The organism is Blautia sp. AM23-13AC, from assembly GCF_003435675.1.
Taxonomy (GTDB): domain Bacteria; phylum Bacillota; class Clostridia; order Lachnospirales; family Lachnospiraceae; genus Fusicatenibacter; species Fusicatenibacter saccharivorans.
The window spans coordinates 115343-172499 of the sequence record NZ_QTUL01000001.1 but is presented as its reverse complement, the minus strand read 5'-3'; the positions used below and the strand labels follow the sequence as shown (position 1 = coordinate 172499).

The following is a 57157-nucleotide window of genomic DNA, read 5'->3' as shown; positions in this document are numbered from 1 at the left end:
CTTTGTGAATTGGAAAAAGTGGATATGGACGCAGAACTTTTGTACAGACCATTTGGTACGTTAAGCTTTGGGGAGCGGACCAGGGTCATGCTTGCAGTCCTTTTTTCCGGTGAAAATGATTTTCTGCTGATCGATGAACCCACCAACCATTTGGATCAGGACGCCAGAGAGATTATCAAAAAATATCTGGCGTCAAAAAAAGGATTTATTCTGGTATCCCACGACAGGGATCTGCTGGACGCCTGTATCGATCATGTGCTGGTTTTAAACCGGGCCTCGATCGAAGTGCAGAGCGGCAATTTTTCCAGCTGGTGGGAAAATAAGGAAAAAGCAGACAACTTCGCCAGAATGGAACATGAAAAACATGTAAAAGAAATTGGAAAACTAAAGGCAGCCGCCGACCGTTCTTCGCGCTGGGCAGAAAAAAATGAAAATACCAAGATTGGGTATGATCCAGCCAAAGAACATGACAGATCGATATCGACACGATCGTATATCGGAGCAAAGACGAAGAAAATGCAGTCGCGCGTCAAAGCGTACGAGGAGAGAATGGACCGGGAGATCGAGAAAAAGGAAGGGCTGTTAAAAGATATCGAAACGGTAAAAGATTTAAAGATTATGCCGCTTTCCCATTACAAAGAACGGCTGATCGAATGCAGGGATTTTTCCTTAAAATATCGGGATGGAAAAGAACATGTGATCACCGGATTGAATTTTGAACTGAAACAAGGAGACCGTGTTTTTCTGAAAGGAAAAAATGGCTGTGGAAAATCCAGCCTGATCAAGTATATTCTGACGCAGAACCTGCAAAATTCTTCCAATGGCGGAATCGAAAAGCGGAAAATTACGATGTCCGGATGCGAAAATCTTTCCGGCGAAAATATAATGGCAACGGGTACCTGTTCGATTGCCTCAAATCTCGTTATTTCCTATATCAACCAGGATACCTCGCATCTGTCCGGAACGCTGAAAGAATTTGCCAAAAAGCAGGAAATTGATGAGCCAATGCTCCTTTCCATGTTGCGCAGCCTGGATCTGGACAGAGAACAGTTTGTAAAAAACATGGAGGAATTTTCCGAGGGACAGAAGAAAAAAGTATTGATTGCTGCCAGCCTTTTAACACCTGCGTATCTCTATCTGTGGGATGAACCGCTGAATTATATTGATGTATTTTCACGGATGCAGATTGAGAAACTGATTGCGCAGTTCCAGCCAACGATGCTGATCGTGGAGCATGATGCAAGGTTTGCCAAAAAGCTGGCAACGAAAGTGGTAGAGCTTTGACCAGAAGAATAAACGGAAAGGTTATGACTGAAAAAAAACGAGACTTCTTATGGAGGTCTCGTTTTGCTATGATTAAAAATAGTAAAAAAAGGAGGAATTCACATTATGACAAAAAGAAAAATAATGCTGATTACGGTTTGCTTTGCTATTTTTGCTATATCGCTTCTGCTATCCAGACAGTTTTTTAAAAGCGCTGGAAAAAGGAATATGGATGTTCCGGCAGCGGGATCTGAACAGATAGAGGATTCAAAGGATACAGAAGAAATGACAGAGCTGGAAGAAACAGAAAGAACAGCAGCATCAGAAGGGGCAGCAGAACCGGAAAAAGTGGAAAATGTTACCATAGGAAGTGAGAAATACCGGGGATTTATCCTGGATTGTGTCCTGCATTCGGAGCAGGAGGGGGATATTCATTATAATGTATATATTCCGGATTCTTATGACGGAACAAAAGAATATGCATTATATGTAACACTGCCCGGCTATCAGGGACTGTACTTTCAAGGTGTGGGGGAAAATATCAGGACAGAGGATTTTGGTTTTGAGGCACAAAAATACAATTCGGAGATAATTATCGTAGCACCGCAGTTAAATGACTGGGGTGAGACATCCGCGGATCAGGCAATCGAGCTGACGTAGTATCTTCTTGAGAATTATAAGATCAATCCGGAAAAGTATATAGTAACGGCTATTCCGGCGGAGGAGAAACGCTGGCGCTGATCCTGGGAAAAAAGCCGGAACTGTTTACTGCAGCGCTCATGTGCAGCTCCAAATGGGATGGAGTATATGAACCGGTGACAGAGGCAAAAACACCGGTCTATTTTGTGATTGGCGAAAGTGATGAATATTATGGATCAGAACCGTTTAAAGAAGCGTATCAGATTTTATATGAGCTGTATGCAGAGCAGGGTTTAGCAAAATCCGAAATAGACAATTTGCTGGTACTGGATATAAAAGAGAAAAATTACTTTGCAGGAACGAAAGTGACTTATCAGCACGGAGGCGGTTATCTGTTCTGTCGGGATGAAAAAATTATGGGATGGCTGTTTGGACATTAAGAGTCATGGAAAAATATATTGCAAAATTCCAAAGAAGTCTATAGTATGATAGTAGAGCGCGTTTGAAAAATCATTTCCGCATTCTGTGCGTTCCATTTTGCGGTATGTTTCACTCTTTTGCCGGCATGATGGCAGCAAAAAGATAAAATAAAAAAGGAGTCGACATGGAAAGAAAAAATCGTGGCATCTTAAAAAACAAGTTATTTTTGTATCTGACAGAATTTTTTTCCGGAATGTCTGTGATGGCGGTAGAACTTGGTGCGAGCAGGCTGCTTGCCCCGTATTTTAGTTCTTCACAGATTGTATGGACGATCATCATCGGAACCATCATGATTGCTATGGCACTGGGAAATATCTATGGAGGCAGAACGGCGGACAAGTCGCCCAATCCGGACAAGCTCTATGGACGTATCATCGTAGCTGCTTTATGGATTGCGTTAATTCCCGTGGTCGGAAAATATATCATTGTTGGCATTTCTGCGGTTCTGATTTTTTCCGTAAATAACAATTTTCTGATCCTGGCTGCGTTTGTGGCCTGTATGGTAATTTTTGTGTTCCCGTTATTTTTACTGGGTACGGTAACTCCGTCGCTGGTCAAATATTCGGTGAGCAATCTGGATGATAACGGAAAAACGGTGGGAACACTGGGAGCATTCAATACGATCGGCAGCATTATTGGTACCTTTGTGCCGACGTTTGTTACGATCCCTGCGGTTGGAACATCGATCACTTTTCTGATCTTTGCGGGAATTTTACTTGCGTTATCCATCGTGTATTTTGTGATGGAAAAAGCAGGGAAAAAGAAAGTGATTGCATCGGTACTTATTTTCGCGTTCTGCTGTGGAACAGGTTATTCCGATTCCTTCGCATTCTGGGAAAACAACCTGACATATGAGGGAGAGTCTGTATACAACTATCTTCAGGTGTACGAAAATGATGAGAGAGTAGCATTGTCTACCAATGTTCTGTTTGGCGTACAGTCTGTCTATATGAAGCAGGATGAACTGACCGGAATGTACTATGATTATGCGATGGCGGCGCCGCTTATGCTCAAAGACAAGCCGACAGATCAGATGGATGTGCTGATCCTTGGCATGGGTACGGGAACCTACGCCACACAGTGCAGGAAATATTTTGGGGACATGAATATCGAAGGCGTAGAAATTGATGAGAAGATCACGGATCTCTCTCGGAAATATTTCTCACTCTCAGAGGATGTTCCGGTGACTACTTACGATGGAAGAGCGTTTTTAAACGCCTCGCAGAAAGCATATGATGTGATTATGGTTGATGCATATCAGGACATCACAATTCCATTCCAGATGTCCTCGAAAGAGTTCTTTGCGCTGGTGAAATCGCATCTGAAGGACGATGGCGTCATGGTGGTAAATATGAATATGCGAGGAACGAAAGAGGGAAACATCAATCAGTACCTTTCAGATACGATTGGAAGTGTCTTTACTACCGAGGTTATCGTCGATGTGGCGGGATCATCCAACCGGGAACTCTTTGCGTCGGACGATCCGGACATCGGAAAGAATCTGACGAAGCATACAGGCGAACTTACAAATGCAAATCTGAAAAATATGATGCAGGAAGTTGCTTCAAATCTTACAGAATATCAAAAAGGAAATTATATCCTCACAGATGACCAGGCGCCGGTGGAACTGCTTGGCATGCAGGTGATCGATGAATTGATTAAAGATGAGGTCCAATACTATAAAGATATCTATAAAGAACGGGGAATCAAAGGGTTGATGGAGTCTCTCTGATATTTGGGCGCAACATGGAAAAGCGTAAATCATGAAAATCTGGCTTGCGCTTACAAATGGGATTTCGATTTTGGTTATGAGCAAGTAGCGAAAGCGGATTGCGAATATCCGCTTGACTAAAGGAAGAAAGGGAAGGTAAATATAATGAAATTACAATCTATTTTTGACCAGACAGATTTTGTGCATGCAAGCGGCACAAAAGAAGAATTGCAGGTTGCAAATTATTTAAAGGAGCAGTGCGAGACATTAGGAGTCCCGGCAGAACTGGAAAGTTTCCGCGTTGCAATGGGCGAAATCGAAGAGGCACATTTGTATGCAGACGGGATGGGAATTCCATGCAAAGCGCTCACATGCTGCGGAAGCGGAAGCGTGGAAGGCGAACTCTACTATATGCCGGGAACCGATCCGGTTTCCGTTGCCGGTGCAAAAGATAAAATTGTGCTGATGGATACGCAGGGAATCGGATTTTTTGCGTACCAGGATTTGATGAAAGCAGGCGCGAAAGCGATTCTGTTCCAATATGGAAACAGCTATTACCCACATACAGACATTGATCAGAGAGATCTTCGGGAAGCCGTTGTCGGAGAGGAAAAGAAAGTGCTCTGCGCTATGATTCACTCCGCACAGGCAGTAGAACTTGTGAAAAATAAAGTAAAACAGATCCGTCTGGAAATCCGGCAGAAGGAATACGATGGAGAATCCCATAATGTGATTGCAGAATTGCCGGGAAAAAGAGAAGAATGGATCGTTTTAAGCGCGCATTATGATACGACATCGCTTTCGCATGGTGCATATGACAACATGAGCGGATGCGCAGGGCTTCTTGGAATCATGGAGCAGATGAAAGGGAAAGAGCTGAATTATGGTCTTCGGTTTGTATTCTGCGGAAGCGAAGAAAGAGGACTTTTAGGATCAAAAGCGTATGTCAGAGATCATGAAAAAGAACTGAGACAAACAGTACTGAACATCAATCTGGACATGATCGGAACGTATATGGGAAAATTTATCGCCTGTGTATCGGCAGAAGAAAAGCTTACCCATTACATCAGCTATATGGCTGCAGAAGTTGGATTTCCAATTGCGGCAGAAAACGGCGTCTATTCCAGTGATTCCACACCATTTGCCGATCATGGGGTTCCGGCTGTTTCGTTTGCGCGTATTGCCAACGGAAATGTCGCCCCGATTCACTGCCGCTACGATGTCAAAGATGTGATGTCGATGGAGCAGCTGCAAAAAGATATTGATTTCCTGACAGTATTTACCGGAAGATTCGCAAACGCAGCGGTCTGCCCGGTGGCAAGAGAAATACCGGAAACGATTCGGAAACAATTGGATGAATATTTGTTTCGCAAGAGAAAAGAAGCCTGATATACTTCGATCACGGATATGAGCAGCGAGACGAATTGCAAATAGGAAAAAGAACGACAGTGGCAGGAGAGAGAAACCATGAAAAAAATAGAACTGGTAGAAATCAGGCAGGTAAACGATGCCCTTGCAGAAATGGTTGCGCTGTTTCGAGTAGAACTGCGTTCCTATAAAGGAATTGCATCAAAACCGAACGTGGAAGACGGACGGGAAGAAATGAAGGAATACCTTTTAGCAGGATTTCCAGTGTTTGCCGCCACGGTGCATGGCGAATACGCAGGTTATGTTGTCTGTCGTATTGAGAGCGAGGTGGTGTGGGTGGAATCCATCTTTGTCAGAGAAGAGTACCGCCGGCAGGGAGTTGCTGCCGCACTGCATGGCAAGGCAGAAGAAATTGCAGCTTCTTATGGAAACGATACGGTTTACAACTATGTCCATCCCAATAACCACAGGATGATTGAATTTTTGGGAAAGCGTGGTTACACCGTTCTGAATCTAATTGAGATTCGTAAACCGTATCTGAATGAAAAACTGACGCAGACGATTACGGTTGGGGAACATGAATTTGATTATTGAGGGAGTCATTTTCATCCCACAATTCCAGAAAAGCCCGAAGTTCAGACGGAAGGCGCCCCTTGCGCCAGGCAAGCAGGATTTCGGTTGTAAGGTCTGCATCTGTGATGGTGCAGGCCTTTAATTTATGGGTAAGATTCAGCATGGAGGCCGGCAGAAGAGCGATGCCAAGGCCTTTTTCTGCCATTGTCATTGCCGTGCGGGCGTCCTCGCAGGTGAGATAGATATCGCAGAACAGACCCGCCTGCTCGAAAGCGGAGAGCATGTATTTCCGGTAGCGGTTCGACAGAATCAGCGGCTGCTCGGCAAGTTCCGTAAGCGAAAGGGTTTCACGCCCGGCAAAAAGCGGGTGAGAAGGGAGTGCCATGGCGGTGATGCTCTCTTTTAAAAGGGTCTTCGTCTCGCAACCATTTAAAACGATTGGCGTGCGGAGCGTGGTGAGATCCACCATGTGATTTTCGAGCTGGTCTTTTAAAGCAAAGGTAGAACCCTCGTGGACATCAAAATGGATGTGCGGGTATTTCCGGGAAAATCGCAGGAGATAGTCGGCGAGCAGCGAAACGGTGGATGGCGTCATGCCGATGTGGAGTGTCGCAGACTGACTGGATTTTACGACTTCGCGCCTGGTGAGATCCGCAAGCATCAGAAGCGTTCCTGCCTGTTCATACAGTGTTTTTCCTGCCTCGGTCAGGGTGATTTTCTTTGTACCGCGGATGAGAAGAGGCACCTGAAGCTCTTCCTCCAGCATTTTGATCTGATAACTTAACGGCGGCTGTGTCATATGCAGCACCCGTGCCGCCCCGCTGATGGTTCCCGCGTCCACGATGGCGCGGAAGTATTCGAGTTGTCGAAGTTCCATAAAAATCCTCCTGAAAAAACTATATAAAAATTATTCAATTTCAATATAAAAACAATAATTTACATATAGAATACGCCATGCTATACTGAAAAGCAAGTGAAAAAGAAGGGAATGAGGGAACAAATGAAACGAATTGATTTCGAACATGGAACCGTAACCGGAAACATCTTCGGGGCAGCGCTCCCGATGCTGGTTGCTCAGATTTTGAGTCTGCTGTACAATATTGTAGACCGCGTCTACATCGCGCGGATCCCGGAGGTAGGAACGGCGGCACTCGGTGCAGTCGGTCTGTGCTTTCCGCTGATCGTTATCATCACAGCATTCAGCAACTTGTTTGGAAGCGGCGGCGCTCCGCTGTTTTCGATTGAGAGTGGAAAGAATGATCAAAAAAAGGCGGAACGTATTATGAATACGTCGTATTCCATGGTATGTGTCTGTGCTGTCATACTGATGGTGATCGGCTTTTTGTTTGCTCGTCCACTGCTGTCGCTGTTCGGTGCATCGGCAGATGCGATGGTATACGCGTATCCTTATATGATGATTTATCTGATCGGAACTTTGCCGTCGATGGTGGCAACCGGCATGAACCCGTTCATCAACGCGCAGGGCTATTCGACCGTTGGCATGCTTTCCGTCACGATCGGAGCGGTCGCAAACCTGCTGCTTGACCCGCTGTTTATCTTTGTATTTGGTTTTGGTGTGCAGGGGGCTGCGATTGCAACTGTGATTTCCCAGACACTTTCCGCCGTGTTCGTTCTGTATTTCCTGACCCGGAAATCGGAACTGAAAGTGCGCTTTGTGCGGAAAGATGAAATTTCTGAGTGTGCAGGCTATGCGAAAAATATTGTCAGTCTCGGTACCGCCGGATTTATCATGCAGCTGACCAACAGCCTTGTCACGATCTGCTGCAACAATGTACTTTCTGTGACCGGCGGTGATATTTACATCTCTGTTATGACGATCGTATCGAGCGTGCGTCAGCTCGTCGAGACACCGATCTATGCAATGAATGAGGGAACTTCTCCAATTTTGAGCTATAATTACGGTGCACGCCGTCCGGCCCGCGTGCGCAAGGCGATGTGTGTCATGAGTGCGATGATCCTCGGCTATACCGCAGTGATGTGGAGCGTGATTGTTCTGGCGCCGCATGCGCTGATCGGTATTTTCAGTTCGGATGCGGTACTGACCGCAGATGCGGTTCCGGCTCTGAAGCAGTACTTTGCAGCATTCATTTTCATGGATCTGCAGTACATTGGACAGACCGTATTCAAATCTCTGAATAAAAAGAAACAGGCGATCTTTTTCTCCCTGCTCCGAAAAGTCTTCATTGTTGTACCGCTCACCTATCTGATGCCGTACGTACTCCACATGGGAACGGACGGTGTCTTCCTTGCCGAACCGGTATCAAACGTAATCGGCGGAAGTCTCTGCTTTATCACCATGCTGATTCTGGTTCTGCCGGAATTGAAGCGAATGGAGCAGCAGAAGTAATGTTTTTGAAAAGTTTCTGAAAAAAGGACAGGAAGATCTTTACCGAAACGGTTTTGGCAGATATCTTCCTGTTTTTTATTGCCATACATACAATATGATGCCTCGGACAATCTGATGCGCATTGGAGTCCCGGCGCTCCGCATTCTGGCAGTGGCCTATCTGCTTTCGATTCCAGGCCTGATCTATCAGGCGGCGTTGCAGGGACTTTCCCTTGGAAAAGAAAGTATGTACATATCCATGACACGCCAGGCGATTCTGCCGCTGGTGTTTGCATTTCTTCTCAAAGGATTTGGAAACCTGAATCTGATATGGGGCGCCTTTGTCCTGGCTGAGCTCTGCGGCATCCCGCTTGCAGCAGCTCTCTGGAAACGGAAAGGGGAAAAGCAGATTCAGTTTTAAGTATAGAAAAGAAAAACAAAAAGGCTGTTCTTTGCGAAAGGCAGCCTTTTTTGCATACCATAAGATAAGAATACACAGGGGCTTATGGATGAAAGAGCAGGAAAATCTGACAGGAAAAGGAATTACAGCCGCCGTGCTGGATACAGGGATTTTTCCCCATATGGATTTTGACGGCCGGATTGTAGCCTTCCGGGATCTTGTGTACGGGCGGGAGACGCCTTACGATGACAATGGACACGGAACGCATGTCTGTGGTATCCTTGGCGGAAGTGGAAGAGCGTCCGGCGGAAAATACCAGGGTGCGGCACCGGGATGCCGGTTTGTCGTAGTGAAGATTCTGGACCGAAGGGGAAATGGAAGAAAGCAGGATATCCTCGCGGCGATTGACTGGGTGTGCAAAGAGCGAATAAGACTTAATATCCGCATTTTAAATATTTCAGTGGGAACAACAGAGCAGGAAAAAACGGTGGATGATCTGCTAGTACAGGCGGTGGAGCGCGCCTGGGATGACGGGATCACTGTTGTGACAGCGGCCGGAAATCTGGGGCCCGCTCCGGGCAGTATTACGGCGCCGGGGAACAGCAGAAAAGTGATCACCGTGGGAGCGGGCGATCTGCTGGAGCCAAGAAGAGGAATCTCCGGATGCGGCCCGACACGGGACTGCGTCTGCAAACCGGATCTTGTCGCGCCTGGAAAACGTCTCATTTCCTGCGCGCCTGGAAGAAGCAGGAAGGAATATGTGGTGAAGAGCGGCACCTCGATGGCGGCACCGCGGGTGTCCGGAGCCGTGGCTTTGGCACTTGAACGGGTTCCGGATCTTACAAATGTCCAGGCGAAAATGCTGCTTTGCGAATCGGCGAGAGACCTTGGCCTTCCGCGCAACCGTCAGGGGCATGGGATGCTTCAAACAGACCGTTTTCTGTCTCTTCTGTGAGACACTGTGCGGCAGCATAAAAAAAGAAAAATGAAGGAAAACACCTCTCATCCTGCAAAAATTGTGTGAATTTATGGGAAAATGCCAAAAAATCAGGCGAATTTTGACTTGACAAGCTATAGGATACTTTATACAATAAACGTGAATAGAAAAAGGAGGCCTACTATGGAAAAAATTCAGATGACCACTCCTCTGGTAGAGATGGATGGAGATGAGATGACCAGAATTCTCTGGAAAATGATCAAAGATGAGCTGCTTCTCCCGTTTATTGACCTGAAAACGGAATATTACGATCTGGGACTGGAACACAGAAACGAGACGAACGATCAGGTAACCGTAGATTCCGCAAACGCTACCAAGAAATACGGTGTAGCAGTCAAATGTGCCACCATTACGCCGAATGCAGCGCGTATGACCGAGTACAATCTGAAAGAAATGTGGAAGAGCCCGAACGGAACGATCCGTGCCATGCTCGACGGAACCGTTTTCCGTACCCCGATTGTCGTAAAAGGCATCGAGCCGTGCGTGCGCAACTGGAAAAAACCGATCACGATTGCCCGTCATGCATACGGAGATGTCTATAAAAATGCAGAAATGCGCATTCCGGGACCGGGAAAAGCAGAGCTGGTTTATACGGCTGAGGACGGCACCGAGACAAGAGAGCTGATCCACAACTTCACCGGCGCCGGTGTCATTCAGGGCATGCACAATCTGGATAACTCCATAGAAAGCTTTGCGAGAAGCTGTTTCGAGTACGCACTGTCCACGAAACAGGATCTGTGGTTTGCAAGCAAGGATACGATTTCCAAGAAGTATGATCACCGCTTCAAGGATATCTTCCAGGAGATCTTCGATGCAGAGTACAAAGAGAAATTTGCAGAAGCAGGCATTACCTACTTCTACACTCTGATCGACGACGCCGTTGCCCGCATCATGAAAGCAGAGGGCGGCTTTATCTGGGCCTGCAAGAACTACGACGGCGATGTCATGAGCGACATGGTATCCTCCGCCTTCGGTTCCCTTGCGATGATGACTTCTGTTCTCGTATCCCCGCACGGATATTACGAGTACGAGGCTGCGCACGGAACCGTACAGCGCCACTATTACCGTCACTTAAAAGGTGAGGAGACATCCACCAACTCCGTGGCCACCATTTTTGCATGGACCGGCGCACTCAGAAAACGCGGGGAAATGGATGGAAACGCAGAACTTTCCGCATTTGCAGACCGTCTGGAAAAAGCAACGATCGCAACGATCGAGAGTGGAAAAATGACAAAAGACCTTGCGCTGATCACCACCATGGAAAATCCGACCGTATTAAACAGCCGTGATTTCATCCTGGCCATCCGCGAGGAGCTGGAGAAATAATTAAACGAAGCAAAAAAGAAAGCCGATCCGGCATTCCCGCAAAAAGGGATGCGCCGGACCGGCTTTTTCTGTTTTGAATTTTTCCGGGGAAAACCAGGCCTATTCGGCAAGCTCTTCCCATTTTTCATACAGCTCTTCGAGTTCCGCGGCAATCTCTGCTTTCTCTTTGCTTAATTTCACACACTCTGCCACATTCGTTGCGACTTCCGGTTTCGACATTTCCTCATCAATTTCCGAATCGCGTGTCTCAAGCTCTTCAATTCGTTTCTCCGTCTTTTTCAGCTCGTTTTCTTTCTTGCGGAGACGTGCCTGTTCTTCTTTCTGCGCTTTCCAGTCCAGCTTTGTGGAGGAGGCTTCGGAAGGAGCCGCTGTTTCTTCCGGAGCGGCGGCATCGGCAGCAGGAGCATAGATGCGGGTCAGCTCTTCTTTTTTCTCCAGATAGTAATCGTAATTTCCGATATAGTTGACGAGTGTCTGTCCCGTCAGCTCCAGAATCCGGGTTGCGGTCTGGTTAATAAAATAACGATCGTGGGAGACATATAGCACCGTTCCGGTGTAGTCCTTCAGTGCATTTTCCAGAATCTCTTTAGAGACGATATCGAGGTGGTTGGTCGGCTCGTCGAGGATCAGGAAGTTGGCGTTCGAGAGCATCAGCTTGGCAAGGGAAATTCGTCCGCGCTCACCGCCGCTCAAGGTATGAATCGGTTGGAAGACATCGTCGTTTGTAAACAGGAAGGCGGCCAGCACATTTCGGATTTCGGTGTTTGTCAGATATGGATACGCGTCGGAAATCTCCTGGAAAATGGTCTTTTCCATGTGGAGCACCTGATGCTCCTGATCGTAGTAACCGATCTGTACACGGCTTCCAAGTGTAAAAGAGCCGGCATCCGGGCGGATGACTTCGTTTAAGATCTTTAAGATCGTCGTTTTTCCCGTTCCGTTGTTTCCGATGATTGCCACGCGCTCGCCGCGCTTGATTTCGAAATTCAGATCCTGGAAAAGCGTCTGTCCCGGGAAGGCTTTGGAGAGGTGCTCGACGGTCAGCACATCGTTTCCGCTTGTGATGCGCGGTTCCAGACGGATCCGCATATCGGAGCGTACTTCGGTCGGCTTTTCCAGCACATCCATTTTGTCCAGCATTTTTTCACGGCTCTCGGCGCGTTTGATGGATTTCTCGCGGTTGAAAGATTTCAGCTTTGCAATGACTTCTTCCTGATGGTGGATTTCCTGCTGCTGGTTGACCCAGGCATGGTAAGCGGCTTCACGGAGCATTGCTTTTTTCTGACTGTAGGCGGTATAGTTTCCCTCAAAAGTTGTTACTTTTTTATTGTCCACTTCAACGACTTTTGTGACAACGCGGTCGAGAAAGTAACGGTCATGGGAGACGATCAGGACGGCTCCGCTGTAATTTAAAAGATACGTTTCGAGCCAGGAGATCGAGTCCATATCGAGGTGGTTGGTCGGCTCGTCGAGCAGAATGATGTCCGGTTTGGTAAGCAGCAGTTTACCAAGTGCCACGCGGGTCTTCTGACCGCCGGAGAGGGAGTCCACCTGTTTTTCAAAATCGCTCTCGGAAAAGCCAAGACCTTTTAAAACACCGACGACTTCACTGCGGTACGCGTATCCGTTTTCCAGTTCAAAGGTATGGGAGAGGCGGGTGTAGGTGGAAAGAAGTTCATCCAGCTCTGCACCGGATTTTGTATTCATATCACTTTCCATCTGACGGAGGCGTTCCTCCATATCGATCAGATTCTGTTTCGCGGTCAGCACTTCCTGGTAAATGGAAAGGTGTCCGGTCAGATCCTGATGCTGGGCGAGATAGCCCATCGTCTTTCCTTTGGAGAGGATGACCTCTCCCTCATCGGCCCTCATTTCGCCGATGATGATTTTTAACAGCGTCGATTTTCCAGCACCGTTGATGCCGACCAGTGCGGCTTTTTCGCGTTCTTCTATATGAAAAGATGCATTTTTGATAATTTCCGTTGTCCCGAATGCTTTCGAGATATTCTGACATGCAAGAATCATGTGGTTCCTCCAGATAACATATTTCTGTATTTTGACATAACACACCATCCTTATTATAGAGAGTAATACACAAAATTTCAAGAAATCTTTGACAATTTTCTATCAACCATATATAATATGAATATATGCAGGTGTAAATAAGGAGGAATTTATCTTGGAAGAAAAAGGAATTTCGCGGGCAGTTATCAAAAGACTTCCTAGATATTATCGTTACCTGGGCGAATTGCTGGAGGACGGAGTAGAACGGATCTCTTCCGGTGAGCTGAGCGAGCGGATGAAAGTGACAGCTTCCCAGATTCGCCAGGACTTAAATAATTTCGGCGGCTTTGGCCAGCAGGGGTATGGTTATAACGTGCGGTATCTGTACAGCGAGATTGGAAAAATCTTAGGTCTGGACAGAGTCCACAATATGATTTTTGTCGGAGCCGGAAATCTGGGACAGGCGCTTGCCAATTATGCGGCCTTTGAAAGAAGCGGATTCAAAACGGTCGGTATTTTTGACGTCAACCCGGTATTAAAAGGAATCTCCGTGCGCGGAATTGAAATCCGCATGGCGGACGAGCTTCCGGAATTTATCAAGGAACACCATGTAGAGATTGCGGCTTTGACACTGCCAAAAGCAAAAGCGGTAGAGATGGCAGAGATTCTCGTGGACAACGGTGTAAAAGCAATCTGGAATTTTGCACATACCGATCTAAACTTAAAACTTCCGAAAGATGTGATCGTCGAGAACGTCCATCTTTCCGAAAGTCTGATGCGTCTCTCCTACAATCTGACCAGATATGAGGCGGAGCATCCAAAGAACAATTAAGAAACCAAAACAAAAGCAGGAGAGTCTTCGGGAAACCGGAGACTTTTTCTGTTCACTTTCCGGATAAGGAAGGAAAAGGAGGAAAAGCGATGAAACGGATTCTTACAGCAGCACAGATGAAGCAGGCAGACCGCAATACGATCGAAACCATGGGGGTACCGTCCCTGGTACTGATGGAGCGCGCAGCGCTGTCCTGCGTGGAGGAGCTTCAAAATGGAACATGGGATACAGGAAAAGTCCTTGCTGTGTGCGGTCCCGGAAATAATGGAGGGGACGGTGCGGCAATTGCACGGATTTTAAAGACGAAAGGGGTGGATGCGGAACTGTTCTGTCTTGGAAATCCGGAAAAATACAGTGAAGGCATGAGAGCACAGAAGAAAATTGCGGAAAATTATGGGGTCCGTGAGGTTAAGAATCCGGATTTCCGGGAATATACTGTTATCATAGATGCCATCTTTGGAATTGGCGTATCCCGTCCGCTGGCAGGGGAGTACCGGAGGGCAGTGGAAGCAATCTGCGCAAGCGGTGTTCCTGTTCTTGCCGTGGACATCCCTTCGGGGATCCACACGGATACCGGAGAGGTCCTTGATGCGGCGGTGAAAGCCAGAGCCACGGTGACATTTGCCTGTGCAAAGCCAGGGCTTCTCTTTGATCCCGGAAAACGATATGCCGGAGAGGTCCTGGTCCGTGATATCGGAATCGGCTTTGATGCAGGAGAAGAGGAGACGCCCTGGTACGGTTCAGTGGAAAAAGAAGATCTGGACCGGTTTCTTACCCGCACGCCGATGGGAAATAAGGGAACCTTCGGAAAGGTGCTGGTACTTGCCGGTTCCGGTGCCATGTGCGGAGCCGCTGTTTTGTGTGCCAGGGCAGTCCTTGCATCCGGTGCCGGCATGGTAAAGGTTGTGACAGAGGAAAGAAACCGTACGCCGCTTTTCTGTGCCCTGCCGGAAGCAATGGCGGATTTCTGGAAGGAGGATGAGCCGCTTCCGGAAGAAGCCCTGCTGCAGGATCTCGCCTGGGCGGACGCTGTTGTTGCGGGACCGGGACTTTCCAAAAGCCGGACGGCAAAAGAACTGCTCGTTTTTACGGTGCAGCACACAGAAGTTCCTCTTGTTCTGGATGCAGATGCGCTGAACCTGATTGCAGAAGATGCAGAGATTCTTTCGGGCTGCCGGGCAGAAAAAATTTTAACGCCTCATGTAGGAGAGCTTGCACGGCTGCTGCACATGACCATTGCAGAATGCCAGCGTGACCCGGCAGGAAGCGCCGGAAGGGCAGCCGAAAAATACCAGGCCTGCTGTGTACGAAAGGATTCCGTAACCGTGACAGCAGAGGAAGGGCGTGAGCAGTATTACATAAACACAAGCGGAAGCAGTGCGCTTGCGACGGCGGGAAGCGGCGATGTGCTCGCGGGAATCACAGGCGCCTTTGCAGCAAAACGTCAGTGTGAAAAAAACGAGAAAAAAATCAGCCTTGCCAAAACAGCGGCACTGGCGGCATATGCGCATGGAAAGGCGGGAGAGGCTGCGGAAGAAAAAAGCAGTGCTTCCTATGTAACAGCATCCGAGATTATCAGAGGATTGCAGTCAATCTGAGCAAAGCAGATCAGAATCACGGGTTCCCAAAAAAACTCCGGGCGGACTTTTTTGAAGCGCCGGATGAAATTTGTGAATACCTCCGGAAAAACAGGCAATATTAAATACATGGAAACGATTTTAAAAGGCGTAAAACGCCGGATCGTTATCGTATGGGAAAGCAAAACGGAAAGAATCGGAGAGTGAGCACAAGTGGTAATCAAGCGTGGCGATGTATATTATGCCGACCTGCGGCCCGTTGTGGGAAGTGAGCAGGGCGGTGTCCGTCCGGTGCTGATCATTCAGAATGACATCGGCAACCGGCACAGTCCGACGGTGATCTGTGCGGCGATTACATCGAGGATGAATAAGGCGAAGCTGCCGACGCACATTGAGATCGAAGCGTCCGCCTATGGGATTGTACGGGATTCTGTTATTTTACTGGAACAGCTTCGGACGATCGATAAGAGAAGGCTGAAAGATAAAATCTGTCATCTGACGCCGGAACAGCTGGCCCTTGTGAACGAAGCACTGAAAATCAGCCTGGATCTGCCTACATAAGGGGTATTTTTGGCGCGGTTCACGGTTGACGAATGAGAAAGATCGTGCTATATTCTATATTATATGGGCTTCTGCCGTTTTTCGGGGAAACCTTTTTACAGAAAAGTAATACTTTAAATAAAGGAGACAAAAGAGGTATGTCAGGACATTCAAAATTTGCCAATATTAAGCATAAGAAAGAAAAAAACGACGCAAAAAAAGGTAAAATCTTTACCATCATCGGCCGTGAGATCGTAATCGCTGTCAAAGAGGGCGGACCGGATCCGGCAAACAACAGCAAGCTGCGTGACGTTATCGCAAAAGCAAAAGCAAACAACATGCCGAACGATACCATCGACCGCGGTATTAAAAAAGCTGCCGGAGATGCAAACGCAGACAACTACGAGCGTATCACCTACGAAGGTTATGGCCCGAATGGTATCGCGATCATCGTAGAGACTCTGACCGACAACAAGAACCGTACCGCAGCAAACGTAAGAAGCGCTTTCACCAAAGGAAACGGAAGCGTTGGAACACCGGGATGCGTATCCTACATGTTCGACAAAAAAGGCCAGATCATCATCGACAAAGAAGAGTGCGAAATGGATGCTGACGATCTGATGATGCTTGCTCTGGATGCAGGCGCAGAAGACTTCGCAGACGAAGAGGACAGCTACGAAATCATTACCGATCCGGATGACTTCTCCGCAGTACGTGAGGCTCTGGAGAAAGACGGTATCGCCATGGCAGAGGCAGACGTTACCATGATCCCACAGACCTACGTAGAGCTGACCGATCCGCAGGCATTAAAAGATCTGAACCGTACCCTGGATCTGCTGGATGACGACGACGACGTACAGTACGTATACACCAATCTGGACGAGTAATTTCGCTGGAAATTACATAGAATCATAAGAATCTGCGCATACTGATGAAGCTATTTTGGAATAGCAGAAAAGAGGAAATCCGTATGGCAGAATCACAGAAAAACCAGACAGAAAAAGAAAATATTGTAGAACTGAAGACCAACATTTATCTGCTGTCCATCATCGGCGAGGTGGAGGGGCATGAATCACTCGGCGAGCGCACGAAAGCGACGCGCTATGAGCACATTCTCCCTGCTCTTGCCCGTGCCGAGGAGGACAAAAGTATTGATGGTCTTCTGATTCTCCTGAATACCGTAGGCGGAGATGTGGAGGCCGGTCTTGCAATTGCAGAGATGATTGCGTCCATGCGAAAGCCTGCGGTATCGCTCGTTTTAGGGGGTGGTCATTCGATCGGTGTCCCGCTCGCCGTTGCAGCAGACTATTCGCTGATCGTGCCGAGTGCCACCATGGTCATTCACCCGGTGCGTACAAACGGCATGTTCATCGGTGTTGCACAGACGTACCGTAATATGGAAAAGACGCAGGATCGGATCACAGGTTTTGTATCGGCCCATTCTAAAATCACCAAGGAACGGCTCGAGGAGCTGATGCTCGATACGAAAATGCTGGTCAAGGATGTCGGAACAATGCTGGACGGCCCGCAGGCAGTGGAAGAAGGCCTGATCGACGAGGTCGGCGGCATTGCCCGCGCGCTCGAAAAGCTGAATGAGCTGATGAAAAAGGCAGCAGGGACAGAAAATTGACTTCACGGCGCGGCTTGTGTTTCAGGGGATTTTGTGTTAGAATGAGTTCGCTGTGAAAATTCGAACGGAAGTTTTGTCCGGACTTTCACAAAAGAGAAAAATAAGGGAACAGGATAAAAAAATGACAGTAATAGAAGCTTTATTTCTGGGCCTGATCCAGGGAATCACGGAATTCCTGCCGATCAGCAGCTCCGCACATCTGATTATCTTCCGTCACTTTATGAAGATCGAAGATACGCAGACGGTGTTTTTCAATGTGCTTTTGCACTTTGGCTCCATGATTGCAATTCTGCTCACATTTTCGAAGGAATGGAAACGTCTCTTCCTCGCGCTGTGCGGAATCATAATCGATCTGTTTCATAATTTAAAGGAACACTTTTCCAGTCAGCATCAGGAGAGAAAGCAGTACCGGAAGGTACTCGGCAGCAACTACCGTATGCTTGCTTTCCTGCTGATTCTGACCACCATCCCGACTGCTGTAATCGGCGGCATGATTCAGAGCCTTGTCACACTGACCTCCTCGAATCTGCTGGCACCTGGCGTTGGTCTGTATCTGACGGCGATTCTGCTTGTGGTGGCAGATATGCTTCCGGAGGGAGAAAAAACGCAGAAAAATTTGAAGCCGAAAGATGCACTGATTGCCGGATTCTTCCAAGGCTTTTCCACGATTCCGGGTCTTTCCCGTCTTGGTTCGACTATTTCTGCGTGTGTGATCGGCGGCATGACCCGTTCGTACGCTGTGAAATACTCTCTGATTGTGAGTGTTCCGGCGATTATCGGGGCAACGATCGTTGAAATTGCGACCATGGGAAAAAATAAAATTGTTTTTCATCCGGTATATCTGGTCGGCGTTTTCATGGCGGCACTTGCCGGTTACTTTACGATCCGCATTCTGATGCGTGTGGTGAAAAAACGGAAACTGAAATATTTTGCTTTGTACTGTCTTCTTGTCGGGACATTCTCCATTGCAGGATATTTTCTGCTGTAATACGAGAAAGGGGAGAAGTTCTGCATGGCAAATACAACAAAGGGAAGCGGGAAGACAAAGAAAAAAACTTCTGCTTCCGGAACAGCAAAAAAGAAACAGACCCAAACAACGGCCAGAAAAACAACGGCGAAAAAGAGCAGTACCGCAAAACGTACCTCCGGCACAAGGAAAAACACAGTCCGTGAGCCGATGGACGAGGGAGTGCGCGCAGAAATTATTCTGCTTTCCGTGCTTGCTGTTTCGATTCTGCTGATGCTCAGTAATTTCGGTATGGGCGGCGTGATCGGACAGGCTGTCTGCGACTTCTTTTTCGGCCTTTTCGGCGTGACAGAGTGGGCAGCACCGGTTCTGATCTTCTTTGGAACAGCATTTTACATAGCAAACAGACAGAACTTTTTAATTGTGCGGAAAACCGGGGGAGCGATCAGCTGCTTCGTCTTTTTCTGCGCTTTTATGCAGCTTCTGGCGTCCGGCTATACGAGAGATACGACATTTCTGGATTACTATTTTGACAGCGCCTACGATCATCTCGGCGGAGGAATCTTAGGAGGGTCTGTCGTGAAAATTCTCGGCATGGGATTCGGCCAGATCGGTGCGTGGGTGATTATTGTGATCGCCATCGTGATTTCCGTGATCGTGATGACGCAGAAGCCGATTCTCGCGCCGATCCATGAAAAGACGAATGACCACCGCCGGATGGCGGAGGAGCGCCGCCAGGAGCGTCTGGCGCGCCAAGCTGCGATGGAGGAAGAGGAAGGAAAAGAGCTGATTCTTGAGCCAGTGGAGGAACCGAAAAAAGCCGGGAAGAAAAAGAAATCCCGCCTTCTTTCTCATGTGGAATCGAAGGCTGATTTAAACGAAAACGACGATACCCATCAGATGGAGATGCCGGAGCTTTCGATTCACCGTGGTTCTGTGCCGGCTGAAGAGCCGGAAAAGACAGGACCGGAGATGACACGGCAAGCTGCAGAAGAGGCGAAAAAAGAGAAAACGTCTGCGGATCATACGAGAAATCCGCGGTCTTCCTGTGAAGAGATCGAGGCGGATATAGACGGCATTCGTCAGGAAATCGGGAAAAAAGCAGAGGAAAAGCGGCCGGAGTACAAAACACCGCCGATGAATCTTCTGAAAAAAGGGATGCGCGGTGCCATGGGCGATTCCGATGCGCATTTGCGGGAAGTAGCGCGGAAACTGGAGGAGACGCTGGACAGCTTCGGTGTCAAAGTTACAGTCAATAACGTAAGCTGCGGACCGACCGTCACACGGTATGAGCTGATGCCGGAACAGGGCGTGAAAGTAAGCCGGATTGTCGGATTGACCGACGATATCAAGCTGAGTCTTGCAGCAGCAGATGTCCGCATTGAGGCACCGATCCCGGGAAAATCCGCAGTCGGAATCGAGGTTCCAAATAAGACGAACACGGCCGTGATGCTGCGTGATCTTCTTGAAACACCGGAGTTTAAGAACTTTTCTTCGAATCTGGCCTTTGCTGTCGGAAAAGACATCGCCGGTCAGCCGGTCATCGCAGATATCGCGAAAATGCCTCATCTTCTGATCGCCGGTGCGACCGGTTCCGGTAAATCGGTCTGCATCAACACACTGATTATGAGTATTATTTATAAGGCAAAACCGGAAGACGTCAAACTGATCATGATCGACCCGAAGGTCGTTGAGCTTTCTGTTTATAACGGCATTCCGCACCTTTTTATTCCTGTTGTCACAGACCCGAAAAAGGCTTCCGGAGCTCTGAACTGGGCGGTTGCGGAGATGACAGACCGTTATAACAAATTTGCGGAATTCAACGTGCGCGATATGAAAGGCTACAATGCAAAAGTTGCCGAGCTGCCGCCGGATGAAAACGGCAAAAAACCGGAAAAACTGCCGCAGATCGTCATTATCGTGGATGAGCTTGCCGACCTGATGATGGTTGCGCCGGGAGAAGTGGAGGATGCGATCTGCCGTCTGGCACAGCTTGCCCGTGCGGCCGGCATCCATCTGATTATTGCAACACAGAGACCTTCCGTCAATGTCATCACTGGTCTTATCAAGGCAAATATGCCGTCCCGTATTGCATTCTCGGTTTCTTCCAGCGTAGATTCCCGTACGATCCTCGACATGGGAGGTGCGGAAAAACTGCTTGGAAAAGGCGATATGCTCTACAAGCCGCAGGATTACCAGAAACCGGCCCGTCTGCAGGGATCCTTTGTTTCGGATAAAGAGGTCAGCGATGTCGTTGCCTACTTAAAAGATCACTACGGCGAGAACGCTTATGATCCGGATATCGAAAAACGGATTCACACCGTAAGCCTGGATGGCGGTTCTGCCGCAGGCGGCGGAGATAACCGCGATAATTACTTCGTGGAAGCCGGAAAATTTATCATCGAAAAAGATAAGGCATCGATCGGCATGCTCCAGAGAGTGCTGAAAATCGGTTTCAACCGCGCGGCCAGAATCATGGACCAGCTCGCGGATGCCGGTGTCGTAGGACCGGAGGAAGGAACCAAGCCGAGAAAAGTTCTGATGTCCATGGAACAGTTCGAAAATTATCTGGAGGAACACGGATGATGGGAAAAGATGTTGTCCGTTGTTTACAAATAACCGGAAACGTGATAAAGTATTAACATAAAATGCGCGAAAATCCAAGTCGTGCTTTTGTTAAAATATTTCTAACAAGATTAGGAGGATATTATGTACAAGATTCAAGAAGCGGAAATGCTCGCGAATAATATCTACCGTATGGTAGTAGAAGCACCGCGAGTAGCACAGCACTGCCTCCCTGGACAGTTTGTTATTGTCAAGGCAGATGAAGAAGGAGAAAGAATTCCTCTGACCATTTGTGATTACGATAGAGAAGCAGGAACTATCACCATCGTATTCATGCCGATCGGAGAATCTACCAAAAAAATGAAAGATCTCAAAGCGGGAGATGCTTTCATGGATTTCGTAGGACCTCTGGGGCAGCCGTCCGAGTTCTGCAGCGAAGATATCGAAGAACTGAAGAAAAAACGGATCGTATTCGTAGCCGGCGGTGTTGGAACTGCACCGGTTTACCCGCAGTTAAAATGGCTGCATGAGCATGGAATCACTGCTGACGCCATTGTCGGAGCAAAGACAAAAGATCTCGTTATTCTCGAGAAAGAAATGTCTGCTGTCAGCAATCTGTACATAACCACAGACGATGGTTCTTACGTAAGAAAAGGTATGGGTACCGATGTACTCCGCGACCTTGTACAGAACCAGGGCAAACAGTATGATGTCTGTGTTGCCATCGGACCGATGATCATGATGAAATTCGTATGTCTTCTGACAAAAGAACTGAACATCCCGACCGTTGTAAGCATGAACCCGATCATGGTAGACGGAACCGGTATGTGCGGTGCCTGTCGTCTAATGGTAGGCAATGAAGTAAAATTTGCCTGCGTAGACGGACCGGAGTTTGACGGTCATCTGGTAGACTTCGACCTGGCTATGAAACGTCAGCAGATGTATAAGACAGAAGAGGGAAGAGCTCTCTTAAGATACCAGGAAGGCGCAACCCATCACGGTGGATGCGGCCAGTGCGGAGGTGACAAATAATGGCAAAGGGATTAAACAGAGTACCGGTACGTGAGCAGGAGCCGAAGGTACGTGCCACAAATTTTGACGAGGTATGTCTTGGATACAACAAAGACGAAGCAGTAGAAGAAGCACAGCGCTGCCTGGGCTGTAAAAATGCAAAATGTATCACAGGATGCCCGGTTAATATCAACATTCCGGCATTCATTGCACAGGTAAAAGAGGGAAACTTCGAGGAAGCATACAAAATTATCGGTGAGTCCAGTGCACTCCCGGCAGTCTGCGGCCGTGTATGTCCGCAGGAGAGCCAGTGCGAGGGCAAATGTGTCCGCGGAATCAAAGGCGACGCTGTTTCCATCGGCAAACTGGAGCGTTTCGTTGCTGACTGGGCAAAAGAAAACGGTATCAAACCGGTTCCGGCAGCAGAGAAAAACGGCCACAAGATCGCGGTTATCGGTTCCGGCCCTGCAGGTCTTACCTGCGCAGGAGACCTTGCAAAACTTGGCTACGATGTAACCATCTTCGAGGCACTTCACAAAGCCGGCGGTGTATTAAGTTACGGTATTCCGGAGTTCCGTCTTCCGAAAGACAAAGTAGTTGCCGCTGAAATCGAGAACGTAAAATCTCTCGGTGTTAAAATTGAGACCAACGTTATCATCGGAAAATCCGTTACCATCGACGAGCTGTTAAAAGACGAAGGATTTGAAGCAGTCTTCATCGGTTCCGGTGCAGGCCTTCCGATGTTCATGGGAATCCCGGGTGAGAACGCAAACGGCGTATTCTCCGCAAACGAGTTCCTGACCAGAAACAACCTGATGAAAGCATTCCGCGATGATTACGATACCCCGATCGCACACGGCAAGAAAGTTGCTGTAGTCGGCGGCGGCAACGTAGCTATGGACGCTGCAAGAACCGCACTTCGTCTCGGCGCAGAGGTACACGTTATTTACCGTCGTTCTGAGGCAGAGCTTCCGGCCCGTGCAGAGGAAGTTCATCATGCAAAAGAGGAAGGTATCATCTTCGACCTTCTGACCAACCCGGTAGAAATTCTGACCGACGACAAAGACTGGGTAACCGGTATCCGCTGCATCCGTATGGAACTTGGCGAGCCGGACGCTTCCGGAAGAAGAAGACCGGTTGAGATTCCAGGATCTGAGTTCGAAATTGAAGTAGACGAAGTTATCATGTCTCTTGGTACTTCCCCGAACCCGCTGATTTCTTCCACCACCTACGGTCTGGATGTCAACAGAAGAAAATGTATCGTAGCTGAGGAAGAAACCGGAAAGACCAGCAAAGAGGGCGTTTACGCCGGCGGTGACGCTGTAACAGGTGCAGCAACCGTTATCCTTGCTATGGGTGCCGGAAAAGCCGGAGCTAAAGGAATTGATGAGTATATCAAAAGCAAAAATGCATAAGGCATTGCTTTTCTAAACTAAAAGCCATATAGACGCGGACAAGAAGTGATCTATATGGCTTTTGGTGTTTTTGACAGATATCCGAAAGGGTTTTAAGATTACAGAATGAAAATTACAGTATTGACAGTAGGAAAAATCAAAGAAAAATATCTGCGGGATGCGATTGCCGAGTATTCGAAGCGCCTCAGCCGCTATGCAAAGCTGGAAATTATCGAGGTGGCGGATGAAAAGACACCGGACAACGCGAGTGAAACCGTAGAGACAAATATCAAAAACAAAGAAGCAGAGCGCCTTCTCAAATATATCCGGGATGACGCTTATCTGATTACATTGGAAATTAAGGGAAAACAGCTCACATCCGAGGAGCTGGCCCAGAAAATAGATACGCTCGGCGTGCAGGGAACGAGCCATATTATTTTTGTGATCGGTGGTTCCTTAGGGCTTGGCGAGGAAGTTCTGAAGCGTTCGAACTATGCGCTCAGTTTTTCGAAAATGACATTTCCGCATCAGTTGATGCGGGTTATTCTGCTGGAACAGATTTACCGGAGCTACCGCATTAACTGCGGGGAGCCATATCATAAATAGCTGCGAATAAGAGAGGTGTGATTGCGATGCGTGAAATGCGTTTAAAAAAGCGGGAGATTACAGATCCTGAAATTTTAAGAGAAATTCTGGAAAGCTGCGAGGTTGTGCGGATCGGGGCGATGGATGAGGAAGGCATGTTTATCGTGCCGATGAATTATGGATATGATGTCCGGGAAGAAGATGGAACTCTTCACGTCTGTCTGTACCTGCATGGGGCAAAAGAAGGGCGGAAGGCGGCTGCATTTGCAGCGGATCCGCGCGTGGCGGTGGAGATGGATTACAACCATGAAGTGATTACAGGTGACTATACGTGTGCGTATTCCTATGCGTACCGCAGTATCATGGGAAACGGAACCATCACGGAGGTGACAGATCCGGAGGTAAAGAAGAAAGGCCTGGAAAAAATCATGGCGCATATCGCACCGGAGGCGAAGATCGCTTTTCTGCCGGAGATGGTGGAGCGCGTTGCCGTATGGCGCATAGACATCGATACATTTACCGGCAAAGAGCGCAGACGAAAATAGAGTGTTCGAAGCTCCGCAGGCTGCAGACGGAAAAAGAAAGCAGAAAGGACAGCAGAAATGATTAAAATTGATCTGATTACAGGCTTCCTTGGCTCAGGGAAGACGACTTTTTTGAAACAGTACGCAAAGTATCTGATGGCACAGGGAAAGAACATCGGCATCCTGGAGAATGATTTTGGGGCAGTCAATGTGGATATGCTGCTTCTGCAGGAACTGCGCGGCGATCAGTGCGAGCTGGAGATGATTTCCGGCGGATGCGACAAAGAGACACACCGCAGACGATTCCGCACGAAACTGATCTCGATGGGCATGAGCGGCTACGACCGCATTCTCGTGGAACCGTCGGGGATTTACGATGTGGATGAGTTCTTTGACACGCTGTATGACGAGCCGCTGAACCGCTGGTATGAGGCGGGAAGCGTCATCACGATTCTGGATGCCGGGCTCGATGAGAAGCTGTCGGAGGAAGAAGAGTATCTGCTGGCTTCCGAGGCGGCGAACGCTGGTAAAATCGTGCTGAGCAAAGTACAGAATGTTTCGGAGGAAAAGAAAGAAGAAACGATTGCCCATCTGAACCGCACGCTCGAGCAGGCAGGCTGCAGAAGACAGTTTTCTGATGCAGAAATTTTACAGAAAAACTGGGATGATCTGACAGAGGATGATTTCAAAATGCTCTCCGAATGCAATTACCGTTCGGAGGATTACCGGAAGCTGGATTTCGGCGAGCAGCAGACATTTGATTCGCTTTGCTTTCTGGAGCCGAAGATTACGGAAGAAGCGCTGAAAAAGGCAGCAGAAGCAATCTTTGCGGATCCATCATGCGGCAATGTATTCCGGATCAAAGGAATTGTAAAGACGGGCGAAACTGTGTGGAGCGAAATCAATGCGACGCGGGAACAGATGACATTCCAGGCAGTGCCGGAGAGCCAGGAAGTGCTGATTGTAATCGGCGCGGGGCTTTCGAAAGAGCGGATTAGTGGAATTCTCGGAATTGAGTAAAAAATGGAGCATGACGGAAAGGGGTATTTTCCATCATGCTCCTGCTGGTTGGGCTAAATAGCAGTTACTGTGAAATGCACTGCCGTTCTGACAGTGTGGGGAACGGAATGATTTTGGAATTCCGTGCATCATCCGGTGTACAAAGAGCAGTCAACGGCTGCGGCTGATTTTCCATGGTCTGGAAGGAGAGAATGCCATCTTTCCATAAAACGACATCATCCGGTGAATGGACGGCAAAATAGCGGTGCAGCACATCGAAAAGAGAGGATGGAACTGCCGCAAGATCGTGCTCGGGATCGCTGGAATATAGAAAGATCCGGCTTCCCGGAAAACGACGGGAATGGATACCGGCAGAGGGAGCGGTAAAATCCGGGTTTTCGGTAAAATATAAGGATCTTTCTGCGGGTCCGGAAAACGGAATAGACAGCGTTGTGGAAACAACTGGCGCTTCTTCTGCAAGGGCTGGCTGCTTCTGAAATTTGCACAGGAATGGAATATTTTGAAAAAATGTATATTTCTTTCTCATAAGACTCACCTTTCAGCCGGAAAAGATCTGGCATTTGGCAGGGTGGATGTTATCGTTTACTTTAATTTTATCTTATCAGAAGTGCAGAAATAACAGGGTTAAACATTTGTAAAAAGCGTGTAAAACATCTTAAAGAGAAAGAAAAGAGAGGGGGAATCATATGGAACAGGAAGTAATGCAGGCCATTCGGGCAGAACTGGAAAGCAATATAGATGCAAAATACCGGGAATTTCACAGCTCTCTTGTTCCGGGACAGAACTGTCGGATTCTTGGTGTCCGCATTCCGGTTTCGCGACGGATTGCAAAAGCGACAGCAAGAGACCATTATGAAGTTTATACCGAACAGTTTAATCCGGAAGTCTACGAGGAGCTTCTGATCCGCGGAATGATGATCGGCTACGGAAAGCTGACCCGTGAAGAACAGACGGCAGAACTGGACCGCTTCGTGCCGATGATCAACAGCTGGGGAATCTGTGACAGCTCCTGTGCAACGTGCCATTTTATGAAGAAAGACCAGGAGTATTGGTATGGATATCTGCAGAAATGGCTGAAAAGCAGCCGGGAATATGAAATCCGGTTTGGTGTTGTGTGTCTGCTGGACTTTTTTATCAACGAAGCGTATATCGATGCTGTGCTGGAGGAGATGAAAAAGATTCATCACGATGGCTATTACGTAAAAATGGCCGTCGCCTGGGCAGTATCGATCTGTTATATTCATTTTCCGGAAAAAACACAGAAACTGCTGAAAGAAAACAGTCTCGATGACTGGACACATAACAAAACAATTCAGAAAATCAGAGAGTCGCTGCGGATCAGCAAAGAAGAAAAAGAGATGCTGAAAACCTGGAAGAGATAAAAAGAAAACCGTATCGCCGCGTTTCGAATATCGCAGCAATACGGTTTTCTTTCTCTTTTTTGAACTTATTCGTCCCATCCCTCAAAAAGCCGGATGTTGACGGCAATATTTCTTGCAATTTCACCTTCGCTTTTCCCGAGATCTGCCACATCCGATACCGGCGGAAAATCAGGTTCTTCTTCCGTCAGTTCCAGAGAGATCCAGTCATAGGCGGAGTGAATGGCATCTTCCAGCGCCTCGTCGAGGGTATCCCCTTTTGCATAGCAGCAGGCGAGATCTGGAAAATAACCTTCGTAGGTTCCCTGTTCGGTTTTATGAAAAACGGCTGGATAAGTAAATTTCATAGTGTTTCTTCCTTCTTCCTTTTCTTTTTCACGGAAATTCTTTTTTATCGTAGCACTTTTTCTCAAAAGATACAATGCCTAAAATACAATTGATCGTATTTGTAATCTATGCTAGAATGAAAAACAGATAATTGGAAAATACAAATGAAACCAAGGGAGGATTTCTCTTTGATAAAAGTAATTTTGTGGGACATCGATGGAACACTTCTGAATTTTAAGATGTCGGAACGATATGCAATTGAGTACTGTTTCAACAAGTTTCATATGGGAACCTGCACGGACGAAATGCTGCAGCGCTACAGCGTGATCAACCGCGGTTACTGGGAGCGGCTGGAGACGGGAGAGCTTACAAGAGAACAGGTGATGCTTGGACGATTCCATGAATTTTTTGAATCGGAAGGACTGCCGACGGATCAGGTAAAGGTATTCAATGATGAATATCAGATCCGCCTCGGCGATAAGGCTTTCTTCTGCGATCACGGAGATGAACTGGTAAAACAGCTGAAAGCTACCGTAAAACAGTATGCAGTAACAAATGGAACCACTGTTGCACAGGAGCGTAAACTCCGCTTTTCCGGGCTTGATCAGCTTCTGGACGGCGTTTTTATCTCGGAACAGGTCGGTGTGGACAAGCCGCAGAAGGCTTTTTTTGATGCGGTATGGAACGAAATCGGAAGTTATGCACCGGATGAGGTTGTGATCGTCGGCGACTCCCTCACAAGTGATATCCGCGGCGGAAAAAATGCAGGAATCCTGACCTGCTGGTACAACCCGGATCATCTTCCGAACAAAATTGAAGTTACACCGGACTGTACCATCGACAATCTTCAGGATATCCTTTCGTATCTGGATGAAAGCAGGTGATTTGCTAATGAGAACACGCGTATTACAGGAAAAAAATTATGCGGAGCGGATGCAGAATGGTGTGGAGCCTTACCTCGCCGCTCATGCAGAAGAATTTTACTGGGAAAGGGAGAGCGGTCATCCGATTCATGTTCTTCGTTACCGCGCATTCCGCCCGAGAGGTGTTGTTGTAATCTCACACGGTTTTACGGAAAATGCAGAGAAATATAAAGAGATCGTGTATTATTTTATCAAAGAGCATTTTCATGTTTATCTGCCGGAACACTGCGGCCACGGAAAGAGCTACCGTCTGGTGGATGATCCGTCGCTTGTTTATGTCGATTCCTACCATCGTTATGTAGAAGATCTGCTCTTTGTTGCACGAAAAGCAAAAGCAGAGGCATGCGGTCTTCCGCTCGTTCTCTATTCTCACTCGATGGGCGGCGGAATCGCAGCAGCAGCGGCCGCCAAAGCGCCGCATCTGTTCCGGAAAGTGGTCTTGAGTTCGCCGATGATCCGTCCGCTGACCGGAAAAGTGCCGTTCGCCGATGCAAAACGGATCGCAGCTTTTGCCTGTGCCACAGAACGAGGCACACAGTATGTGGTAGGACAGAAACCATACCAGGGAATCGAAAGTTTTAAACAAAGTTCGTCCCTCTCCCGTCCGCGCTTTCTCTATTACCAGCAGAAGCGGGAAAAAGAGCCGCTGTATCACCTAAATGCCGCTTCTTACGGATGGCTCCATGCCGCCGCACATCTGTACCGCGATCTGATGCGGAGCGGATGGAAACGGATCGAGGCTCCTGTCCTTTTATTTCAGGCGGAGAACGATCATCTTGTGTCCAACCGTGCCCAGGAGCGGATGATCCGGAAAATGGCAGAACGCCGTCCCGGCATGGCAAAAATGGTAAAAGTACCGGGCGCAAAGCATGAATTGTTTGGAACCAGAGGGCGCATGCTCCAGACGTACTGGAATATGGTATTTGCTTTTCTGGAAAAAGATCTGTAACAAAAGAGAAGGGATGACAAAATGACACAGACAGAAATCGAAGAATATATTACCCAGTTTCCTATCTATCAGTATGCATTTGTAAAACCGGAGGACATCGAATTCAATGACCGGGTCCGCCAGATCTGCAAAAAGGAGTGCTCCCGCTACGGAGCCTCCTGGTCCTGCCCGCCGGCGGTCGGCACTGTTGAAGTCTGTAAGGAGCGTTGCATGAACTACGATCACGTTCTGTTCTTCTCCAGCATCGCAGAAGTGGACAACATCATGGATATGGATGAGACATTAAAAACAAAATCGGAGCACGAAAAAATCACACGCGAAATCGAGCAGCATTTAAAAGACAAAACCCTGCTCACCTTCGCCCTTTCCTCCGATTCCTGCCAGCTCTGCGATAAATGTACCTACCCGAGAGGCGGCTGCCGCCATCTTGAACTGATGCATCCATGCATCGAGAGCCACGGCATCGTTGTTGCAAACCTGATTGAAAAAAACATGATGGATTATTACCTCGGCGAGCATATGGTCATATGGTTCAGCATGATTTTCTATAAAGAATCGTAATCTGTGATGTAATTTTCCATTCTTTTCAACGTATTTACAGTAGAGGATTTCGCTGTAAGAAATTCAGAAAATACACAAGAGGGGGAATGAAATATGCTGAGAAAGGCAGGAAATTTTCTCAGGTATCTGTTCGGTATTCTGATGATGCTGGCGGGAGCCGGTTACTGGAAAGAGGAGAAGGCATATGCATTGTCACTGCTGCTACTTGGAATCTTTTTGCTTCCGGTTACCTGGAATACGATAAAGAAACGGTTTCATGTGGCGAAAGCACTTCCTGTGCTGCTTCCTGTGTTGCTGCTGGTTTCCGCCTGTGCGCTGACACCTGTGACGTACAGCAGTAAGGAAACACAGAAGGCATCTGCAGAGTCTGTTTCCGTCAGCGTTACGGCAGCGCCGACGAAAAAAGCGACGCCGACCCCGACTGAAACATCAACACCAACGCCGACAGCAACACCGACCGAAACACCAACGCCGACCGCTACCCCGACTCCGACTGCTACCCCAACTCCAACGGCTGACCCGACCGAGACGCCGACACCTGAGCCAACCATAGAAGCTGCGGCGGAAGAAACCGTTGAAACGCAGGCAGTGGAAGAATCACAGCCGGCAGTGACTGCCGAAGAACCGCAGGTAACGGAAGATCCGCAGGAATCGGATCCGTATGGCGGACAGCTCGTGTGGATTTCAGAGACCGGATCGAAGTACCATAACAAAAATAACTGCGGCAGAATGAATCCGGATCGGGCATATCAGATGACGAGAGAAAATGCAGAAGCCCAGGGGTATGAACCCTGCAAAAAATGTTTTTAAAAAAGAGAAATGAAACCCCGTAGCCTGATCGGGCAGGAAACCCCAGCGGCTGCGGGGTATTTTTGTGCTTTTTTCTGCATAAAATAGCGATAGAACAAAAAGCAGACCCGCAAAGCGGAGGAGGTTTTGGATGCGAAAAAAGAAAAAGCAGAAAAAATCACTCCATCCGCCGGGCGGGGAGCTGCTTTCGGCGATGCAGGTTCCGTCAGATCTTGCTTTTGGCGAGCCGGTTGTGACGTTTTACGGCGGGAGAGAAGTGCAGATTGAAAATTACCGCAGGATTCTGGAATATAATGCGTGCCGCCTCTGTGTGCTTACACAATACGGCAGGCTGCTCCTTGTGGGAGAGGGAATCCGGATTGTTTCGTATTCCGGGGAGGAGATGCGGGTGGAAGGGAGAATCGATCAGGTGACGTTTCAATAAGTGTAATGATTCCAATCATTCCAATGCTGAAAAGGGGGTGTGCGTTTGCAGCGGGGAAAGGTTTTCTGGAAAGGCAATGTGCGGATTCGTGTGACGGGCCGTGAACCGGAGCGTTTTTTCAATCTGTGCGGGCACCATAACATCACACTGTGGGACGTGACAGAACACCAGGGCTGTTTTGAGATGAGCCTTCTGCCGGAAGATTTTTTCCGCCTCCTGCCGATCCGCCGCAAGAGCGGTGTGCGCATCCGAATACAGAAAAAACAGGGACTGCCTTTCTTTTACCGGCGAAGTTTAAAAAGAAAGGCATTTTTTATTGGTATTTTTCTCTGCCTGGCGGGACTTTACACGCTGTCGCAGTTCATCTGGAATATTCATGTGGAAGGAAATTACGCGAACAGTACGCAGACGATCTTAAACAGCCTTGACGCGGCCGGGATTCATCATGGAAGCTGGAAAAAACGTGTGGACTGCAGCCAGACCGCATCGTATCTGCGGGAGCAGTTTCCGAATCTGACCTGGGTGTCCGCAAAAATAGAAGGGACGCAGCTTGTCCTTGCGGTAAAAGAAAACGTAGACGGCTATGTGATCGAAGAAAAAGCAGATGATCCGCAGAATCTTGTGGCGAAAAAAGAAGGGACGGTCGTGCGTATTATCACACGGAACGGCATTCCGCAGGTGCTCCCCGGTGATACATGTCAAGCGGGAGACATTCTTGTAAAGGGCGAGATTCCGCTTGTGAATGACAGTGGGGAAACGTATGATTATTCTTATGTTCACGCAGACGCGGATATTGACCTTGAGACGACGTGGTACTATTATGATACCTTTCCGCTTTCCCATACGGTACGGACATATCAGAAAGCAGAGAAAAAAACGCCGGTATTTCAGATTTCTGCTTACCGATTTTTCCTTGGAAATCTGCTGCCGGAGAATTTTGTGGAGAGTTTGCGGAGCATGACCGGAACGGCGGATCAGAAAACAGAGAAAAGGGAAAATGGAGCAGACGAGGAAGTGTCCCTTCAGCAGCTTTATCTGACAGAAAACTTTGCCCTTCCGTTTTATTTCGGCTACCGTCAGAAATTTCCTTTTGAAGTTCAGAAAGAAACCTACTCAGAACACGAGGCAAAAGAAAAAGCCTCGCAGAATTATCAGAAATTCCACAGAAATTTATCAGAAAAAGGACTTCAAATATCGGAGAATCATGTTACAATAGAACTTAACGATACGTCATGTATCACAAAAGGGACACTTCGCGTGATAGAACGGGCCGTAGAAGCACAGCCCTGCGAAATGCAGAAGATGTCGGATGGAAAGGAAACAATGGTAGATGAACAGCAATAACAACATGATAGAACTGCAGATGGAACTGCCCATCGAACATGAAAAGAAAGTATTCGGCCAGTTTGATGAACACATCAAAATCCTGGAGAGATCCCTGGCGGTTACGCTGATCTCCCGGGACGGCGTTTTAAAAATTGTGGGCCCGGCATCGAATGCAGCGCGCGCAAAGGAATGTCTGACACAGCTTCTGGAGCTCTCACGCCGCGGAAATGATATCAACACACAGAACGTCAATTATGCAATCTCACTTGTTATGGAGGACAGCGGAAGCAGCCTTGCTGAAATCGACAGTGACTGCATCTGCCACACGGTCGCAGGCCGTCCGGTCAAACCGAAAACACTCGGTCAGAAAGCGTACGTGGATGCGATTCGGGAAAAGATGGTCGTCTTCGGCGTCGGCCCTGCCGGAACCGGAAAAACATACCTTGCAATGGCGATGGCGATCACCGCGTTCCGAAACGATGAAGTAGGACGTATTATCCTGACGCGTCCGGCGATTGAGGCGGGTGAAAAACTCGGTTTCCTGCCTGGCGACCTGCAGAGTAAAATTGACCCGTATCTGCGGCCGCTCTACGACGCGCTGTATCAGATCATGGGAGCAGAGAGCTTCCAGAAAAACATGGAAAAAGGCCTGATTGAGGTTGCACCGCTCGCGTACATGCGAGGCCGTACGCTCGACAATGCGTTTATTATCCTTGATGAGGCACAGAATACGACACCGGCGCAGATGAAGATGTTCCTGACCCGTATCGGTTTCGGTTCCAAAGTCATTGTAACCGGAGATGCCTCTCAGAAGGACCTTCCTTCCGGTACACGCTCCGGCCTTGATGTGGCAATGCAGGTACTGAAAAAAGTAGACGGAATTTCCTTCTGCGAGCTGACGAGCAAGGACGTTGTCCGTCATCCGCTGGTGCAGAAGATTGTACAGGCTTACGATGAATATGAAAAGAAAGCAAAGCCGGAAAATCACAGCGGCAGAGCAAAAAGTACGACGAGAAAACGGAGGGAAAATAAATGACACTGACGTTTGAAAATGAACAGGATTTTGACCTTGGATTTGATCCGGAAGAGGTTGCAGCAGCGGTAATCAATGGTGTGCTGGATCAGGAAGCGTGCCCGTATGAGGCAGAAGTAGAACTGATTCTGACCGATCCGGAAAATATCCGCACCATGAACCGGGAACACAGAAACATTGACCGGGAGACAGACGTGCTTTCTTTCCCGATGGTAGATTATCCTTCTCCGGCTTCGTTCGATTTTCTGGAGACGGAAGAGGGAGATGACTGTTTTAACCCGGACAGCGGTGAGCTGATGCTGGGTGATATCGTAATTTCTGTTGCGCGCGCAAGAGCGCAGGCGGAGGAATACGGTCATTCTTTAAGACGCGAATTTGCTTTTCTTGTTGCACACAGTATGCTGCATCTTCTGGGTTATGATCATATGACACCGGAGGAAGCAGCCGTGATGGAGGCAAAGCAGGAAGAGGTGCTGCAGCGTCTCGGTATCACAAGAGACTGATTGAGAGCAGAAAAGGAGGGGTCTTTATCAAAAAGAGAGGGTTTTACACATTGGGGATTGCTCTGCTGGGAAGCATGATGCTGTTCGGATGCCGGAAAATTGGGGAAACGGCACCGGAAACTGCATCGGCAGGAACTTCTTATGTCTCAGAAGAGACAGCAGGGGAAAGCAAGACAGAAACGAAAGCTACGGAACCACCGGCCCCGACCGAAGATCCGGCACCGGAGCCGCTGGTTCCGGAAGCGATTGAGCCGACACCCGCGGAGGATGCGCTGCCGGAAGGTATGGTGAAAAGTTATCTGACAGGAGAACCTGTCGCCGAAGTACAGGGAAGAAGGCGCCCGGTGGCGGTTATGCTGAGTAATATCATCAGCGCCTGCCCGCAGAGCGGTATCAGCCGTGCGGGAGTGATCTATGAAGCGCCGGTCGAAGGCGGCATTACGCGCCTGATGGGGCTGTTTGAAAACTATGATGATCTCGAAAAGATCGGATCGGTGCGGAGTTGCCGCGAATATTATGTGTATCTGGCAGCGGGATTTGACGCTCTGTATTACCACTATGGACAGGCGGCGTATGCGATTCCGCTGCTCGAATCGGATCACATAGACAATGTGAACGGCATGGAGTATTCGGAACAGGTGTATTACCGGACGTCGGATCGTCCGTCGCCGCACAATGCGTATTTGGATGCGGCCGGGATTGCAGCGGGAATCGATCTCTGCGGCTACCGGACATCTTACAAAGACGGTTATGACGGATTTTTCCAGTTTGCATCCGAGACAGAACCGGAAACGCTGGAACAGGGACGAAATGCCGCCTATGTGGCACCGGGCGGATATTTCCACAACAATCCGTGGTTTTCGTACGATGAGGCGAGCGGCACGTATTTGCGTTATCAGTTCGGGGAACCGCAGATCGATGAGATGACACAGGAACAGCTTGCGGTGAAGAACATTATCGTGCAGTACTGTTCCTGGAAAAAGTATGATGACAATGCGGAATATCTCGATATCGATGTGGTAAACGGCGGAACGGGAACGTATATCACAAGCGGAAAGGCCATCGACGTGACATGGAGCAAGGATGATCCGTGGGGCGTCACAAAATACCGGGATGGGAATGGCGATGAGATTAAGTTGAATCCTGGAAAAACATGGGTTCTGATTGTACTGGATAATTATACAGACGAGACTGAAATCCGGTGATTGAAAACCGGATTTCAGATTTTTCGCGGATCTGCTGGACAGATACCGTGTTTTGCGGTAAGATAAAGAGAAAATTCCGGTAATTTAAAGGAGCGAAATACAGAAAATGGAAATTAATATACAGAGAATTAACGAACTTGCCCGCAAGGCGAAAGCAGAGGGGCTGACACCGGCGGAGAAAGAAGAGCAGCAGAAGCTGCGGAGAGAATATATTGCAGCCGTGAAAATGAACCTCCGTACCCAGCTCGACAATATTGATATGCAGGAGAAAGACGGAACAATCGTAAATCTGGGGGAGCGCTATGGAAGCAAAAGGAAACATTAGAAAAGAAGTTTTTGCCCGAAGAAGAGCAGCCACACAGGAAGAAATTCAGGAAAAGAGCCGTATGATTTATGAAAAAATCACGGCTCTGCCGGAGTTTCTGGATGCGGACTGCTTTTTTGCGTATATGGACTTCAAAAAAGAAGTCATGACACGGGATCTGATCGAGAAGGCCCTGCAAATGGGAAAGACGGTCGCTGTGCCGCGCGTGGAAGACGATGATATGGTTTATTATGAGATCAAAGATTTCTCCACGCTGAAATCCGGCTATTTTGGCATTATGGAGCCGGACGGCGGAAAGGTCTGCACGCGGGAAGAGGGCTTTCTGCTGGTACCCGGTGTGGCCTTTGATCCGGCGCGCCACAGAGTCGGATATGGAAAAGGATTTTATGACCGCTTTCTTGCCGCACATCCAGGGTTTACAACGGTTGCAGCGGCGTTTGAGTTTCAGCTGTTTGATGCGGTGCCGTTTGAAGAGACGGATGTTCTGCCGCAGATGCTGGTGACAGAGCAGAAGATTTACCGTTAGCAGCCAATCACGATAAGACAACACGAGGAGGAGACGAATATGATAAGTCTGGAAGAAATCGGAACAAGAGCCCGTGGGGCGGAACCTGTGCTTCGCATCATGGGGACAGAGACGAAAAACCGTGTGCTGAAAAAAGCAGCGGAAAATCTTGTGGCGGATGCCGATGCGATTATCGCGGCAAATGCGCTGGATATGGAGCATGGAAGAGAAAAAGGAATGTCCAAAGGTCTTCTGGATCGGCTGTTTCTGGATCAGAGTCGCATCGAGGCGATGGCGGAAGGTCTCTGTCAGGTATCCGAGCTGGACGATCCGATCGGGGAAGTTCTCGGTATGAAAAAACGGCCGAACGGTCTTCTGATCGGGCAGAAACGTGTTCCGCTTGGTGTTGTCGGAATCATCTATGAAGCACGTCCGAATGTAACAGCGGATGCGTTTGCACTCTGCTTTAAGACGGGAAATGTCGTGATTTTGAAGGGCGGAAGTGATGCGATCCACTCAAATATGGCGATTGTTGCCTCACTGCGGAAAACACTGAAGGAGGAGCAGGTGCCGGAGGATGCGCTGCTTCTGATCGAAGATACTTCACGTGAGACAACGGCACAGTTTATGAAGATGAACCGCTATGTCGATGTTCTGATTCCGCGCGGCGGTGCCGGACTGATCCGCGCTGTCGTGGAAAACAGCACGATTCCTGTCATTGAGACGGGAACCGGAAACTGTCATATCTACGTGGATGAAACAGCCGATCTTTCCATGGCAGTGGATATTATTCTGAATGCAAAGACACAGCGTGTCGGCGTCTGCAATGCGTGTGAATCCATCGTAGTGCATGAAAACGTGCGTGAAAAACTGCTGCCGGTTCTCGCAGAACGATTGAAAGAGAAACAGGTGGAGATGCGCGCAGACGAGAAGGCAAGAGAATACATGCCGGGAGCAGAAGCAGCGACAGAAGAGGACTGGGGAAAAGAGTATCTCGACTATATCGTATCCATTAAAACGGTTTCCTCTATCGACGAAGCGATCGCGCACATCAACCGCTACAACACAAAACACTCCGAGGCGATCATCACCAACGACTACACCCACGCCCAGAAATTCCTGGACGAAATCGACGCAGCGGTGGTCTACGTCAACGCCTCCACCCGCTTCACCGACGGCTTCGAATTCGGCTACGGTGCCGAAATCGGAATCAGCACCCAAAAACTCCACGCCAGAGGCCCGATGGGACTGCTGGCGCTGACCTCGATTAAATTTGTGGTATATGGGAATGGACAGGTACGGTCATAGAAAGGAGACAAAAACATAATGACAGCAATGAGAGAAGAAGCATTTGAATTATTGGAAAAAATGCCAGAAGATAAACTAGTGTTTATTATTCAGATTATGCAGGGTGTAAACAGTCTTTATAATAGCGGTGCTGTTGAATCGAAAAAAGATGCTTTTTTACGAATGGAGCAAATAAGAAAAAAAGGAAATGTTCAGGATGACGATGCTGAATTGGCATCTTATAGAGAGGAAAAATAAATGCGTGCATTGCCGCACACTCTGTTTCTAATATGTTTTTTATTTTAAGAAAGACATATGACGTAAAAGAAAGAAGAGAACTTCTCCTTAGCTTATTTGAAATTTTTGATGTAGAAGGAATTGATTCAGAAAAACTAATGAAAGGTCTGAAAAATGAAACATTTTCAGATTTTGAAGACTGTTTGCAGATGGAATGTGCCGAATCATTTTGCGCACAATATATTGTTACAAGAAATACAGCAGATTATGTGACTTCAAACATACCTGCGGTTACTCCGACGGAATATTTGGAATCGGAACGGTAGCAGCTGCTTTTACGATGGGAAAAGGTATTGTGCTGATGGGAAAACTGCTGGATAAAAAGTTTGCGTTTGTCTCCGTTTTATCACCGGAAAGACCGTAAAATGCAGGGCTGATATTTGATCGTAAAAAATTAGAAAAAAATGTAAAATCCTCTTGAAACCAAGGGGATTTTACTATATAATGAGCAGGACAAAAACAACTGCAGAGTAAGTTCATATGCGTAAAGTGCTCCCGGGATAGAGAGTAGCCAGGGAGACGAAAAGAGAAAATCTTGCGGTATATGAATTGCATCTCGCTGCAACAGAAGATAGAGACAAGAGATTATCTCCTATTGTAGTCAGATATCTGTAAAGGAGGTAATTTTTTTATGCAGAAAAATGCAAATGAAACAGCAAAAGAAACAAAAAACATGTTTCTGCAGTCAGCAAAAGAGCTGAAAGCAGTCACAACCCTCGCAGCCTGTGCCATGTTCGCAGCGCTGGCGATGATTCTGAACCAGGTAGCATCGATTGATATCGGACCTTATGTCCGCATCGGATTTTCCGGAATCCCGAACCGCCTTGTCGATTACCTGTTCGGACCAGTGACAGGATGTCTTTTCTCCGGCATTCTTGATGTCGTAAAATACTTCCTGAAACCGAGCGGCCCGTTCTTCTTCGGATTCACCTTTAATGCGATGCTGGCATCTTTTATGTATGGATGCTTCTACTATCGCAAAAAACTGACCATCAAACGTGTGCTTGCAGCCAAGTTCATCGTTATGCTGACTGTCAACGTACTGCTGAACACCCTGTGGATCAGCATGCTGTATGGAAAAGGAATCATGGTGCTTCTTCCGGCACGTGCCTTAAAGAACCTGATTATGTGGCCGATCGATTCCATCATTTTCTACAGCCTGACGAAGTTGATCGAGCAGACCGGCGTCTTCCGCATGTTCCATGCAAGAACCGCTGCACAGGCACAGAGATAAAGAAAAATTCAGACACCATCAAAACGATACATTTACCAATCTGCAGAAAAGGTACTGTCCGCCAGAACAAAAAGGAAGCGGATGGGTTTTGTCGGAAAAGAAAAGCGAAAAAGAACTGCGGCAGGAACTTCCCCAAAAGGAAGCCTGCCGCAGTTCTTTTTGTATGAAAATCCCATCAGGCGGACAGCGATTTTACCGATATCCGTGATCTGACCAGTCATGGTTTTTGATCCGCTCGTAATCCTCCTCTGTAATCGGAAGAATCGTTCCATGCTTGTAGCCGTATGGGAACGAGAAGGAAGCATCAGAACGAACAAATTTTCCGGAAGCAAGGCTGTCTGCAACAAACGGCACATATCCCTGGCCGGCACCCGGAACGCCGTAGTAGTCAAGGAACAGACACCATCTGCTGTCATCAAGTTGTACTGCGGTCGGAGCCTCATAGAGACCGCTCTCTACATCTTTCATGCTCTCATCGAAGCTTTCCATCCGCACATACGGGCCGGCCGCATGGTCGGAGCGGAGCAGAATAATTTTCGCCGGATTGCTTTCACTCTTTACGAAAAGATAATAAACCCCATTCTCTTCATAGATCGCCGAATCAATCACGCCGCTGTCCTCTTTTTCGTACAGAACCTGCGGAGCTGAAAAATGAACAAAATCCTTCGTTGTGCTGTAATAGATTTTTTTGGGACCGTAATCGTTTGCTGCATGGGAAGAAGACCAATGCAGAACGTACTCACCGTTTTCTTTATCGTAAATCAGATCCGGTGCCCAGAGGCAGCCGAAGTCATCATCACCGATTTTTACAAGCCGCTGGTCGCTCCAGTTTACGAGATCCTCTGATTCCCAGACGGAGAAATACTTGCTGCCGTTTCTGCCGATCTCATCCCAGGAATTGTGATACTGATTCCGCATACCGTAAGAAAGACTCAGGTCAGTGGCGAAAATATAATATTTCCCGGTTTCTATGCTGTGAGTGATAGTAAAGTCGCGTACACCCTTATCTCCATAATACGTCCAGAGAACAGGAGCGCCGTCGTTGACAGCTTCCCAGTGGAAACCATCGCGGCTGATGCCGAAATAAACCTGTTCGCCGTCCGGTGTTGTTTTTTCCCGAAAATGAACAAATAAATATGCCTGTGCCATAAAATAAAACTCCTTTATGCATATGTTTGGATGAAAAATTCAGATGTTCTGTTTTTCAGGCCATACCTTATACGGTTCCATTATTTTGTAAGACGGATCACATTCCAGCTGTGTTTTCCAAGAACGGTGTGCATTTTTCCATTCTCCAGTTTGGTGGCATCGGAATGGGTCGGAGTAACGTGGTTCGGATCTGCTTCGGTGTTGACCGCTTTCATATCGTCGTTTGTCAGCACGATGTGCTCAGCCAGACGGCATCTTTCGAACTGACGCAGATCGCAGGAAACCTCCATATCCTCATCCAGGCTCTTGTTGACTGCAAAAATGGTCAGTGCATCGTTTTCCTCATCCCAGATGCAGACAGAATCGAGATACGGAGCTTCGCCGTACGTTTTGCTCTCGTAAACCGGTGTCAAAACCTGTGTATTTAAGACGGTTCCGCGGCCGTATACGCTTGCATGCATGTATGGATAGAAGATCGTCTGACGCCATGCACCGGTATCGGATGTCATGATCGGAGCGATAACGTTGACAAGCTGTGCGAGGCAGGCAATCTTGACACGGTCTGCGTGGCGCAGGAGTGTGATCAGCATGCTTCCGACGAGAAGTGCATCCTCAAAGTTGTAAACATCCTCAAGCTGATGAGGTGCGCGTACCCATTTCTCCAGCTTCTGATCCTGCTCATTGCTGTGATACCATACGTTCCACTCATCGAAGGAAAGGTTAATCTGCTTTTTGCCGTGTTTTTTCGCTTTGACTGCATCACAGATCGCAACTACACCGGAGATGAAATCATCCATGCCCTTGGAGCTTGCCAGGAAATCGACAGTATCATTTGCATAATTTCCGTAGTACTGGTGTAAAGAAAGGTAATCCACCTCATCATAGCATTCGTCCAGAACCGTATGTTCCCAGGAACCGAAGGTTGGCATCGTAAGATTGGAGCTTCCGCAGGCAACAGTTTCAATCGTCGGATCCATGAATTTCATCAGACGGGAAGTCTCTGCTGCAATACGTCCGTACTCAGAAGCGGTCTTATGTCCCATCTGCCACGGTCCGTCCATCTCGTTGCCGAGGCACCAGAGTTTGATGTTGTGTGGATCTTTGTAACCGTGGGATTTTCTCAGATCACTGTAGTAGGTGCCGCCCTTGAAGTTGCAGTACTCCAGCACATTTTTTGCGTCTTCCGGTCCGCGGGTTCCGAGATTGACGGCCATCATAATGTCACTGCCGGCTTTTTTCGACCAGTCAGCAAACTCATTCAGACCGAATTCGTTTGTCTCAATCACGCCCCAGGCAAGATCTGGTTTTGCAGGCCGTTTGTCTTTCGGGCCTACGCTGTCTTCCCAGTGAAAACCGGAGACAAAGTTTCCGCCCGGGTAACGGACGATCGGTACTTGAAGCTCTTTGACAAGATCCAGGGTATCTTTTCGGAAGCCCTGCTCGTCGGAGAGAACACTTCCTTCCTGATAGATGCCCTCGTAAACGGCGCGTCCCAGGTGCTCGATAAAGGAACCGAAGATTCGTTTGTCAACTTTTCCGGTAAGAAAATATTTGTCAATGATAATCTCTGCTTTTTTCATACTTAAAAATCCTCCTGTTAAAAGAAATGTTCGTTTTCAGACACGATCCAGAAAAACAAAGGATCACCGGCGTGTCTATGATTTTATTCCACCGTTTCGCTTTCGCTTTGGATAGTTTCAATTTTAGCAGGAAGATAGAAAAAAACCAGAGATTTTTGTCCGACAAATTTGACTTTTTTTCCGGTTTTGCGGTAAAATAGGGAGAAGAAAAGAAAAGGGGAAACGAGAAGAATGGAATTTTCAGTTCATATTTGTGAATATAATAGATCCAACGCCGATTATGAGACGATATATCGGCCGGAGGGCAGCGGGGACTATCTGTTTCTGTTGTTTAAAACGCCGATGAAGGTGTATGACAGAACTGCGTTTTTCATTGCACAGGAAAATGCCTGCCTTTTTTACACGCCGGATCACGAGCAGCATTATCAGGCTGTTCAGAAGTTTCGCAACAGCTATGTCCATTTCTGGTGCGGTGAGAATCTGGGTGAAACGTATGGAATTCCGCAGAATACTGTTTTTTATCCGCAGAACACGGAAGCAATTGATGAGCTGATTCGCCTTTTGCAGAGGGAATACATTGTGAAAGATCCATACGCAGTGGAATATGAGGAAGCACTGGTTCGTCAGATGATGATTACGGCATCGCGCGGTATGCGGCTGTACAAGAAAGCGGCAGAGGAGCCGGCCGGACTGTATCAGGAATTCCAGGAGCTGCGCCTTAAGATGTTGAGCCATTATGAGAAAGACTGGACGACAGAAAAGCTTTGCCAGATGGCCAATATGGAAAAAAGTCAGTTTTATTCTTATTACAAACAGTTTTTCAGCAGCACCCCGCACAGCGATCTGATTGAAGTACGGCTCGACAAGGCGAAAAATCTTTTGACAAATCAGGCACTTTCCATCGGACAGACCGCGGAAATCTGCGGTTTTTCCAATCTGTCTCATTTCAGCCGCTATTTCAAACGCCACTGCGGATGTTCTCCGCGGGAATGGCAGCAGCAAGGCGGAAAAAGCATAAAATATAAAGTGAAGTTGCAGGAAGATGAGAAATGCTATAGCTTTTCCCAATAGCTTATGATAAAATATTCAGAAGATGTTGGAGTCAAAAGGTACTTTGGCCATGATATCTTCAGAAAAAGTAAGAAAAAGGGAGAGCAGTATGAAAAAGAGAGAGTCATTTAACAGTCGGTGGGGATTTATCCTGGCCTGCATCGGCTCTGCAGTTGGAATGGGCAACATCTGGATGTTCCCTACCCGGGTTTCCTTGTACGGAGGAGGTTCCTTTTTGATTCCGTATTTCCTGTTCGTTGCACTGATCGGCTTTACCGGTGTGAGCGGGGAGATGAGTTTTGGCCGTGCCACAAGATCCGGTCCGGTTGATGCGTTCGGTTTTGCGTGTGAAACGAAAGGAAAACGAAAAGCCGGAGAGGCGCTTGGTCTGATTCCGGTGCTGGGTTCCCTGGCAATGGCGATCGGTTATACGGTTGTCATGGGGTGGATTTTCAGGTACATGATCGGAACCTTTACCGGAAAGACACTGTCAGCTGTGAGCGTAGAGGATTTTGCCGGAGCGTTTGAATCCATGGCATCTGCGTTTGGAAACAATTTCTGGCAGATCGCAGCTCTTGTGGTTGCGATGGTCATTCTGGCATTTGGTGTTGGTAAGGGAATTGAGAAGGTCAATAAGGTGCTGATGCCTGTTTTCTTTCTCCTGTTTGTTGCACTTGGTATCTATGTTGCCTTTCAGCCCGGTGCAGCGGATGGATACCGTTATATTTTCCGTGTGGAACCAAAAGCACTTGCAGATCCGAAGACCTGGATTTTTGCACTTGGTCAGGCATTCTTTTCCCTGTCTGTAGCCGGAAACGGAACACTGATCTATGGTTCCTATTTGTCAGATGGGGAAAATATTCCGGCCGCCGCCGGAAGAGTAGCATTTTTTGATACGCTCGCTGCTATGCTTGCTGCGCTGGTTATTATCCCGGCGATGGCAACTACGGGAGCACAGTTAAATACAGGAGGACCTGGACTTCTGTTCATTTTCCTTCCGAATTTGATAAAGTCTATGCCGGGTGGCGCGCTGATCGCAATCGTTTTCTTTGTCGCTGTCTTTTTTGCCGGCCTTACCTCTCTGATTAACCTGTACGAAGCACCGATTGCAACGGTACAGGAAAAATTTCATCTCGGAAGAGTAGCAGCCTGCGGTGTGATCGGGGTTATCGGTGTGGTCGTATCTCTTCTGATCCAGGGCATTGTATCCCAGTGGATGGATGTTCTGTCGATCTACATTTGCCCGCTCGGCGCCGGCCTTGCCGGAGTCATGTTCTTCTGGATCTGCGGAAAGAAGTATGTGCAGTCCCAGGTAGACAAGGGAAGAAGCAGCAAATTCACGGATCTGTATTATCCGATCTGCAAATATATCTACGTGCCGATCTGTGTGCTGGTTCTGATTCTCGGAATCGTGCTTGGCGGAATCGGCTGAAACGATGTTGATAGAAAACGCGCCTGTCGTGCGGAAAAAAAATCCGGCGGCAGGTGCGTTTTTTGATAAAATTTTTCAAATATATAAATCCGATTGAAATACTCGGAAAAAAGGTCTACAATCGGAGGCGAAAACAGAGATTTTAACCTCGAAGCAAAATAAGGAGGATATCAATATGGGAAAAAATCTTTTAACAGTGAAAGATTTAACGGTAAATGTAGAAGAAAAAGAGATCCTGCACGGCGTCAATCTTACGATTGGAAAAGGGGAGACGCATGTGCTGCTTGGACCGAATGGTACCGGAAAGTCGACGCTTGGCAATACGCTGCTCGGCAATCCGAAATATAACGTGACACGCGGCGAAATCTGGTTCCAGGGAAAGAACATCACAGAAGAGCCGGTCAATGAACGCGCCAAAATGGGACTGTTTCTCTCGTTTCAGAATCCGCTTGAGGTGCCTGGCGTAACCTTAAGCTCTTTTATCCGCAGCGCCGTCGAGTTAAAAACTGGCAAACGGATGCGTCTGTTTGAGTTCCGGAAAGAACTGGAAAAAGCAATGGAAGTTCTGCAGATGGATCCGTCGTATGCAGACCGTGATCTGAATGTCGGATTTTCCGGCGGTGAGAAAAAGAAAGCCGAGATCTTGCAGCTTCTGATGCTCGAGCCGTCCCTTGCCATTCTCGATGAGACCGACTCCGGCCTGGATATCGATGCGGTCCGCACCGTTTCTGCCGGAATTGAGGCATACCGCAGAAAATGCGGAGGAAGTCTTCTGATCATCACGCACAGCACGAAGATTCTGGAATCGCTGATGGTGGATCAGACCCACATCATGGTGGAAGGTGAAATTGTCAAAACCGGCGATGCATCTCTTGTAGAGGAGATCAACCGGGACGGATTTGGAAAATACGAAAAGTCACTGGCGTAAAACCGAAGGTACAGAAAGGATGAAAACGCTGTGAGAGAAAAAAGCTATGTAGAGGATATTGACCGAAGCATCTATGATTTCAAAGACGATGAAAAGGATGCCTATAAAGTAAAAGCCGGCCTGACACCGGAAATTGTACAGAAAATTTCGGATGAGAAGAAAGACCCTGCCTGGATGCAGCTGTTCCGTCTGCGTTCTTTACAGATCTACAACCAGATGCCGATTCCGGATTGGGGTCCGTCGATCGAGGGTCTGAACATGGATGACATCGTAACGTATGTCCGCCCGAATACGAAAATGAAAGCAAAGTGGTCCGATGTGCCGGATGACATCAAAAATACGTTTGAGCGTCTCGGCATCCCGCAGGCAGAGCGGAAATCACTCGCCGGCGTGGGCGCACAGTATGATTCGGAGCTGGTCTATCACAACGTCCGCGCGGAAGTTGCGGCGCAGGGTGTTGTCTATACCGATATGGAGAGTGCGCTGCATGGTGAGTACGCGGATATGGTGCGGAAACACTTTATGAAACTGGTGAAACCGACCGACCACAAATTTGCCGCACTGCACGGAGCCGTCTGGTCCGGCGGTTCGTTTGTCTATGTGCCGAAGGGGGTTTCCGTGGAAATCCCGCTGCAGTCGTATTTCCGCCTGAATGCGCCGGGCGCAGGCCAGTTCGAGCATACGCTGATTATTGTCGATGAGGACGCGGACCTTCACTTTATCGAGGGCTGTTCCGCACCGAAATACAATGTGGCCAACCTCCATGCCGGATGTGTGGAGCTGTTTGTCGGAAAGAATGCAAGACTCCGTTATTCTACGATTGAAAACTGGTCGAAGAATATGTACAACCTGAACACGAAGCGCGCGCAGGTCGAGGAGGGCGGAAAAATCGAGTGGGTTTCCGGTTCATTCGGCTCCCACGTTTCCTACCTGTACCCGATGAGCGTGCTGAAAGGAAGAGGCGCAAAGATGGAATTTACCGGCATCACGTTCGCCGGTAAGGGCCAGAATCTCGATACCGGAGCGAAGGTTGTCCACAGCGCGCCGGATACGAGTTCCTATATTAACACGAAATCGATCTCGAAGGACGGCGGCATCAGCACCTTCCGTTCGTCAGTCTCTGCAACAAAAGCGGCAAAGAACACGAAATCAGCCGTTTCCTGCCAGTCTCTGATGCTCGATGATATCTCCCGGTCGGACACGATTCCGGCGATGGATATCCGTACAAAAGATGCGAACATCGGCCATGAAGCACAGATCGGAAGCATCAGCGATGAAGCCGTCTTTTATCTGATGTCGCGCGGCATGACGGAAGAGGATGCGAGAGCGTGCATCGTCAGCGGATTCGCGGATGATGTTTCAAAAGAACTGCCGCTGGAGTACGCGGTGGAGATGAACAATCTGATCCGCCTCGAGATGAAGGGTAGCATTGGATAAGGAGGCCAGACACATGGAAGAACAGAACAGCATGAAAATCAACCAGCTTCCATCGAAAACATGGTACTGGCTGGGATTAAATGATACAAAAGTAAAATGGGCGGCGGGTGCGCCGTGTGAAATCTGCGCGGAAGAGCCGTCTGCGGATGATGAGATAACGGGTTTTCCGGAAGCTATGAATACCGGGGCAGGAAAAGAGACGGATGTCCTTTTTGCACCGGAGCAGACGAAAAACTGGAGTGTCTCTGCAAAGGAGGGGCAGACGAAACAGGTCACGCTTTCCATCGGACAGGGAAAAGAGACGGTTTCATCCGGAAAGATCCGCGCGGCGGCAGAAGAGGGAGCTTCCCTTACCGTTTTCGAGGTATTTGAACCGGCACAGGCAGCGGGACAGCTCGCGGTGCGGACAGAACTTTACGCGAAAAAAAACAGCCGCATCCGACTCGTGCAGGTGATGATGCGCGGTGAGGGACAGGAGCTTTTAAATGATGTCGGATGCATCTGCGAGGAAAATGGTGCACTGGATCTTTTACAGGTCGTTGTCGGAAAAGGCGATGTCTATGACGGTATCTGGACCGAACTGCAGAAGGATCACGCATCACTGCAGGCAGAAATCGGCTATCTTCTGCAGAATCAGCAGAAATTTGATGTCAATCTGAATGTGCGCCACTTCGGAAAAGTAACCAAGAGCACGATCCAGGTAGACGGAACGCTGATGGATGCGGCGGAAAAGATCTTCCGCGGCACAATCGACTTTGTGCGCGGTTCGGCAGATTCCGTCGGAGCAGAGACAGAACAGGTATTGCTGCTCGGCGATGATGTAGTCAACAAGACGATTCCTGTGATCCTCTGTGCAGAGGAAAACGTACAGGGAAGCCACGGCGCGGCAATCGGAGAACTCGATGAAGAGACACTGTTTTACTTCGGTGCGCGCGGCATGGACCGTACACAGGCAGAAAATACGATAGCGCGGGCGAAACTGGAAGCAAAAATCCAGAAGATCGGCGATGCGGACATCGAACAGAAAGTAAAAACACAGCTTGCGGAGGTGCTTGACCGTGACAACAGATAACATCAGAAAAAATTTCCCGCTTCTGCAGCAAATGGACACGATCTATCTGGACAACGCGGCGACGGCACAGCGCCCGTCATGCGTTCTTGCTGCAGTACAGGAATTTTACGAACAGAAAAATGCAAATCCTCTGCGAGGCTTCTATCCTTTAAGCCTGGAGGCGACGGAGAGCTATCAGGAGGCAAGGAAGACCGTACAGGAGTTTATTCATGCAGAAGAGCCGGAGGAGATTATTTTTACCCGGAATACAACGGAAAGCCTGAACCTTGTGGCATACAGCTATGGCCTGAACTTTTTAAAGGAAGGCGACGAGATCGCTGTAACAATCATGGAGCATCACAGCAATCTGCTTCCGTGGCAGATGGTGTCGCGTATGACTGGGGCGAAGCTCCATTATCTGGAATGTACCAGTGAGGGCGAGCTGACCGATGAGGAGCTCCAAAAGGGCATTAATGAGAGAACACGTCTTGTGACTGTTGCGCAGGTATCGAATGTGCTCGGCTGCGTGAATCCGCTCCAGAAAATCACGGAGATGGCGCACCGCGTAGGAGCCGTTGTCGTTGTGGACGGCGCCCAGAGCGTTCCGCATATGCCGGTCGACGTACAGGCGCTGGATGCAGATTTTCTCGCCTTTTCCGGCCATAAGCTGATGGGCCCGATGGGAATCGGCTGTCTGTATGGAAAACGGGAACTGCTGGAAAAAATGCCGCCGTTTTTAACCGGAGGCGAGATGATCGATTCCGTTCACCGCGACGGAGCCGTTTTTGCACCGGTTCCGCAGAAATTTGAGGCGGGAACGGTAAATGCAGCCGGTGCGGTGGGGCTGGCCGCAGCGATCCGGTATCTGCAGGAAAAAGGATTTGATTATATCCAGAAAAAAGAGCTGGAACTGACGCAACGTGCTATGGAAGGACTCGGCGCGCTGCCGTACGTTCATATCCTCGGTTCCAAAGATCCGGCCAACCATACGGGCATCGTTTCGTTTACGATTGACGGCGTGCATCCGCACGATGTGAGCGAAATTCTTTCTTCTGACGGCATCGATGTGCGGGCAGGCCACCACTGTGCACAGCCGCTTCTGGAATATCTTGGCGTCCGAAGTTCGACAAGAGCCAGCATGATGTTTTATAATACACCGGAAGAGATTGATGCACTGATCGAAAGTGTATCCACAATCAGAAGGAGAATGGGCTATGGAGAGTAGAGGATTTTATAACGAAATTTTGACGGAGCACAATCTGCGTCCGGAATTCAAGCATGATCTGCCGGATGCGGACATCGTACTCGAGGGCGTCAACCCAAGCTGCGGCGATGATATCTGGCTGAAATTAAAAGTCGACGGCGATGTGATCACGGACGGTGCGTTCGTGGGCGACGGCTGTGCGATTTCGCAGGCATCGGCGGACATTATGCTCGGCATGATCATCGGAAAGACGAAGGACGAGGCACTGCGCCTGGGAAATCTGTTTCTGCGCATGATCAAAGGAGAAGCATCCGACGAGGAGATTGACAAACTCGAGGAGGCTGGTGCACTGAAGGACATCTCCCACATGCCGGCAAGAGTGAAATGTGCAGTGCTTGGATGGCATACGCTGGAAGAGGCATTTAAACAGGAAAAATAAGAACAGAAAAACTTTTTGCATTTCTGAGAAAAAGTATCACTTTACCCACTTGCAATTTTCAAAAAATTAGTTATAATGAATTACAGTTAGTAAAGACTAACCAAAGCGAATCAATCATTGTTATCTCCCGTCTGCGGATCTTGGACACTTCGCAGGCGGGAAACTCCAGAAACAAACGAGAAAGGAGCACACGAAAAGTGAAGAGCCTGAAAATTGAGGAAGTAAAAGGAAGAGAAATTCTGGATTCCAGAGGAAACCCAACCGTAGAAGCTGAGGTTGTTCTTGCAGGGGGCGTTGTAGGGCGCGGCATGGCACCAAGCGGCGCATCTACCGGTGAGTTTGAGGCACTGGAATTACGAGATGGAGATAAAGCAAGATACCTTGGAAAAGGTGTGCAGAAAGCAGTAGAAAACATCAACACCGTCATCAACGATACCTTAAAAGGTATGGATGCATCCGATACCTACGCTGTAGACAAAGCCATGATCGATGCAGACGGAACAAAAGATAAATCCCGCCTGGGTGCAAATGCCATTCTGGCTGTATCCATTGCCTGCGCAAGAGCAGCTGCAAACGCACTTGAGATTCCGCTGTACCGTTTCTTCGGCGGCGTTTCCGGAAATCGTCTGCCGGTTCCGATGATGAACATCATCAACGGCGGATGCCACGCACTTTCTTCCGGTCTGGATGTACAGGAGTTCATGATCATGCCGGTTGGAGCATCTTCTTTCAAAGAGTGCTTAAGATGGTGCGCTGAGGTCTTCCATGCACTGGCTGCCATCTTAAAAGAGCGCGGACTGGCAACATCGGTTGGAGATGAAGGCGGTTTTGCACCGGCTCTGAAATCCGATGAAGAAGCCATCGAGACCATTCTTGAGGCAGTGAAAAAAGCAGGCTATGAGCCAGGCAGAGACTTCAAGATCGCGATGGATGCTGCTTCCTCCGAGTGGAAGACAGGTACCAAGGGTGAATACAAACTGCCGAAAGCCGGCACTGTATTTACTTCCAAAGAGCTGATCGCTCACTGGAAAGCACTGGTAGAGAAATACCCGATCATCTCCATCGAGGATGCTCTGGATGAAGAAGACTGGGAAGGCTGGAAAGAGCTGACCGCAGAGCTTGGCGGAAAAGTACAGCTTGTCGGTGACGACCTGTTTGTAACCAATACTGAGCGTCTGGCAAAAGGTATCTCCCTTGGCTGCGGAAATTCCATCCTGATCAAACTGAACCAGATCGGTTCTGTATCTGAGACCCTTGAGGCAATCAAAATGGCTCACAAAGCAGGCTACACCGCAATTTCCTCCCACCGTTCCGGTGAGACCGAGGATACCACCATCGCAGACCTGGCTGTTGCCCTGAACACCTGCCAGATCAAGACCGGTGCACCGAGCCGTACCGAGCGTGTTGCAAAATACAACCAGCTTCTCCGAATCGAAGAAGAACTTGGAACGGCCGCTGTATACCCTGGTGCAAGAGCATTTAATGTGACACAGGACTAAGCAGTAAATAACATAATACCATAAAAAAAGACAAGATCCTTCCTCTTAAAACCAACCATAAATAAGTGTCCCCGGGGCCGTTGAAAAACGTGTTTCCCGGGGATTCTTGCATGCGGGGGAGGGGTATATGAAAAAACACTTGACTTGAAGCGGACTTGAAGTGTTATCCTATCTAGGAAAATGTAAAAAAAGGGGGATATATCGAAATGAGCGAAAGATTATGGAATATTCTTCTGGATTCTTTTTGGAAAATCTTTCTGCCGGGCCTTAAGGTGACGATTCCGCTTACTGTAATCTCGTTTTCCATTGCACTTGTAATTGCGACGGCAATGGCTATGGTACAGTTTGCAAACATCAAAGGCCTTCGTCAGATTGCACGTTTCTATATCTGGATTTTCCGCGGAACCCCGCTTCTGGTCCAGCTTTTCGTTGTGTTTTACGGACTTCCGCGCGCCGGTATTCTGATCGATCCGTTTCCGGCGGCAGTTCTCGTCTTTTCCCTGAATGAGGGCGCCTACAGTGCCGAGACGATGCGTGCGGCCCTGGAAGCCGTTCCGGCAGGCCAGCTTGAAGCCGGCTACTGTGTCGGCATGTCGTATCTGCAGATCATGCGGAGAATTATCCTTCCGCAGGCGATGCGCACCGCGTTCCCGCCGCTTTCCAACTCTCTGATCGCCATGGTAAAGGATACTTCCCTTGCCGCAAATATCACCGTAACGGAGATGTTTATGGTAACGCAGCGGATTGTAGCGCGCACCCATGAGCCGCTGGCACTGTATATTGAAGTAGGACTGATCTACCTGCTGTTCTCCACCGTGCTCACGAAGCTGCAGGGAATCGGAGAGAAGAAACTGAGTACATATCAGAAAAAAGGGGAATAAGCCATGCTGGAAATCAAAGGATTAAAGAAAGCGTTCGGCAGCCTGGAAGTGTTAAAAGGTGTAGATTTAAAAGTAAACCAGGGCGATGTTGTCGCAATCCTCGGCCCGAGCGGTTCGGGAAAAACAACCATGCTGCGCTGTGTCAACTTTCTGGAGCATGCGGACGGCGGCAGCCTGATTTTTGACGGGAAAGAATATCCGTTTCACAACATCAGCAAAAAAGATATCGCGGCGATCCGTCAGAAAACCGCATTTGTATTTCAGAACTATAACCTGTTCCTGAACAAAACAGCCCTTCATAACGTAACCGAGGGCCTGATCATCGGCAGAAAAATGCCAAAAACCAGGGCGGAGGAAAAAGCGCGTGCAGCGCTTGAAAAAGTAGGCATGCTGGACCGTGCGGACTACTATCCGCATCAGCTTTCCGGCGGACAGCAGCAGAGGGTGGCAATCGCCCGTGCACTGGCAACCGATCCGGAAATTATCTATTTTGATGAGCCGACCTCAGCACTCGACCCGGAGCTGACCGGCGAGGTGCTTGGTGTTATGCGCCAGCTTGCCAAAGAGGGAATGACGATGCTCGTTGTCACGCATGAGATGGGCTTTGCAAGAAACGTTTCGAACAAAGTTGTCTTTATGGAAAACGGCGTTGTCGTTGAGGAAGGTCCGTCGAAGGAATTTTTCGCAAATCCGCGGGAAGAGCGGACGAGAACATTTTTGCAGAATATTGAACAGCATTACGAGTAAGGTATCCCGCAAAGCGGCAAATCCTGTCCGGAGTACGGAATCCGGACAGTTTGCAATAAAGAAAACAGAAGAAGCAAAGGCAGCTTCTTCCAGAACAAAACAAAAAAGGAGTGGCGAATATTATGAAAAAGAAAATGGCAGCAGTATTTCTGGCAGGTATCCTGACATCATCCTTTTTACTGACCGGATGCGGAAACAGCACGGCAGATAACAGCAGTGCTTCTTCCTCTTCATCAGCATCTTCTGCAAGTGCGTCTGGGGATCTTTTAGAGCAGATCCAGAGCAAGGGTGAGATCGTTGTGGCAATGGAAGGAACCTGGGCACCGTGGACGTATCACGATGAGGACGACAACCTGGTCGGCTATGACGTAGAAGTGGCACAGCAGATCGCAGAGAAACTCGGCGTGAAAGCAACCTTTGTAGAGGGTGAGTGGGACGGCCTTCTTGCAGGAATCGATTCCGGCCGGTACGATATCATGGTAAACGGCGTAGATATCACAGAGGAGCGCGCTGAGAAATACAGCTTTTCCGATCCATACGCATACAACCGCACCGCTGTTATCGTAAACTCTGCTAACGATGAAATCCAGTCCATGGAGGATCTCGACGGAAAGAGCACCGCGAACACCATTTCCAGTACGTATGCAGAAGTTGCCGAGAAATATGGCGCAGCCGTTACCGGTGTTGACGATCTGGAGCAGACTTTCGAGCTTCTCTTAAGCGGCCGTATCGATGCAACTCTGAACGCAGAGGTAACGTATTACGATTATATGAAAGCACACCCGGATGCAGAGATCAAAATTGCATGTCTCGATCCGGAATCCACAAAAGTCGGTATTCCGATGAAAAAAGGCGATGAGACCAAGACGCTGCTTGAGGCAGTCAACAAAGCACTTGGCGAGCTCGCAGAAGAAGGAACACTGACAGAGCTTTCGGAAAAATATTTTGGAACGGATATCTCCAAAGAAGCAGCAGAATAAGATACAAAATAAAGAAGGTTACAGATCATGATTGCAAATTATCATACCCATACATGGCGGTGCCGCCATGCGGACGGAACGGAGCGGGAGTATGTGGAGCGCGCGATTGAGGGCGGCCTTAAAATTCTCGGTTTTTCCGACCATTCGCCTTATCCGTTCCCGGACGGCTACGATTCCGGCATGCGGATGCGGCTCGATCAGGTGGAAGGCTATGTAGACACCGTGCTGGCATTGAAAAAAGAGTATGACAAGGATATTGAAATCCATCTCGGACTCGAAACAGAGTATTTCCCGAGATTCTGGGATCAGCTGATTGATTTTTTGTCGGACTATCCGTTTGAGTACTTTGTGCTTGGCCAGCACAGCCTGGGAAATGAGATCGAAAAGATTCTCTACAGCGGCCATGGAACAACAGACGGAAGCTACCTGAAACAGTATGTGGACCAGTGCCTGGCAGGCATCGATACCGGAAAATACCTGTATCTGGCACACCCGGATCTCTTTTTATTCAACGGCGACGAAGCAGTGTTCGACCGGGAATACCGGAGACTCTGCCGTGAGGTGAAAAAGAGAAACATTCCGCTGGAGATCAATTTCCTTGGTCTGATGGAAGAAAGATGGTATCCGAACGAGAAGTTCTGGAAGATCGCCGGCGAAGAAGGAAACACCGCCGTTTTCGGCTGTGATGCCCATACGCCGAAAGCCGTCTGGAATCCGGAGACGGAACAGAAGGCACTGCAGCTGGCAGCAAAATACGGTCTGAAAGTACAGGAAACCGTTCCGATGCCGAAGACATTTTAACAGAAGCAGAAAAAGCTGTTCTTTTCTGGTGAGAGTTTTGAAAACTCCGCGGAAAAGAACAGCTTTTTTGATATGAGATTTTTTATGCTTTTTTTGTGTGCATCAGCCGTACCGCCTCTTCCCGCTGTTTCAGAATCTTCTGAATCGAAGTCCAGTAAATAATCATTGAGACAACCGGCCCGATCAGGTCGGAAATAGGTTCCACGTAGAAGATGTTTTCCAGTGCAAAGAACCGCGGCAGAAGAAACAGAGCGGTAAAGTAGACGAATTTCCGGAAGAAGGAGAGTGCAAACGAATAGCGCACGCAGCCCATTGCAGTAAAGCCGTCTACAATCTCGTACTGAATGCCGAGCGGAATGACTGAGAGTGTCGAAATATGGATCGCGCGGACCACCATCGAGACGATCTGCGGATCGGAAGTAAAAAGCTGCGCAAACAGCGTTCCGGCGGCATTGGAGACGAGGAACATCAAGGTCGTAAATCCGGCACAGAGTGCGATGATGGTTTTCTGTGCCTCAAGAATACGCCCGGAATTTCCAGCTCCATAATTGTATGCGAGGATTGACTGCGTTCCGCCGCTGATTCCGCCGAGCGGTATCGTAATAATCAGCATAAAGCTCTGAACGATCGTTGCACAGGTGATGAAGCTGTCTCCTTGTCCGGCGGGTGCATACCGCTGCAGGACGGCGTTCATCGCAATGATCATCACATTGTCGATGGCAATGATTAGAAACGGAGTAAAACCGACTGTCAGAATGCGTTTCATGATCGCAAATGAATACCCGCCGAAGGTGATGCGGATCGGAATCGTCTTTCCGAACAGAATATGCAGCACATACAGACAGCTTGCGATCTGGGAGAGCACGGTTGCAATTGCTGCGCCACGCACGCCGAGATGCAGAACGAAGATAAACACAGGGTCCAGCAGCAGATTCAGGACGGCGCCTAGCAGAACAGATTTCATTCCCTCACTGGCAAAGCCCTGGCAGATCACAAACTGGTTCAGGCCGGTCGATAAAAGCGCAAACACAGAGCCGGAAACGTAGATCATAAAATAGGCTCTGGCGTAAGGATACGTAACGGTGCTGGCTCCGAATGCCATCAGCATCGGGCGGGTAAAAAAAAGCGCAGCGGCTGTCAGAACGAGGGACAGGGAAACAAGCATCAGAAACGCATTAGCCAGGATGCGGGATGCCTCTTTTTCATTTTTCTCTCCGAGCCGGATGCCGAGCAGCGGTGCGCCGCCGACCCCGATGAGGGAGGAGAACGCGCCGATCATGGTGAGAATGGGACCGCAGACGCCGACACCAGCGAGCGCCAGATCACCGACAGAGGCAATGTGGCCGATGTACATACGGTCTACAATGCTGTACAGAACACTCACGAACTGTGCCAGCATGCTCGGAAAAGCAATACGGGGAACCAGCTTTCCGATCGGGTCGGTTCCGAGATGGTTTACAGTTTTCATAGAAAAATACCTTGTCGTTTTTTGGTTTGGGAACAGACAGCAAAAAACATGCCCGAAACAAAATCCGGAAGACTTTGTTTCGGACATGCCGCTTTTGGTCTGTTCTGATAGATCAGCTGACAGAAAAATTATTCAGCAAGAGTGGTCAGATCTACTTTGAAATCGTCAGATCCCTGTCCGTCTACGGTGTAGTAAGCGGCTCTCTGCTCTGCGTTCAGGTAGATTTTGATCTCGCCTTTTAATCCGTTTGCTTTTACTTCTTTTTTGATGACTGCTTCGAGGTCTTTCATAGATACTTTTGTCTCGAAGATCTCAAGAACGGTATCAGATACTTTTGTCATTTTACGTGGGGTTTTGGTTGCTTCTGCCATGGTTTCCGTGTTCTCCTTTTTTACTGTTTTTTTAACGGTTTCTTTTTTGGTTGCTTTTTTCGGCTCTTTTGCAGCTTCTGCTTTTCCTTCTGCTGCTTCTGTATGTAAGGTTTTTTCAGTCGTTGGTTTTACTTCTTTTGCCGGTGCCGCTGTCTTTACAACGGTTTCCGCTGTTTTTGCAGCTTCTGCAGCCTGCTGTTTCGCTTTGGCCATTTTTTTCATGGTTCTTTTATTCATTTTATTCACTCCTCTATGCGATATCTCTAATAAATTACCATGTTTTTTGCGTTCTGTCAAATTTAAATTCGAGAAAACAGCGGCTTTAGGATTGTACACGGCGGAGCACAGAAAAGATTTTTTCAGAATCCCAGATCTGCGGAACAGGGTAGGTGGGATTTGCTTCTTTTAAAGCACGGCGTGCTATTTCTGTGTAATCATTCGGCGAAAGGTGCGGCAGAGTGGATGGGATGTCAAACGAATCGCGCATAGCCTCGATAGCTGCAATCATCCGCTCAGCCTTTTCAGAAACGGTATCTCCGCCGAGAGAAAGCGCATCGGCGAGAACGGCAAGTTTAGGTGCAATGCAGGAACCGTATTCGCGCAGAACAGCAGGCAGCAGAACCGCGTTGGCTCTTCCGTGCGGAATGTGGTACAGTGCACCGACGGCGTGAGCGATGGCATGGACGTAGCCGACAAAGTTGTTGGTAAAAGCGAAACCGGCCAGATACGATGCATGAAGCATTTCCTGCCGTGCGGCAAGACGGGAGCCGTCACGCCAGGCTTCGGGCAGGGCATGGAAATTTTCGCAGACTGCCTCGATGGAGGCATTCTGCACGCTGCGGGAGGCGAAGAGGTTCAGAAAAGCTTCCATGGCATGGGTCAGGGCATCCATACCGGTATCTGCGGTCATAGAGGACGGGAGGCTGATTGTAAGACGCGGATCGAGAACTGCCGTATCCGGGATCAGACAGAGGTCATTGACGGCGTATTTGTATGGTTTCCCGTCGATACAGTCTGTGATGACAGCTGCCGCCGTTGCCTCCGAACCGGTTCCGGCTGTCGTCGGCACGGCAAACAGCGGCGGAAGTTTCCGACGGATTTTCAGGAGGCCCCGCATCGCAGGAACCGTCTTTTTCGGACAGCAGACGCGGGCACCGATCAGCTTTGCTGCATCAAGAACGGATCCGCCGCCGATGGCGAGGATAGCCTGCGCCTGAATCTGCTGATAAAGACGGAAACCCTGTTCCACGCTCTCAATCTGCGGATCCGGGGCGATTTCGGAGAAAATGGTGACGGAAAT

61 protein-coding genes and 1 riboswitch (2 of these 62 cut by a window edge) are annotated in these 57157 nt (G+C 48.6%); of the genes, 51 read left to right on the top strand and 10 right to left on the bottom strand.

Annotation, left to right across the window (positions count from 1 at the left end; all coding sequences use genetic code 11):
* The 3 genes from DW642_RS00785 to DW642_RS16105 all read left to right on the top strand — a co-directional run.
* On the top strand, positions 1–1284 hold the 3' portion of the coding sequence (locus tag DW642_RS00785; RefSeq protein ID WP_117508980.1) for an ATP-binding cassette domain-containing protein. 297 nt of this gene lie to the left of the window's left edge; 1284 of the gene's 1581 nt are visible here — the last part of the coding sequence; its start codon lies beyond the left edge, outside the window; the stop codon is at positions 1282–1284.
* A 105-nt stretch (positions 1285–1389) separates the two neighbouring features.
* Positions 1390–1923, top strand: coding sequence for a hypothetical protein (locus DW642_RS16110; RefSeq protein WP_227093459.1), 534 nt, complete (start codon positions 1390–1392; stop codon positions 1921–1923).
* A gap of 155 nt (positions 1924–2078) precedes the next feature.
* The gene (locus DW642_RS16105; RefSeq protein WP_227093461.1) at positions 2079–2342 is read left to right on the top strand and encodes a hypothetical protein; all 264 of its coding nucleotides are present in this window, start codon (positions 2079–2081) and stop codon (positions 2340–2342) included.
* 38 nt (positions 2343–2380) lie between these two features.
* Here DW642_RS16105 and DW642_RS16720 read toward each other — a convergent pair whose 3' ends face one another.
* Positions 2381–2455: a DUF6783 domain-containing protein gene (locus DW642_RS16720; RefSeq protein ID WP_373141018.1), complete on the bottom strand. Its 75-nt coding sequence runs from the start codon at positions 2453–2455 to the stop codon at positions 2381–2383.
* A 51-nt stretch (positions 2456–2506) separates the two neighbouring features.
* Between DW642_RS16720 and DW642_RS00775 the strand changes: the two genes are divergently transcribed.
* The 3 genes from DW642_RS00775 to DW642_RS00765 all read left to right on the top strand — a co-directional run bounded on the left by DW642_RS00775 (position 2507) and on the right by DW642_RS00765 (position 6055).
* Entirely contained in the window at positions 2507–4114 is a 1608-nt protein-coding gene (locus DW642_RS00775; protein ID WP_055227879.1) for a spermidine synthase, read from the top strand.
* Positions 4115–4258: 144 nt separating this feature from the next.
* On the top strand, positions 4259–5482 hold the full coding sequence (locus DW642_RS00770; protein ID WP_055227880.1) for a M28 family metallopeptidase: 1224 nt from the start codon (positions 4259–4261) through the stop codon (positions 5480–5482).
* A 78-nt stretch (positions 5483–5560) separates the two neighbouring features.
* Positions 5561–6055: a GNAT family N-acetyltransferase gene (locus tag DW642_RS00765; RefSeq protein WP_055267834.1), complete on the top strand. Its 495-nt coding sequence runs from the start codon at positions 5561–5563 to the stop codon at positions 6053–6055.
* On the opposite strand, the gene DW642_RS00760 is transcribed toward DW642_RS00765, so the two are convergent.
* Positions 6024–6911: a LysR family transcriptional regulator gene (locus tag DW642_RS00760; RefSeq protein WP_117508979.1), complete on the bottom strand. Its 888-nt coding sequence runs from the start codon at positions 6909–6911 to the stop codon at positions 6024–6026. The two genes, DW642_RS00765 and DW642_RS00760, sit on opposite strands and share 32 nt — an antisense overlap.
* Positions 6912–7034: 123 nt before the next feature.
* Between DW642_RS00760 and DW642_RS00755 the strand changes: the two genes are divergently transcribed.
* The 4 genes from DW642_RS00755 to DW642_RS00740 all read left to right on the top strand — a co-directional run bounded on the left by DW642_RS00755 (position 7035) and on the right by DW642_RS00740 (position 11103).
* The gene (locus DW642_RS00755) at positions 7035–8402 is read left to right on the top strand and encodes an MATE family efflux transporter (RefSeq protein ID WP_117508978.1); all 1368 of its coding nucleotides are present in this window, start codon (positions 7035–7037) and stop codon (positions 8400–8402) included.
* Between the two features lie 114 nt (positions 8403–8516).
* Positions 8517–8801, top strand: coding sequence for a hypothetical protein (locus tag DW642_RS00750; RefSeq protein ID WP_117508977.1), 285 nt, complete (start codon positions 8517–8519; stop codon positions 8799–8801).
* A gap of 88 nt (positions 8802–8889) precedes the next feature.
* Positions 8890–9735: a S8 family peptidase gene (locus DW642_RS00745; RefSeq protein ID WP_117508976.1), complete on the top strand. Its 846-nt coding sequence runs from the start codon at positions 8890–8892 to the stop codon at positions 9733–9735.
* Between the two features lie 165 nt (positions 9736–9900).
* The gene (locus tag DW642_RS00740; RefSeq protein WP_055217983.1) at positions 9901–11103 is read left to right on the top strand and encodes an NADP-dependent isocitrate dehydrogenase; all 1203 of its coding nucleotides are present in this window, start codon (positions 9901–9903) and stop codon (positions 11101–11103) included.
* Positions 11104–11202: 99 nt separating this feature from the next.
* Here the strand turns inward: DW642_RS00740 and DW642_RS00735 are convergent, their stop codons facing one another.
* Positions 11203–13128: an ABC-F family ATP-binding cassette domain-containing protein gene (locus DW642_RS00735; RefSeq protein WP_117508975.1), complete on the bottom strand. Its 1926-nt coding sequence runs from the start codon at positions 13126–13128 to the stop codon at positions 11203–11205.
* Positions 13129–13282: 154 nt separating this feature from the next.
* Between DW642_RS00735 and DW642_RS00730 the strand changes: the two genes are divergently transcribed.
* The 12 genes from DW642_RS00730 to DW642_RS00675 all read left to right on the top strand — a co-directional run bounded on the left by DW642_RS00730 (position 13283) and on the right by DW642_RS00675 (position 25752).
* Positions 13283–13939 (top strand): redox-sensing transcriptional repressor Rex, encoded by a 657-nt coding sequence (locus tag DW642_RS00730; protein ID WP_022462574.1) that lies wholly within the window; start codon positions 13283–13285, stop codon positions 13937–13939.
* 89 nt (positions 13940–14028) lie between these two features.
* Positions 14029–15537: a bifunctional ADP-dependent NAD(P)H-hydrate dehydratase/NAD(P)H-hydrate epimerase gene (locus DW642_RS00725; RefSeq protein WP_022462573.1), complete on the top strand. Its 1509-nt coding sequence runs from the start codon at positions 14029–14031 to the stop codon at positions 15535–15537.
* A 192-nt stretch (positions 15538–15729) separates the two neighbouring features.
* Positions 15730–16077 carry a type II toxin-antitoxin system PemK/MazF family toxin gene (locus DW642_RS00720; RefSeq protein WP_022462572.1) on the top strand — a complete coding sequence of 116 codons (348 nt, stop codon included), beginning with the start codon at positions 15730–15732 and terminating at the stop codon, positions 16075–16077.
* A 137-nt stretch (positions 16078–16214) separates the two neighbouring features.
* Positions 16215–16943, top strand: coding sequence for a YebC/PmpR family DNA-binding transcriptional regulator (locus tag DW642_RS00715; RefSeq protein ID WP_022462571.1), 729 nt, complete (start codon positions 16215–16217; stop codon positions 16941–16943).
* 83 nt (positions 16944–17026) lie between these two features.
* Positions 17027–17686, top strand: a complete 660-nt coding sequence (locus tag DW642_RS00710) for a ClpP family protease (protein ID WP_022462570.1) — start codon at positions 17027–17029, stop codon at positions 17684–17686.
* A 121-nt stretch (positions 17687–17807) separates the two neighbouring features.
* Entirely contained in the window at positions 17808–18674 is an 867-nt protein-coding gene (locus DW642_RS00705; protein ID WP_022462569.1) for an undecaprenyl-diphosphate phosphatase, read from the top strand.
* Between the two features lie 24 nt (positions 18675–18698).
* On the top strand, positions 18699–21239 hold the full coding sequence (locus tag DW642_RS00700; protein ID WP_022462568.1) for an FtsK/SpoIIIE family DNA translocase: 2541 nt from the start codon (positions 18699–18701) through the stop codon (positions 21237–21239).
* Positions 21240–21362: 123 nt separating this feature from the next.
* Complete coding sequence (locus tag DW642_RS00695; RefSeq protein ID WP_055217977.1) at positions 21363–22250, top strand: sulfide/dihydroorotate dehydrogenase-like FAD/NAD-binding protein; 888 nt, start codon at positions 21363–21365, stop codon at positions 22248–22250.
* Positions 22250–23644, top strand: coding sequence for an NADPH-dependent glutamate synthase (gltA, locus tag DW642_RS00690; RefSeq protein ID WP_022462566.1), 1395 nt, complete (start codon positions 22250–22252; stop codon positions 23642–23644). The genes DW642_RS00695 and gltA overlap by 1 nt, the downstream gene beginning before the upstream one ends.
* A gap of 105 nt (positions 23645–23749) precedes the next feature.
* Positions 23750–24229 carry a 23S rRNA (pseudouridine(1915)-N(3))-methyltransferase RlmH gene (gene rlmH / locus DW642_RS00685; protein ID WP_117508974.1) on the top strand — a complete coding sequence of 160 codons (480 nt, stop codon included), beginning with the start codon at positions 23750–23752 and terminating at the stop codon, positions 24227–24229.
* A gap of 26 nt (positions 24230–24255) precedes the next feature.
* Positions 24256–24753 carry a pyridoxamine 5'-phosphate oxidase family protein gene (locus tag DW642_RS00680; RefSeq protein ID WP_022462564.1) on the top strand — a complete coding sequence of 166 codons (498 nt, stop codon included), beginning with the start codon at positions 24256–24258 and terminating at the stop codon, positions 24751–24753.
* 57 nt (positions 24754–24810) lie between these two features.
* On the top strand, positions 24811–25752 hold the full coding sequence (locus tag DW642_RS00675) for a GTP-binding protein (RefSeq protein ID WP_022462563.1): 942 nt from the start codon (positions 24811–24813) through the stop codon (positions 25750–25752).
* Positions 25753–25816: 64 nt separating this feature from the next.
* Here DW642_RS00675 and DW642_RS00670 read toward each other — a convergent pair whose 3' ends face one another.
* Positions 25817–26278 (bottom strand): hypothetical protein, encoded by a 462-nt coding sequence (locus tag DW642_RS00670; RefSeq protein WP_117508973.1) that lies wholly within the window; start codon positions 26276–26278, stop codon positions 25817–25819.
* Between the two features lie 160 nt (positions 26279–26438).
* On the opposite strand from DW642_RS00670, the gene DW642_RS00665 reads away from it, so the two are divergent.
* A complete protein-coding gene (locus DW642_RS00665) occupies positions 26439–27134 on the top strand; it encodes a DNA alkylation repair protein (protein ID WP_022462562.1) in 696 nt (231 codons plus the stop codon).
* A gap of 65 nt (positions 27135–27199) precedes the next feature.
* On the opposite strand, the gene DW642_RS00660 is transcribed toward DW642_RS00665, so the two are convergent.
* A complete protein-coding gene (locus DW642_RS00660; protein WP_055228190.1) occupies positions 27200–27478 on the bottom strand; it encodes a type II toxin-antitoxin system HicB family antitoxin in 279 nt (92 codons plus the stop codon).
* Positions 27479–27646: 168 nt separating this feature from the next.
* Between DW642_RS00660 and DW642_RS00655 the strand changes: the two genes are divergently transcribed.
* The 16 genes from DW642_RS00655 to DW642_RS00585 all read left to right on the top strand — a co-directional run bounded on the left by DW642_RS00655 (position 27647) and on the right by DW642_RS00585 (position 38840).
* Complete coding sequence (locus tag DW642_RS00655) at positions 27647–28342, top strand: YjjG family noncanonical pyrimidine nucleotidase (protein WP_055217965.1); 696 nt, start codon at positions 27647–27649, stop codon at positions 28340–28342.
* A 7-nt stretch (positions 28343–28349) separates the two neighbouring features.
* Positions 28350–29330, top strand: a complete 981-nt coding sequence (locus DW642_RS00650) for an alpha/beta fold hydrolase (protein WP_055267855.1) — start codon at positions 28350–28352, stop codon at positions 29328–29330.
* A gap of 21 nt (positions 29331–29351) precedes the next feature.
* Positions 29352–29891: a DUF2284 domain-containing protein gene (locus DW642_RS00645; protein ID WP_055217961.1), complete on the top strand. Its 540-nt coding sequence runs from the start codon at positions 29352–29354 to the stop codon at positions 29889–29891.
* 93 nt (positions 29892–29984) lie between these two features.
* Positions 29985–30701: a hypothetical protein gene (locus DW642_RS15940; RefSeq protein WP_199596427.1), complete on the top strand. Its 717-nt coding sequence runs from the start codon at positions 29985–29987 to the stop codon at positions 30699–30701.
* A gap of 130 nt (positions 30702–30831) precedes the next feature.
* Positions 30832–31125 carry a YabP/YqfC family sporulation protein gene (locus tag DW642_RS00635; RefSeq protein ID WP_022462556.1) on the top strand — a complete coding sequence of 98 codons (294 nt, stop codon included), beginning with the start codon at positions 30832–30834 and terminating at the stop codon, positions 31123–31125.
* A 45-nt stretch (positions 31126–31170) separates the two neighbouring features.
* Complete coding sequence (locus DW642_RS00630) at positions 31171–32469, top strand: sporulation protein YqfD (protein ID WP_158554949.1); 1299 nt, start codon at positions 31171–31173, stop codon at positions 32467–32469.
* Positions 32456–33487, top strand: coding sequence for a PhoH family protein (locus DW642_RS00625; protein ID WP_117508970.1), 1032 nt, complete (start codon positions 32456–32458; stop codon positions 33485–33487). The genes DW642_RS00630 and DW642_RS00625 overlap by 14 nt, the downstream gene beginning before the upstream one ends.
* Positions 33484–33987, top strand: coding sequence for an rRNA maturation RNase YbeY (gene ybeY, locus DW642_RS00620; RefSeq protein ID WP_055228185.1), 504 nt, complete (start codon positions 33484–33486; stop codon positions 33985–33987). The genes DW642_RS00625 and ybeY overlap by 4 nt, the downstream gene beginning before the upstream one ends.
* Before the next feature lie 50 nt (positions 33988–34037).
* Positions 34038–35192, top strand: a complete 1155-nt coding sequence (locus DW642_RS00615; RefSeq protein WP_055217951.1) for a DUF3048 domain-containing protein — start codon at positions 34038–34040, stop codon at positions 35190–35192.
* A 106-nt stretch (positions 35193–35298) separates the two neighbouring features.
* Complete coding sequence (locus DW642_RS16100; protein ID WP_022462552.1) at positions 35299–35517, top strand: DUF896 domain-containing protein; 219 nt, start codon at positions 35299–35301, stop codon at positions 35515–35517.
* Entirely contained in the window at positions 35495–36043 is a 549-nt protein-coding gene (locus DW642_RS00605) for a 5-formyltetrahydrofolate cyclo-ligase (RefSeq protein WP_117508969.1), read from the top strand. The genes DW642_RS16100 and DW642_RS00605 overlap by 23 nt, the downstream gene beginning before the upstream one ends.
* A gap of 42 nt (positions 36044–36085) precedes the next feature.
* A complete protein-coding gene (locus tag DW642_RS00600; protein WP_416388257.1) occupies positions 36086–37330 on the top strand; it encodes a glutamate-5-semialdehyde dehydrogenase in 1245 nt (414 codons plus the stop codon).
* Between the two features lie 18 nt (positions 37331–37348).
* Positions 37349–37567: a UDP-N-acetylenolpyruvoylglucosamine reductase gene (locus tag DW642_RS00595; protein WP_117508967.1), complete on the top strand. Its 219-nt coding sequence runs from the start codon at positions 37349–37351 to the stop codon at positions 37565–37567.
* Between the two features lie 32 nt (positions 37568–37599).
* On the top strand, positions 37600–37872 hold the full coding sequence (locus DW642_RS16610; protein ID WP_118594420.1) for a PIN domain-containing protein: 273 nt from the start codon (positions 37600–37602) through the stop codon (positions 37870–37872).
* Positions 37785–37970: a DUF6198 family protein gene (locus tag DW642_RS00590; RefSeq protein ID WP_334294721.1), complete on the top strand. Its 186-nt coding sequence runs from the start codon at positions 37785–37787 to the stop codon at positions 37968–37970. Before DW642_RS16610 ends, DW642_RS00590 begins: the two co-directional genes overlap by 88 nt.
* Positions 37971–38070: 100 nt before the next feature.
* A riboswitch (THF riboswitch) is annotated at positions 38071–38170 on the top strand.
* A 67-nt stretch (positions 38171–38237) separates the two neighbouring features.
* Positions 38238–38840, top strand: a complete 603-nt coding sequence (locus DW642_RS00585) for a folate family ECF transporter S component (RefSeq protein WP_022461732.1) — start codon at positions 38238–38240, stop codon at positions 38838–38840.
* A gap of 192 nt (positions 38841–39032) precedes the next feature.
* Here the strand turns inward: DW642_RS00585 and DW642_RS00575 are convergent, their stop codons facing one another.
* Together DW642_RS00575 and arfA are read right to left on the bottom strand one after the other, a co-directional pair.
* A complete protein-coding gene (locus DW642_RS00575) occupies positions 39033–39989 on the bottom strand; it encodes a glycoside hydrolase family 43 protein (protein WP_117508964.1) in 957 nt (318 codons plus the stop codon).
* An 80-nt stretch (positions 39990–40069) separates the two neighbouring features.
* On the bottom strand, positions 40070–41569 hold the full coding sequence (gene arfA / locus DW642_RS00570) for an arabinosylfuranosidase ArfA (protein ID WP_117508963.1): 1500 nt from the start codon (positions 41567–41569) through the stop codon (positions 40070–40072).
* Between the two features lie 231 nt (positions 41570–41800).
* Here arfA and DW642_RS00565 point away from each other — a divergent pair, with 231 nt between their 5' ends.
* The 12 genes from DW642_RS00565 to DW642_RS00510 all read left to right on the top strand — a co-directional run bounded on the left by DW642_RS00565 (position 41801) and on the right by DW642_RS00510 (position 54018).
* Positions 41801–42640, top strand: coding sequence for a helix-turn-helix domain-containing protein (locus DW642_RS00565; RefSeq protein WP_055217931.1), 840 nt, complete (start codon positions 41801–41803; stop codon positions 42638–42640).
* An 88-nt stretch (positions 42641–42728) separates the two neighbouring features.
* The gene (locus tag DW642_RS00560) at positions 42729–44051 is read left to right on the top strand and encodes a sodium-dependent transporter (RefSeq protein WP_117508962.1); all 1323 of its coding nucleotides are present in this window, start codon (positions 42729–42731) and stop codon (positions 44049–44051) included.
* 175 nt (positions 44052–44226) lie between these two features.
* A complete protein-coding gene (sufC, locus tag DW642_RS00555; protein WP_117508961.1) occupies positions 44227–44979 on the top strand; it encodes a Fe-S cluster assembly ATPase SufC in 753 nt (250 codons plus the stop codon).
* 30 nt (positions 44980–45009) lie between these two features.
* Positions 45010–46416 (top strand): Fe-S cluster assembly protein SufB, encoded by a 1407-nt coding sequence (sufB, locus tag DW642_RS00550; protein WP_117508960.1) that lies wholly within the window; start codon positions 45010–45012, stop codon positions 46414–46416.
* A gap of 13 nt (positions 46417–46429) precedes the next feature.
* Complete coding sequence (locus DW642_RS00545; protein ID WP_117508959.1) at positions 46430–47488, top strand: SufB/SufD family protein; 1059 nt, start codon at positions 46430–46432, stop codon at positions 47486–47488.
* On the top strand, positions 47475–48692 hold the full coding sequence (locus DW642_RS00540) for an aminotransferase class V-fold PLP-dependent enzyme (RefSeq protein ID WP_117508958.1): 1218 nt from the start codon (positions 47475–47477) through the stop codon (positions 48690–48692). Before DW642_RS00545 ends, DW642_RS00540 begins: the two co-directional genes overlap by 14 nt.
* On the top strand, positions 48682–49110 hold the full coding sequence (sufU, locus tag DW642_RS00535) for a Fe-S cluster assembly sulfur transfer protein SufU (protein ID WP_055267877.1): 429 nt from the start codon (positions 48682–48684) through the stop codon (positions 49108–49110). The genes DW642_RS00540 and sufU overlap by 11 nt, the downstream gene beginning before the upstream one ends.
* Positions 49111–49307: 197 nt before the next feature.
* Entirely contained in the window at positions 49308–50609 is a 1302-nt protein-coding gene (gene eno / locus DW642_RS00530; protein WP_055217920.1) for a phosphopyruvate hydratase, read from the top strand.
* A gap of 206 nt (positions 50610–50815) precedes the next feature.
* Positions 50816–51490, top strand: a complete 675-nt coding sequence (locus tag DW642_RS15935; RefSeq protein WP_022462789.1) for an amino acid ABC transporter permease — start codon at positions 50816–50818, stop codon at positions 51488–51490.
* A 3-nt stretch (positions 51491–51493) separates the two neighbouring features.
* Positions 51494–52237: an amino acid ABC transporter ATP-binding protein gene (locus DW642_RS15930; RefSeq protein ID WP_022462788.1), complete on the top strand. Its 744-nt coding sequence runs from the start codon at positions 51494–51496 to the stop codon at positions 52235–52237.
* Between the two features lie 122 nt (positions 52238–52359).
* Positions 52360–53217, top strand: coding sequence for a transporter substrate-binding domain-containing protein (locus tag DW642_RS00515; protein WP_055217916.1), 858 nt, complete (start codon positions 52360–52362; stop codon positions 53215–53217).
* Positions 53218–53244: 27 nt separating this feature from the next.
* Entirely contained in the window at positions 53245–54018 is a 774-nt protein-coding gene (locus tag DW642_RS00510; RefSeq protein ID WP_055217914.1) for a histidinol-phosphatase, read from the top strand.
* Between the two features lie 82 nt (positions 54019–54100).
* Here DW642_RS00510 and DW642_RS00505 read toward each other — a convergent pair whose 3' ends face one another.
* The 3 genes from DW642_RS00505 to DW642_RS00495 form a co-directional block, all read right to left on the bottom strand.
* Complete coding sequence (locus tag DW642_RS00505; RefSeq protein ID WP_117508957.1) at positions 54101–55486, bottom strand: MATE family efflux transporter; 1386 nt, start codon at positions 55484–55486, stop codon at positions 54101–54103.
* A 128-nt stretch (positions 55487–55614) separates the two neighbouring features.
* Entirely contained in the window at positions 55615–56094 is a 480-nt protein-coding gene (locus DW642_RS00500) for a DUF6465 family protein (protein WP_117508956.1), read from the bottom strand.
* Between the two features lie 85 nt (positions 56095–56179).
* Positions 56180–57157, bottom strand: the 3' portion of a protein-coding gene (locus tag DW642_RS00495) for an iron-containing alcohol dehydrogenase (protein WP_117508955.1). Its footprint extends 225 nt past the window's final position; 978 of the gene's 1203 nt are visible here — the last part of the coding sequence; its start codon lies beyond the right edge, outside the window; its stop codon occupies positions 56180–56182.

What these genes read in the sequence shown, in the direction of transcription:
- DW642_RS16110 (WP_227093459.1), top strand. Translation starts at nt 1,390, where the DNA reads ATGACAAAAAGAAAAATAATGCTGATTACGGTTTGCTTTGCTATTTTT.
- DW642_RS00775 (WP_055227879.1), top strand. Translation starts at nt 2,507, where the DNA reads ATGGAAAGAAAAAATCGTGGCATCTTAAAAAACAAGTTATTTTTGTAT.
- DW642_RS00770 (WP_055227880.1), top strand. Translation starts at nt 4,259, where the DNA reads ATGAAATTACAATCTATTTTTGACCAGACAGATTTTGTGCATGCAAGC.
- DW642_RS00765 (WP_055267834.1), top strand. Translation starts at nt 5,561, where the DNA reads ATGAAAAAAATAGAACTGGTAGAAATCAGGCAGGTAAACGATGCCCTT.
- DW642_RS00760 (WP_117508979.1), bottom strand. Translation starts at nt 6,911, where the DNA reads ATGGAACTTCGACAACTCGAATACTTCCGCGCCATCGTGGACGCGGGA.
- DW642_RS00755 (WP_117508978.1), top strand. Translation starts at nt 7,035, where the DNA reads ATGAAACGAATTGATTTCGAACATGGAACCGTAACCGGAAACATCTTC.
- DW642_RS00750 (WP_117508977.1), top strand. Translation starts at nt 8,517, where the DNA reads ATGCGCATTGGAGTCCCGGCGCTCCGCATTCTGGCAGTGGCCTATCTG.
- DW642_RS00745 (WP_117508976.1), top strand. Translation starts at nt 8,890, where the DNA reads ATGAAAGAGCAGGAAAATCTGACAGGAAAAGGAATTACAGCCGCCGTG.
- DW642_RS00740 (WP_055217983.1), top strand. Translation starts at nt 9,901, where the DNA reads ATGGAAAAAATTCAGATGACCACTCCTCTGGTAGAGATGGATGGAGAT.
- DW642_RS00735 (WP_117508975.1), bottom strand. Translation starts at nt 13,128, where the DNA reads ATGATTCTTGCATGTCAGAATATCTCGAAAGCATTCGGGACAACGGAA.
- DW642_RS00725 (WP_022462573.1), top strand. Translation starts at nt 14,029, where the DNA reads ATGAAACGGATTCTTACAGCAGCACAGATGAAGCAGGCAGACCGCAAT.
- DW642_RS00715 (WP_022462571.1), top strand. Translation starts at nt 16,215, where the DNA reads ATGTCAGGACATTCAAAATTTGCCAATATTAAGCATAAGAAAGAAAAA.
- DW642_RS00710 (WP_022462570.1), top strand. Translation starts at nt 17,027, where the DNA reads ATGGCAGAATCACAGAAAAACCAGACAGAAAAAGAAAATATTGTAGAA.
- DW642_RS00705 (WP_022462569.1), top strand. Translation starts at nt 17,808, where the DNA reads ATGACAGTAATAGAAGCTTTATTTCTGGGCCTGATCCAGGGAATCACG.
- DW642_RS00700 (WP_022462568.1), top strand. Translation starts at nt 18,699, where the DNA reads ATGGCAAATACAACAAAGGGAAGCGGGAAGACAAAGAAAAAAACTTCT.
- DW642_RS00695 (WP_055217977.1), top strand. Translation starts at nt 21,363, where the DNA reads ATGTACAAGATTCAAGAAGCGGAAATGCTCGCGAATAATATCTACCGT.
- gltA (WP_022462566.1), top strand. Translation starts at nt 22,250, where the DNA reads ATGGCAAAGGGATTAAACAGAGTACCGGTACGTGAGCAGGAGCCGAAG.
- rlmH (WP_117508974.1), top strand. Translation starts at nt 23,750, where the DNA reads ATGAAAATTACAGTATTGACAGTAGGAAAAATCAAAGAAAAATATCTG.
- DW642_RS00680 (WP_022462564.1), top strand. Translation starts at nt 24,256, where the DNA reads ATGCGTGAAATGCGTTTAAAAAAGCGGGAGATTACAGATCCTGAAATT.
- DW642_RS00675 (WP_022462563.1), top strand. Translation starts at nt 24,811, where the DNA reads ATGATTAAAATTGATCTGATTACAGGCTTCCTTGGCTCAGGGAAGACG.
- DW642_RS00670 (WP_117508973.1), bottom strand. Translation starts at nt 26,278, where the DNA reads ATGAGAAAGAAATATACATTTTTTCAAAATATTCCATTCCTGTGCAAA.
- DW642_RS00665 (WP_022462562.1), top strand. Translation starts at nt 26,439, where the DNA reads ATGGAACAGGAAGTAATGCAGGCCATTCGGGCAGAACTGGAAAGCAAT.
- DW642_RS00660 (WP_055228190.1), bottom strand. Translation starts at nt 27,478, where the DNA reads ATGAAATTTACTTATCCAGCCGTTTTTCATAAAACCGAACAGGGAACC.
- DW642_RS00650 (WP_055267855.1), top strand. Translation starts at nt 28,350, where the DNA reads ATGAGAACACGCGTATTACAGGAAAAAAATTATGCGGAGCGGATGCAG.
- DW642_RS00645 (WP_055217961.1), top strand. Translation starts at nt 29,352, where the DNA reads ATGACACAGACAGAAATCGAAGAATATATTACCCAGTTTCCTATCTAT.
- DW642_RS15940 (WP_199596427.1), top strand. Translation starts at nt 29,985, where the DNA reads ATGCTGAGAAAGGCAGGAAATTTTCTCAGGTATCTGTTCGGTATTCTG.
- DW642_RS00635 (WP_022462556.1), top strand. Translation starts at nt 30,832, where the DNA reads ATGCGAAAAAAGAAAAAGCAGAAAAAATCACTCCATCCGCCGGGCGGG.
- DW642_RS00625 (WP_117508970.1), top strand. Translation starts at nt 32,456, where the DNA reads ATGAACAGCAATAACAACATGATAGAACTGCAGATGGAACTGCCCATC.
- ybeY (WP_055228185.1), top strand. Translation starts at nt 33,484, where the DNA reads ATGACACTGACGTTTGAAAATGAACAGGATTTTGACCTTGGATTTGAT.
- DW642_RS16100 (WP_022462552.1), top strand. Translation starts at nt 35,299, where the DNA reads ATGGAAATTAATATACAGAGAATTAACGAACTTGCCCGCAAGGCGAAA.
- DW642_RS00605 (WP_117508969.1), top strand. Translation starts at nt 35,495, where the DNA reads ATGGAAGCAAAAGGAAACATTAGAAAAGAAGTTTTTGCCCGAAGAAGA.
- DW642_RS00595 (WP_117508967.1), top strand. Translation starts at nt 37,349, where the DNA reads ATGACAGCAATGAGAGAAGAAGCATTTGAATTATTGGAAAAAATGCCA.
- DW642_RS16610 (WP_118594420.1), top strand. Translation starts at nt 37,600, where the DNA reads ATGTTTTTTATTTTAAGAAAGACATATGACGTAAAAGAAAGAAGAGAA.
- DW642_RS00585 (WP_022461732.1), top strand. Translation starts at nt 38,238, where the DNA reads ATGCAGAAAAATGCAAATGAAACAGCAAAAGAAACAAAAAACATGTTT.
- DW642_RS00575 (WP_117508964.1), bottom strand. Translation starts at nt 39,989, where the DNA reads ATGGCACAGGCATATTTATTTGTTCATTTTCGGGAAAAAACAACACCG.
- arfA (WP_117508963.1), bottom strand. Translation starts at nt 41,569, where the DNA reads ATGAAAAAAGCAGAGATTATCATTGACAAATATTTTCTTACCGGAAAA.
- DW642_RS00565 (WP_055217931.1), top strand. Translation starts at nt 41,801, where the DNA reads ATGGAATTTTCAGTTCATATTTGTGAATATAATAGATCCAACGCCGAT.
- DW642_RS00560 (WP_117508962.1), top strand. Translation starts at nt 42,729, where the DNA reads ATGAAAAAGAGAGAGTCATTTAACAGTCGGTGGGGATTTATCCTGGCC.
- sufC (WP_117508961.1), top strand. Translation starts at nt 44,227, where the DNA reads ATGGGAAAAAATCTTTTAACAGTGAAAGATTTAACGGTAAATGTAGAA.
- DW642_RS00545 (WP_117508959.1), top strand. Translation starts at nt 46,430, where the DNA reads ATGGAAGAACAGAACAGCATGAAAATCAACCAGCTTCCATCGAAAACA.
- sufU (WP_055267877.1), top strand. Translation starts at nt 48,682, where the DNA reads ATGGAGAGTAGAGGATTTTATAACGAAATTTTGACGGAGCACAATCTG.
- DW642_RS15935 (WP_022462789.1), top strand. Translation starts at nt 50,816, where the DNA reads ATGAGCGAAAGATTATGGAATATTCTTCTGGATTCTTTTTGGAAAATC.
- DW642_RS15930 (WP_022462788.1), top strand. Translation starts at nt 51,494, where the DNA reads ATGCTGGAAATCAAAGGATTAAAGAAAGCGTTCGGCAGCCTGGAAGTG.
- DW642_RS00515 (WP_055217916.1), top strand. Translation starts at nt 52,360, where the DNA reads ATGAAAAAGAAAATGGCAGCAGTATTTCTGGCAGGTATCCTGACATCA.
- DW642_RS00510 (WP_055217914.1), top strand. Translation starts at nt 53,245, where the DNA reads ATGATTGCAAATTATCATACCCATACATGGCGGTGCCGCCATGCGGAC.
- DW642_RS00505 (WP_117508957.1), bottom strand. Translation starts at nt 55,486, where the DNA reads ATGAAAACTGTAAACCATCTCGGAACCGACCCGATCGGAAAGCTGGTT.
- DW642_RS00500 (WP_117508956.1), bottom strand. Translation starts at nt 56,094, where the DNA reads ATGAATAAAAGAACCATGAAAAAAATGGCCAAAGCGAAACAGCAGGCT.